This window comes from Nocardia carnea (assembly GCF_029868855.1).
GTDB classification, from domain to species: Bacteria; Actinomycetota; Actinomycetes; order Mycobacteriales; family Mycobacteriaceae; genus Nocardia; species Nocardia carnea_A.
Genome location: NZ_JARWOV010000174.1, coordinates 1 through 46,647 on the forward strand (window position 1 = coordinate 1; position 46,647 = coordinate 46,647).

Here is a 46,647-nt window from a genome sequence, read left to right on the forward strand (position 1 = left end):
CGCCGAACGCTGGGGCATGGCGCCGGGAGTCGGGCGGGGCGGCATGGAGGCCGGGCTCGGCCGGGGACCGCCGGGACGGGGACCGCCCTGAGCAGCCGCGGGCCGCTGGCCACCGGGGCCGCCCGGCCGGGGAGCGTTCTGACCGGGACGGGGACCGCCCTGGCCCGGACGCGGACCACCCTGAGCGGGACCCGGACGCGGACCACCCTGGCCCGGAGCCGGGCGGGGGCCGGGCTGCGGACGCGGCGACGGACGCTCACGTTCGGGCGCCGAGGAATAGGGGTTGTTGCCGACCCGCGGCGGTTTCGGACCGGGTTTCGGCCCCGGCCGGGCCGGGCTCTGACCGGATGCGGCCGGACGCTGCTGGCCGGCCGGGCGGGCGGCGGGGGTGGCCGGCTTTGCCGCCGGCGCCTGAGCCGCTTCCTGGCTGGGCGCGGGCGCGGGACCCGGCTTCACCGCCGGGCCGGGCCGCGGAGCCGCTGCCGGTTTCGGTCCGCCGTCGACGGCCGGGGCCGGTTTCGTCTCGGCGACCGGTGCGGATTCGGCGGGACCAGGTTTCCCCGAGGGGGCCGGGGTGCGTGGACCGGGCCGCGGCCCGGGAGCCCCGGGTTTGGCACCGGCCGCCGGCCCGGGGCGGGCCGACGACGGTTTGGATCCGTTCGGCCTATCCGATTTCGCCGGCGCGGATTTCGCCGCGAACGATTCGCGCAGCCGACGCGCGACGGGTGCTTCCACCGTCGACGATGCCGACTTCACGAACTCGCCTTGCTCCTTGAGCTTCGCGAGTAGTTCTTTACTCGTGACACCGAGTTCTTTTGCCAACTCGTGCACGCGGGCCTTGCCTGCCACTGCTCTCCTCACTGAGAGGTCGAGCAGCGCCGCCCGCCTGCTGGCGGGGCCCCGCACGACCTCGGGTTAACTCCGATGGACGTTCATCGTTGGTACTTCACGGTGTGCTCATGAGTGCTCGTGCCTGTTCTCGAGGTGTTGCTCCAGGGCTGAGATATCCAGATTTCCGGACACTCGTAGTGCTCTGCCGATCGCTCGGCGCCGGACCGCAGTGCGCAGACAAGACGAAAAGGGGTGCAGCCAGGCACCCCGTCCGGGAAGTCTGCGCTGCGGGTCGGGAACGATCACGACGACATCCGCACCGTTGCCGGTGCCGAGCCCACGTGCCACGATCCGCAGCAGTTCGGCAGCCGGTTCGCGTTTCCGGCACCCGACACACGTACGTACCGGATATCCCGGGCGCCGGAGCGCCGCGGTGTCACCACGTTCGTGGGCGGGAACCGAAGACTCGGACCGAACCTGACACCACTCTACCGCTGACCGGTCGGCACTCTCCAACCCCGCCCCCGGCGACGGCGCCGCGGGCGGGTCGGCACAGCTGATCCGCCGGCCCAATGAACCGGTGGGTGCGGGACGCGCCGGGCGCGGGGTGGCGATCAACGGCGCTGGGCCTCCGTCCGCACCGAACCACCGGAATCCGGTGCGGCATCACTGCGGATATCGATACGCCACCCGGTGAGCCGGGCGGCGAGCCGCGCGTTCTGACCCTCCTTGCCGATGGCCAGCGACAGCTGGAAATCGGGGACGATCACCCGCGCCGCGCGGGCATCGGGATCGACAACTGTGACCGAAACCACTTTCGACGGCGACAGCGCGTTGCCCACGAAGGTTGCCGGATCGTCGGCGTAGTCGATGATGTCGATCTTCTCCCCGGCCAGTTCGCTCATCACATTGCGTACCCGCTGACCCATCGGGCCGATACAGGCCCCCTTGGCGTTGACGCCGGCCACCGTGGACCGCACCGCGATCTTGGACCGGTGCCCGGCCTCGCGGGCGACCGCCACGATCTCCACCGACCCGTCCGCGATCTCGGGTACCTCGAGGGCGAACAGGCGCCGGACCAGATTGGGGTGGGTCCGCGAGAGGGTGATCTGCGGACCGCGCGGGCCGCGGGACACGCCGACCACATAGCACTTGATCCGGTCGCCGTGTTCGTAGCTCTCCCCCGGGACCTGCTCGGCCGACGGGATCAGCCCCTCGGTGCCGTGCAGTTCGCTGCCGATCCGCACCACCACGGTGCCGCGGGCGTTGGCACGCGCATCGCGCTGCACCACACCACCGACGATATCGCCCTCATGAGTCGAGAATTCGCCGAAGGATTTCTCGTTCTCCGCATCGCGCAACCGCTGCAGCACCACCTGCCGGGCTGTGGTGGCGGCAATGCGGCCGAAACCCTCGGGGGTGTCGTCCCATTCGGAGATCACCTGACCCTCGGCGTCGAGTTCGGTGGCCAGCACCCGGACCAGACCGGTGCGCTGATCGATCTCGACCCGGGCGTTGGGCTGATGGCCCTCGGTGTGCTTGTAGGCGGTCAGCAACGCGGACTCGATCGCGGAGATCACGGTTTCGATCGAGATCCCTTTATCCGCGACGATGGCGCGCAGGGCTTCGATTTCGATATTCATTCCATGGTCCCTTCGGTCGAATCGGACGCGTCGACGGTGGTGGCGGTGTGCTCCGCGGCGTCCGCTCCCGCGGGTGGGCGACCGGAGGCGACACCTCCGGTGAGTTCCAGTTCACGTGCGCTCGGTGGGGCGAACTCGACCTCCACCACAGCGCGTTCGATATCCCCCAGTGCGACGGTGACCAGGCGCGGCGCGCGCTTACCCCCCAGCACCAGCGCGATGCGGTCACCGTCGAGGGCACCTGCTCTGGCCTCGAACGACGTCGGCAAACCGGGTTCCGGGGGCGGCACCCCCGGCCGCAGCCGGATCCGCACCTTGCGCCCCCGCGCCCGGCGCCAGTGCCGGTCGGCGGTGAGCGGGCGGTCCACGCCCGGAGTCGTCACCTCCAGCAGGTATCGGACCGCACCGAATTCGTCGTCCGCTTCGTCGAGCCGCGCCGAGACTTCGGAGCTGAGTTCGGCGATACTGTCGAGGTCCGCGGTTTCGTCGCTGTCCACGATCACCCGCACCCGGGTCTGTCCCGCCGCGGTGGAAACCTCGACTCCCTCGAGATCGAATCCTCGACCGGCGACGAGTCCGGCGACGAGCCGGCTCACCCCTTCCTCGGTCGGCATCGGCATATGGGCAGCTCCTGGTTCAGTTGTTACGCGGACGGAATGTTCTGTGCCGGTGACCTAGCGTAACGCGCCGCGAGAAGGTAAAGGACCAGCGGTCGGCGGTAAGTCCGCCGCCCGGTATCCATCCCCGCTGTCCACACCGCGGCGGCAGGCCGTCCCCACCCAGCGGGCCGGCGGCTGCCGGCCACACGGCCGAGGATGCGGGCGCAGACGAGTCCATTCGGAGGCCGGGCCCGAATCTGGCACGATGGTCCGGTGACCGAGCGTGTTACCGACCGGACCGCGGCCGGATTTCCTCGCGGACCTGCGAATACCAGGGACCTGAGCGCCTCCCGCCGCATCAATCGCCGGGCCGTGCTGCGGGTTGCCGGTGGTGGCACGGTCGGCGTTCTGGTCGTGCCCGCGCTCGTTTCGTGTGCCGAGGAACCGATCACCGAGCCGGATGTGCTGGTCGCCCAGGAGTTCTCGGCCCGGGCCGACGCGGCCGCCGCGACCGCCGCCATCGCGATCGATCCCGCGCGCTCGGCCGCGCTGACCACCATCGCCGCGGAACGCACCGCCCACGCCGATGCCCTGCGCACCGAGATCGACCGGGCCATCGGCGTGTACGGCGACGGAACGACACCGGCCGTACAGACCCCGGCCCCGACGACCACGCCGGCGCCCACCACACCGCCGAGTATCGATGCGTTGCGCGACCAGCTCGGCGCCGCCCAGCGCGCGGCCGCCGACCTGGCGGTCACCCAGTCCGGGTACCGCGCGGGATTGCTGGCCTCGATCAGCGCCGCGTGCGCTGTTCAGGCAGGAGTTCTGCTGGGATGAGCGGTACCGAACAGCAGGCGCTGGCCGATGCGCTCGGCGCCGAGTACGCCGCGGTCTACGCCTACGGGATCATCGCCTCCCACGCGGGCGCCGACCGGAGCCGCACGGTCGCGCAGTACACCGCCGCACACCGGGCCCGCAGGGACGCGACCGCCGATGTCCTGGCGGACCGGCGGGGCACTGTACCGGCGCCCGAGGCGGCCTACACGATGCCACTCGCGGTCACCGATCCGGATACCGCGGCGCAGCTGGCGATCGTTGTCGAAACCGATACCGCGGTGGCCTGGCGGGCGGTAGTCGAGCAGGCCGACGCCGAAACCACCCGCCGGATCGCGATCGAGGCCCTCACCGAGAGCGCCGGTCGGCGTGCGGTCTGGCAATCCCTGCGCGGCACAGACCCGGCCACCACCGCCTTCCCCGGCCGTCCCTGAGTGACCGAAGCACCGGGCCACAGCGCCCGGTCGCCGAGTGGTCGGGTAGAGCCGAGTAGTCGGGTGGATCGGAGCCGCCCGGCCTGTATCGGTCGACCGCCCACTCGGTCAATCCATGCGGCCGGACGGCCGCTCGGCCGGCCGGGCCCGCGGGAAGACGGTTCCGCCACCACGCCCCCGGGACCACGGGGGATTGCCACGTGGTGGCCTTTCCTGGGGTGTCAGCGAACCCGGGAGACCGCCGGGGAGGCTCGGCATATACGGCATCGAGGAGTTGGCCCCGGTGTTCCACGGTGTGGCCCCTGGCACCTGGTTGCGGCCCGGCTCGAGGCCGCTGCCGGGGGGGTCGGGCGTCCACGGCGTCTGGCCCGGTGCGGGCGGGGGCGGTCCCGCGTCCGCGGCAGCCGCCCGGCCACCGGTCTGTGCCGGGTCCGCGGCCGGAGCCTCGGCTGCTGGAAGACCCACCTTTTCCGGAGCTGCCGGCCCGCCGCTCGACCCGGCCTGCGTTGTTGGCTCTGTTCGCTCCGAACCCGGCACACCGGCCGCAGCCGACGCGGGCGTCTCCGCTTCCCGCTCGAGGGCACTGTCGTCCCCCGTCGGCGCCTTTCCGCCGTCCGGGACTCCGGTCTTTTCCGTACCGGGCGCAGCGGCCTGCCCGGCATCATCGTCGGATTCCGGCGCCGCGGGCCCATCGGGTCCGATCGGAGGCCGGTCCGACGGATTCCGCTGTGGCTCCGGGGAGCCGTCCGGCACAGTGCCGATACCGGCGCTGCCGGCGATATGCCCGGGCACGCCCGGAAGCTGCGCCGAGAGTCGGTCGGCGCCGTCGGAATCGGCCTGAACCAACAGCACGACCGACTCCGCACCACCGGCTGCGGTACGGACATCACGGCGCATCACCTCGCCGGCGGATTCCCCCACCGCGCCGAGCCGGCTGGCCAGCAGCCCGGTGACCGAATCGACGGTCACGCCGTCGGCACCGTGACCGCCGTCCTCGGTCATCGGTTTCCCTCCAGAGTCCGTCCTGGCGGGCCTCCGCAAGCCGATACCAGTGTGTCGCCGATCGCGACCCGGCCGGTGGCGCCGTCCGGCCCGCCGCAGGTGCCCGGACGCCAAACACCACCGTGGCACGCCACCGGTGGCGCGGACCGTACTGGTATTGCCGCAGCTGGGAACATCATGGGTAAGACGCCACCCCGACCGGCCCGGTACCGAGGCAGAGCACCAGGTCCGGGTTCCGGCTCTGTACGAGCAGCGCCGACCCTTGTCCGACGATGCGCGCGTACACGGTATGCATTCCCGCCCGCACCGGGACTTCGACCTTCTTCCCGGATTCGAAACCAACCGCGATCGTTGCGTCCCGGTCGGCGAAGTAGTTGAGCTGTGCGGTCCATTCGTGGGCGATCATAGGGCCGTCCAGCGGCACCCGGACGGGCATACGGCCGTCGACGCGGTGACCGCAACCAGGCACGGGACCAGGGATTACAGCACGATTCCACCAGACCCGCGCGTCGGCGAACTCGCCGGTGTCGGTGAGCATGCGCAGGCGTTCGGTGGCGTCGGCGAAGGCACCGGGCGGGGCGATCGGCGAGAGTACCCGGCTCGCCTCGTTCTGCGGATGGGCGGTCGGGTTGAGCACATTCCAAGGGACCTCCTGCTCCAGCAGCGGTATCCCGTCCCAGTGGGCGAATTCCGATTTCACGTTCGTCACATAGGTTTTCGTCGGCCCCTCCGACCAGCTGCGAGTGAACGTGTAGGTCGACCACAGGCTGCTCACGGCGAACAGGACGACCAGCGCCGTCGCGGGAATCGGCCCACGCCACCGGGCGCTGCGCCGGTCGGTCTGCGCCGCGACGGTTCGTTGCGGGGGGCGGGCGAAGGCCCGCAGCAGCAGGGCGCCCGCGATCGTGAGCACCAGCGCGGCGTCGGCCAGGTAGCGCAGCGACATCATGAGTTCGTCGACGGTGTTGGGTCCGGCGCGCATGAGTACGACCGGTATCTGCACCGCGGGGAGGTACACCACTGCCGCCACCCAGACCGGCCGGACCACCGGCCGGGCCCGGCTCGTCGCGATCACCGCTACCGCCAGTAGCCCCCACGCCGCCCAGACCGCCCAACCGGGCGCCACCGCCCAGGGCGCGGACGGTATCCAGCGTTCCCAGCCCCACGGACCGCCGAGCAGGGCTGTCACCACCCCGGCCCATGCCGCCCGGGGCAGCATCTGCGCCATCTCGGCGGACCCGGCGTCACCGGCCGATATCCCGACCGCCGCGAAGTAGACCAGCCCCCAGATCAGCAGCACCGTCGCGGAACAGGCCCACAGGACCCCTCCCCGGCGCAGCACCGCACGGAAGGCGAAACCCCGGCCGTCGACATACCGGCGCAGGACCACCACGGCGAAGGCGACGAACGGAACCACAACCGCCTTCTCGAAGAACAGCAGCGCCACGGCCGCCACCACCACACCGGAGATCGCGTACCGGCGGCGGCCGGTGCGGTCCAACAGGACCGCGTCGGCGGCGACCCAGGCGAGCGCGAACTGCAGCGGCAGGGCGTTGAGCGCGGCGGACCACCAGGTGAACGCGGGCAGGGTGAGCGGGCCGAAGAGGTAGAAGGCCAGGGGTATCAGCAGCACGGGGCGGCGGCCGAGCAATACCAGCAGCAGCCGCAGCACGGCGCCCGCGGCGGCCACCTGCAACAGCAGCGACACCGCGGCCGCGGCCGTCCAGTTCAACGGTGCCAGCGCGGTCACCAGCCACGAAACGCCGAATGCCAGCGGCATGAAATGGCCGTCGTGGTCGTGCAGCAGGAGTTCGGCCGACCACAGCGGATAGGTGCCGGCCCGGCCGGTGAGGATGAGGTCGTCCCAGTAGAAATAGCTGTTCGCGAGGACCCAGGTACGGACGACGAGTTGCAGCGCGATCAGGCAGAAAGCCGCCCCGAGCACCACACGCCCGGGCGATGCTGTCCACCGGCGCAGCCCGGCCCGCATCCGGTCGAATCGCACGGACGGCGGGTCCGCACCCGGGGCGGGGGGTCGCTGCGGTACGACGGCCGGAGCGCTTCCCATGGCCCCCCACCCTACAAGCGACCGGGCCCGTGGGCGGGCCGGTCCGCGGGCTACCGTTCGGTGCCCGTGTCCTCGGCGGTTTCCACCCCGAGCTCTTCCACGTCGATATCGTATTCACTCAGGTCGACGGCATCGGTGCGTTCGTCCCCGATATCGAGCAACTGTGCGACGGCGTCGGAATCACCGTGCGCGGCGCGCTCCCGCAGTTCGGACAGGTTCGGCTCACGCGGGCCGGACCGGTCGGGCTCATACATTCAGCGCAACCTTCCTGGTGTCGGCGACGAGCCACCGGCTCGCCCGCTCAGGTTTCCGAGCTTAGGCGCGTCGACGGAGCGCCGCCGAATCCGCCGGCCGGGCGCAGCACGTCAGGCGGGCGCCGTGAGTCCGGGTCCGGTGTACATCGGCAGGTCAGCGGTGGTCCGGATACCCGGTTCGGCCGCCACGACGGCAGGTATGGCATTGACCACCCGGCCGACGCCGGCCAGGATCGCGGCATAGTTGTGATCACCCCGGCGGCTCGACGGACTGATGTCCACGGCGTACGACGGCTCCCCGGTGATCTCCACCCGGTACGACCCCCCGGTCTGCGCCGGCCGGGCCCAGTCGGGGCACAGGTCGTCGCGCAGGCGGGTGATGTGTTCCACGACGATCGCCGGGCGCCCGGAGACCCAGCCGGTGATCTCGAACCGCAGCGCTGCCTGACTCCCTTCCGGCACCTCCCCCACTGCGATCCGGAAGTTCTCGGGTGCGGGTTCGCGTTCATAGGTTTCGGTGATCTCGTCGATCCGGACGCCGAGTCCGGCGGCCAGGGCACGCATCGCCGCGCCCCAGGCGATACCGAGCACACCGGGCTGCAGCAGCATGGGGGTCTCGTCGAGTGGTTTGCCGAAGCCCATCACATCGAACATGACGGTGGACCCGTCGTAGGTGGCGTAGTCCGCGATCTCCAGGCAGCGCACCTGTTCCACCCGCTGACAGGTGGAGGCCAGCGCGAAGGGAACGAGATCGTTGACGAAACCCGGGTCCACGCCGTTGACGAAGACACTGGCGCCGCCTGCGGCCGCCGCCGACTCGACCGCCGCGAAGAGCTTGTCCGGCAGCGTTCCCCACGGATACATGAGCAGGCCGGGCGCCGTCCCGACCACGTTCACACCGGCCGACAGGATCCGGGCGATATCCCCCATCGCCTCGACCAGCCGGGTATCGCCCATCGCGCAGTACACCGCGCAGTCCGGGCGGGTGGCCAGCAGTTCGCCGATATCGCCGACGGCCGCGATACCGGTGACGATGTCCAGGCCGGCCAGTTCGCCGGCATCCCTGCCGATTTTCCCCGGAGTCGACACCCCCACACCGACGAGATCGAATCGCGGATCGGTGATGAGTTGCGTCAGGGCGATCCGGCCGGCGTTACCGGTGCCGACGAGGACGACGCGAAGGGCCATGGATTCTCCTACCTACGAGCGGCGCAGCGGCGAAAACGTGGTTCCACCGCGGGCTTCCAGCCCTGGGCACCCTACCGGAACAGTGTCTAGAACAGGTTCCAGTTTCATGATACCGTCACCGCCATGGGACGTGTAGACGGCAAAGTCGCCCTGATCAGCGGGGGCGCGCGGGGCATGGGCGCGGCCCATGCGAAACTGCTGGTGGCCGAGGGCGCGCAGGTGATCATCGGTGATGTTCTGCACGAGGAGGGCAAAGCCCTCGCCGACGAACTCGGCACCGCCGCCCGCTACGTCCCACTCGACGTCACCGAACCCGATCAGTGGGATACCGCCGTCGGCACCGCCATCGCCGAGTTCGGCAAACTCGACGTGCTGGTGAACAACGCGGGCATCGTCAACGGAGCGCCGCTGCAGAAGCTGTCGCTGGAGAAGTTCCGCGCCGTCCTCGACGTGAACCTGGTCGGCACCTTCCTCGGGATGCGCGCCGCTGTCGAACCGATGATCGCCGCCGGCGGCGGCTCGATCATCAACGTTTCCTCCATCGAGGGTCTACGCGGTGCACCCTTCGCGCATGGTTACGTGGCCTCGAAATGGGGCGTGCGCGGCCTCGCCAAATCGGCGGCACTCGAACTGGCCCCGCACAATATCCGGGTCAACTCGGTCCATCCCGGCCTGATCCGTACTCCGATGACCGAGGGCATCCCCGACGACCTGGTGACGATCCCGCTGGGCCGTCCGGCGGAGTCCGCCGAGGTCGCCACTTTCATCCTGTTCCTGGCCAGTGACGAATCCTCCTACGCCACCGGTAGTGAATTCGTGGTGGACGGCGGACTCGTCACCGGGGTGCCGCACAAGTAGCCCCGGCCAGTGGCCGGGTATGCATCCGCACGATGTCTCGGCCTACCGGCATTCCGACCGCCGGAGTTCAGCGACCGAAAGCCGCCAGGAACGTCGTCGCCGCCGCCACCGCGACGGCGTCCGCTTCGGTTTCGGGGAGCGGTTCGACGCCGAACTGATAGCGCACCGGTAGCGCACCGGTGAGCAGCGCGGTCCATTGGGAAGCCGCTACGTCAGGGTCGTCCAGTCCCAGCACGCCGGCCAGCGCCAGCCGGGCGAATCGGTCGGCCAGCGCGCGGAGAACCTGACCGGACACCTCGTCGACGATTTCGATCAACTCCGGGAACTGCCCGGCCTCGGCGCACACCAGACGCCGCAGCGCCCGCGATTCAGGGCTGCAGTAGCACCGGACCAGTTCAGTGCCCACGGCTCGGAGTGTGGCCGGGACGTCCGTGCCCGGCTCGGCCAACCGCTCGACGACCGCCAGATTCGCTTGCCGGGCAGCCTCCGACAGCGCCCGCACCGCATGCCGGAACACCTGTTCCTTGTCACCGAAGTGGCTGTACACGGTTGCTTTGGCCACCCCCGCCTCGGCGGCGATCTGATCCATCCGGGTTTGCGTGTACCCGGTGCGCGCGAAAACCGTGAACGCCGCGGCGAGGATCGCCTGCTGTTTGTCGACGCGGCCACGTGGGCGCGCGGGAATCCCGGTCGAAGTCACCTACCAATAGTAGACCGGTGTGATTACCTTTCCAGACCCACCGGTACAACTTGTCCCCGCTTCGTTCTAGACTCATGAGTCCAGAAAACCAGTCGTGCCGGTAGTTCAGGCATCAAACGAGGGAGCGCTCATGAAAACCGTGGTAATCACCGGCGGAACGGACGGAATCGGCAGAGCCCTGGCCTTCACCCACCTCGAACGCGGTGAACAAGTGGTGATCATCGGCCGGAGCACGGACAAGGCGCGCGCGATCATGGAGGCAGCAGCCCGGCTCGGCGCCGCAGACCGCATCGAATTCCTCCAGGCCGACCTCGGCCTGGTCACCGAGAACCACCGCGTACTCGACCGATTGCACACCGCCTACCCGGTCGTGGACATCCTCGTTCTCGGCGCCCGCTTTTACCGCTCGACCCGGAGTGCGACGCCGGAAGGCTTCGAGGCATCCTTCGCGTTGTTCTATCTGAGCCGCCATCTGCTGACCTATGGACTGGCAGGCAGTCTGGAACGGGCGGAAACGCCGATGATCGTCGACCTGTCCGGCCCGGGCGGCGAGCTCTCCCGAATCCGCTGGGACGATCTTCAATTCGCGAAGTCCTACGATCCCGACGCGGTAATGCACCAGTGCGGCAAACTGAGCGACCTACTCGCCGTCGCGTTCACCGAAGACCATCCGCGGAGCCGCATCCGCTACCTGCTCCTGCATCCCGGCCTCACCGCGACCGGCTTCACCGGCGAATACTCCGCAACCGACCGGGCCCTCGTCGAGGATATGCACAGGCGGGGCCAACCGGTCGAAGCCGCGGTAGCCCGGATCATGCGCCATCTGGACAATCCGCCGACGGCGCCCCTGTCGGCGTATATGCAGGAAAACGCGGTCGATATCGAGGGTGCGGCATTCGACCCCGGGGCCGCCCGGCGATTGCGAGATCACACCCGGGAACTACTCACCACGGCCGGATCGGCGAACGGCTGAGTGAACGCGGGCGCCATCGGCCCACCCGGCGCCGATCCCGGCCGGCCGGCATCGGGCGCCGGCGACACGGCGCGCCGCGCGACATCATCGGTGTTGCGCGGCACGCCGTGCCGGATGCCGTTGGCGAGATGAATGCCGAGGGCGAAATCCCGCATCGCGCGAGTCACCGTCCGTGCTGCTCGTCTCATACCTACCTCCACTACACAGATCTGTGAAGTTGCTGCTGTGGATAGACTAGGTTCACAGACCTGTGAATGCAAGGGATCCGGATATGTCCACACCCGCGCACAACGCGAATACGACACTGACACCGGCGGCTCAGCGGATACTCGATACAGCGGCCGAACTCTTCTACACCCGCGGTATCCATGCGGTCGGCGTCGATACCATCGCCGCCGAATCGGGCGTGACCAAACGCACCCTCTACGACCGCTTCGGCTCGAAGGACGGGCTTCTGGTCACCTACCTCGAACAACGCGACCGCCGCTGGCGCACCCTGATCGAGAACCGGCTCGCCGACCGCACCGACCCCGTCGAGCGCGTCCTGACACCGTTCGACGTCCTGCCCGAATGGCTCCCGGACAGCAGCAGAGGTTGCAGTTTCATCAATGCCTTCGCCGAACTCCCCGAACCCGACCATCCGGGCCGGCAGGTGATCGTCGCCGAGAAGACATGGTTGTACGAGTTGTTCGATCAACTGCTCACCGAGGCCGGGGCGGCCGACCACGAAACCGTCGCGGTGCAGCTACTGAGCCTCCACGAGGGGGCGATCATCAGCTACTCGATCACCGAGCGATACAACGCGGCCACCGCCGTGCGCGATGCCGCCGAACAGCTGACGCACACTGCAATCCACCCCTGAGTCCGGCAATTCGGCGGCACGGATGCGCTACGAACACCGGACAGACAGCCGTATCCGAAACCCCTGGACGCGAAGCAGCCGGCCGGGCACCGGCGACCTACCGGATGCGGCGGCGCGACGACCGATCGAGCTTCCCGACTGTTTTCGGCACCCGAACTGCCCTGTGCGACCAGGTGCGCTCCCACTCGGGAACGCACCATGCCGGCACCGGATCAGCTACGGATACGCTCCAGTACCGCCGCCACCGCGGAATCCGCCGGGATATCGAGAGTTTCACCGGTGAACCGATCACGCAGTTCCACCTTGCCCTCGGCCCAGCCGCGACCGATGACCAGCACGTAGGGCATACCGAGCAGTTCGGCGTCCTTGAACTTCACACCGGGTGAAGCGGTGCGATCGTCGAAAAGCACGTCCACCCCCTGGGTATTCAGTTCGGCGACGACCTGTTCGGCGCCCGCACGGGCGGCCTCGTCCTTGTTCGCGATCACCACGTGCACGTCGTAGGGCGCGACCTCGCTCGGCCAGCGCAGGCCCTTGTCGTCGTGCTGCTGTTCGGCAATGACCGCCACCAGCCGCGAGACCCCGACACCGTAGGAGCCCATGACGAGCCGGACCGGTTTGCCGTTCTCGCCGAGGACATCCACCTCGAAGGCGTCGGTGTATTTGTAGCCGAGCTGGAAGATATGACCGATCTCGATACCGCGGGCCGAGACCAGGGTGCCGCGGCCGTCGGGCGAGGGGTCGCCGTCGCGTACCTGCGCCGCCTCGATGGTGCCGTCAGGGGTGAAATCGCGACCGGCGACCAAGCCCACCACGTGCTTACCGGGGGTATCCGCGCCGGTGATCCACGACGTTCCGGTGACCACCCGGGGATCCACCAGGTAGCGGACTCCGTTGGCCTGCAGCCCTTTCGGGCCGATATAGCCTTTGACCAAGAAAGGGTTGGCGGCGAAATCGGCGTCGGTGAGCAGTTCGACCTCGGCGGGTTCCACCGAAGCGCCGAGGCGCTTGTCGTCGACCTCGCGGTCCCCCGGGATCCCGATACCGACGATCTCGGTTTTGCCGTCCGGATGCCGCAGTTTCACCATGACGTTCTTGAGGGTGTCGGCGGCCGTGACCGGCCGGCCGAGGCGTTCGCCGATACCGGCCGCGTTGGCCCAGTCGACGAGGGTGGCGATGGTGGGGGTGTCCGGGGTGTCGTGCACGACTGCCTCCGGTTGACCCTCGACCGGCAGCGGTTCGGGCGCGGGAGTGACCACGGCCTCGACATTCGCCGCATAACCCGATTCCCGGCAGACGACGTAGGTGTCCTCGCCGACGGGGCTGTCGGCCAGGAATTCCTCGGAGGCGCTACCACCCATCGCGCCGGAGGTCGCGGCGACAATTACGTACTGCACCCCGAGCCGTTCGAAGATGCGCTGGTAGGCCTCGCGATGAGCGTTGTAGCTCGCCTTCAGTCCGGCCTCGTCGAGGTCGAAGGAGTAGGAGTCCTTCATGATGAATTCGCGACCACGCAGGATGCCGGCGCGCGGACGTTCCTCGTCGCGGTACTTCGCCTGGATCTGGTAGAGGGTTACGGGCAGATCCTTGTACGAGTTGTACTCGCCCTTCACGGTGAGCGTGAACAGTTCCTCGTGGGTGGGGCCGAGCAGGTAGTCGGCACCCTTGCGGTCCTGCAACCGGAACAGGCTGTCGCCGTATTCGGTCCAGCGGTTGGTGGCCTCGTAGGGATCACGCGGTAGCAGCGCGGGCAGGGAGATCTCCTGCGCACCGATGGCGTTCATCTCCTCGCGCACCACCTCCTCCACCTTGTGCAGTACCCGCAGGCCCAGCGGCAGCCACGAGTACACACCCGGCGCGACCCGGCGCACATAGCCGGCGCGCACCAGCAGCTTGTGGCTGGGCACCTCGGCGTCGGCGGGGTCGTCGCGCAACGTACGGAGGAAGAGGCGGGAGAGGCGGGTGATCACGGTTGCTCAGCGTAGACCCTGCCCGATCCCGGCCGACACCCTATTCCCCACTGCCCGGCCACGGGCCCGAGCGGTCGGGTCCGTGCCGGTCGGAGCCGGTTTCCGAGTACCGCCGACCCTCGCCGTAAATAACAATTGAAACACTTTTGAATAACTTTGTGATATACATATTTTGAACTTTTCTTTGCGGGTTCATTGCGGCGCCGAGAGTCGGAACCGGACGCCGCTAGGGTTCGATCCACCGGGATTTCGGTGAACCGTCCCGAACAAACTGAAAATGGTCGCTGACCTGTGTGCACCCAGCGCCGCACAACGACACCGGAGAGCCTGCGTCAGCGCCCCGTGGAAAGGTCGGCCGTGATGGGAACCAGGAAAACAAGGGCGCGCGCAATCGCACTCGTCGCGGGGGCGGTGCTGACCGCGGCAACACTGTCGGGGTGCACCAAGACCGATACGACGGCCAGTGGCGACCTGCTGCAGTCCTTGAAGGACAAGGGCACCGTCACCGTCGGATTCGCCGGCGAGGCACCGTATTCCTTCGAGCAGAACGGTCAGCTCTCCGGGGCGACGGTCGCCCTGCACCGCGAGATCTTCCGAAATCTCGGAATCGAGACGGTCGAGGGCGTGCAAACCGATTTCGGCGCCCTGATCCCGGGATTGCAGGCGCAGCGGTTCGACGCGGTGAGCGCGGGAATGTCGATCCTGCCGGAGCGGTGTGAACAGGCCGCTTTCAGTGAGCCCGAGTTCATGTACACCACGGCGCTGATGGTGAAGAAGGGCAATCCGCTCGGGCTCACCGATATGCAGTCGATCAAGGACAAGGGCGCGAAGATGGCGGTGATGACGGGCGCCATCGAATCCGATTACGCCACTTCGCTGGGTATCGACGCCACCCAGGTCGGGAGTCCGCAGGACGGGATGGACGCCGTGACCTCGGGCCGGTCGGACGTTTTCGCGCTCACCGCGATCTCGCTGAACTGGCTGGCCGATCACAATCCGGACGCGCAGGTGGAGGTCACCGAATCGTTCGTGGCCGAAATCGACGGTAAACCGCAGATCGGTGCGGGCGGTACGGTTTTCCGGACCGATGACAAGGATTTGCTCGACGCCTACAACGCGGAGTTGCGCAAGATCACGTCGGACAAGGACAAGTACCTGTCGATCGTCGGCGAATTCGGTTTCACCGAGGCCGAACTGCCGGATCCCGAACTGACCACCGCCAAGCTGTGCGCGGGCGATATCTGATCGTGCCGGTCGACAACTCCACAGCGGCGCGTCTCCCCTCCGGCCCGCCGGGCCCGGAAGGGAGATGTGACCGGTGAACAATCTCGACGCGCTCACCGATGCGCTGCCCCGCATCGGTGACGGAATTCTGATCACCCTCGAACTGACGGCGGGTGGGGCGGCGCTCGCCTTCGTCCTCGCGGTCACCCTGGGCACGACGGCCCGGGTGCGAAATCTCGCGATCCGCGGGCCCGCCCGGGTGCTGATCGAATTCTTCCGGGGCACCTCCCTGCTGGTGCAGATCTTCTGGTTGTTCTATGTGCTGCCGCTGCTGGGCTATCAGCTCGACCCCGTGTTCTGCGGAATCCTCGCACTCGGCCTGAACTACGGCGCGTACGGCGCGGAAGTGGTTCGCGGCGCGTTGAACTCGGTTCCGAAAGCCCAGACGGAAGCGGCGGTCGCGCTCGGATTCAGTCCGTGGCAGCGGCTGCGCCGGGTGCTGTTCCCGCAGGCCTGGGCATTGATGATCCCACCGCTGGCCAACCTGCTGGTGCATCTGTTGAAGGGCACCGCCGTGGCCTCCTATATCACCCTGCAGGATTTGACCTTCCAGGTCGAGAAACTGCGCGACAGCACCGGCGATACGTTGTTCGCCTTCGGAATCGGACTGCTGATCTACTTCGTGATCGCCTACCTGCTCAGCCTCGGGATGAATCTGCTGGAAGCACGCGCCAAACACAAGCTGGGTCGCGGACCCTCGATGCGTGAGGTGTTGCGCCTGGCCCCCGATACCTCGGTGGACGCGGTCGCCGGGTCCGCACGGCAGAAGGTGGCGCCATGAGTGTGGAATGGAGTTGGGAACGCGCCGCCGAGGCACTGCCCGTGCTGTGGGACGGGTTCGAGATCACGCTGCTGGCGACGGTGCTCGGATTTGTGATCGCCGCGGCGCTCGGACTGATGATCGCGATCATCCGGCGTTCGCTGCCCCGCTGGATCGCGTGGCCGGTGCACGCGGTGAGCGAGTTCATCCGGTTCACCCCGCTGGTGGTGCAGCTGCTGTTCGCCTACACCCTGTTACCGCAGTTCTCGGCCCTGCAGATCGGGATCGTGGTGCTCGGCATCCACTACGCCGGGTATCTGGCGGAGGTGTACCGGGCCGGAATCGAATCGGTTCCGCCCGGGCAGTGGGAAGCGGCGCGGGCGCTGTCGCTGCCACCGACCCGCACCTGGCGGGCCGTGATCCTGCCGCAGGCCATCCGGGCCAGTGTGCCCGCCCTCGGCACCAATGCGGTGTCGATGTTCAAGGACACCCCGTTCCTGTTCGCCATCACCGTCGTCGAACTGGTGACCGCCGCACAGCAATTCGGGGCCCGTCACTACGCATACCTCGAGGCGATGACCCTGGCCGGCGTGTTCTTCCTGGTGGCCAGTTATCCGACCTCGGTGCTGATCAGACGACTGGAGAAGCGACTTGCCTACTACTGAACCGGTCTCCGGCACACCGGCCGGCGGCGCGGCCGACGCGCAGCCGATGATCGAATTCGACGGCGTGGTCAAACGCTTCGGTGACCTGGTGGTGCTCGACCAGCTCGATTTCACCGTCCGGCGCGGGGAGAAAGTGACGCTGATCGGACCTTCGGGTTCCGGCAAGACCACCATCCTGCGGCTGCTCATGACGCTGGAGGCGGTGAGCAGCGGAACCATCCGGGTCGACGGCGAGCTGCTGTCCCACGAACAGCGCGGCGGCAAACTGGTGCCCGCCCGGGAGAAACATCTCCGGGAGGTGCGCAAGAAGGTCGGGATGGTGTTCCAGCAGTTCAACCTGTTCCCCAATATGAACGTCCTGGAGAACATCACCGAGGCACCGATCCATGTGCTGGGCAAGTCCCGGGACGAGGCACGCAAACGTGCCCTCGACCTGCTCGAGCTGGTCGGGCTCTCGGACAAGGCGACCGCGCACCCGTCCCAGCTGTCCGGCGGACAGCAGCAGCGGGTGGCGATCGCCCGCTGCTGCGCCATGGACCCGAAGGTCATGCTGCTGGACGAGGTGACCTCCGCGCTCGACCCCGAACTGGTCGGCGGGGTCCTCGATGTACTGCGCGAACTCGCGGCGAGCACCGATATCACCATGCTCATCGTCACCCACGAAATGGGTTTCGCCCGCGACGTCTCCGACCGGGTCCTGATGTTCGACCACGGGCGGATCATCGAGGAAGGCACACCCGAGCAGATCTTCAACGCACCCGAGAACGAACGCACCCGGGAATTCCTCAAAGCCGTGCGGTGAGCCACGGGGCCCGGGCGAGGAGGTACCGTAACCGCTCGTGCTGGTGCTGTTACCTCCTTCCGAGACGAAATCCGACGGCGGTACCGGCGGACCGCTCGATCTGAGCGCGCTGGCCTTCGACACGCTGACCGAGGTCCGCGACGGATTGGTCGACGACCTCACGAAACTGGCCGGTGATCCGGCGGCCGCCCGGGTAGCGCTGGGGCTGGGCAAGAACGCCGAGGCCGAGCTCGCCCGCAACGCCGCGCTGCGCAGCTCACCCAGCCGGCCAGCTCTGGAGCGCTACACCGGCGTCCTGTACGACGCTTTGGACGCCGCCACGTTCACCCGGGCACAGCGCGCCAAGGCGTACGCACGGCTCGCGATCGGTTCGGCACTGTTCGGCGCGGTCCGCGCGGGCGATCCTATCCCGGCCTACCGGCTGTCGGGCGGCTCCAAACTGCCCGGGCGGCCCACCCTGTCGGCGGTCTGGCGCGACCATCTCGGGCCGGCACTGCGCGACACGGCGGCCGGCGAGCTGGTGGTCGACCTGCGATCGGGCACCTACCAGCAACTCGGCCGGGTCCCGGAAGCCGTCACGGCCACGGTGCTCACCGAACACGAGGACGGTTCACGCACGGTGGTCAGCCATTTCAACAAACATCACAAGGGTCTGCTGGCCCGCGCGCTGGTCCTGACCCGGGCCGAACCGGCCGATGTCCGGGGACTCGCCCGGGTCGCCCGGCAGGCCGGCCTGCGCATCGAGGTCGCTTCGGAAACCGAGTTGGTCGTCCTCACCTGACACAGACCACCCGGCAGCGAATGGGTCCGCCGGGTGGCTGCGGCGGGCCCGGTCCCCGGAAGTAGGCTCGCACCTTGTGCCGAATACGTCAGCCGATACCGACCACCTTGCCTCCGGGGATTCGAACTACCTGGTGGGGCTCGATCTGAGCGGACGGCGGGTTGTCGTCGTCGGCGGCGGTTCCGTGGCACAACGCCGGCTGGGACTGCTCATCGCCTCGGGTGCCGTGGTGGAAGTGATCACCCGGGAAGCCACGCCCGCGGTGGAGGGTATGGCGACCGGCGGCCAGATCACGCTGACCTTGCGCGATTACGCCGACGGTGACCTCGACGGCGCCTGGTACGCCATCGCCTGCACCGACGAACCGCAGACCAATGCCGCGGTCGTCGCGGAGGCGACGCGGCGGCGGATCTTCTGTGTGCGCGCCGATCACGCCCAATCCGGTACCGCCGTCACTCCCGCCACCGCCCGCTACGACGGGATGACCCTGGGTGTTCTCGCCGGTGGCCGGCACCGGCGTTCGGCGGCGGTGCGTACCGCGCTGCTGGAGGCTCTGCAATCGGGTGTGGTGACCGACGATGCGACCCCGATGACGCCGGGAGTCGCGCTGGTCGGCGGTGGGCCCGGTGATCCGGACCTGATCACCGTCCGGGGCCGGCGCCTGCTGGCCCGCGCCGATCTCGTGGTCGCCGACCGGCTCGCGCCGCCCGAACTGCTTGCCGAACTCGGGCCGGACGTGGAGGTCGTGGACGCCGCCAAGATCCCCTACGGGCGGGCGATGGCGCAGGACGCGATCAACGCGGCACTCGTGGAGGGCGCACGGGCGGGCAAATTCGTGGTCCGGCTCAAGGGCGGCGACCCGTACGTGTTCGGACGCGGCTACGAAGAACTCGAGGCCTGCGTCGACGCCGGTGTGCCGGTGACCGTGGTCCCCGGTGTCACCAGCCCGATCTCGGTCCCGGCGGCGGCCGGCATCCCGGTCACCCACCGGGGCGTGACGCACGAGTTCGTGGTGGTGAGCGGCCATATCCCCCCGGACCACCCGGATTCCCTGGTGGACTGGCCCGCCTTGGCCCGGCTGCGCGGCACGCTCGTCCTGATGATGGCGGTGGAGCGCATCGAGCAGTTCGCCGCGGTCCTGCGCGACGGCGGCCGCCCGGCCGACACTCCCGCCACAGTGATCCAGGAGGGCACGCTGCGCGGCCAGCGGGTACTGCGCGCGACGCTCGCGGATGTTGCCGAAAAGGTCCGATCCGAGGGGATCCGGCCGCCGGCGATCGTTGTGATCGGGCCCACTGCCGGGTTCACCGGCGCCCCGATCGCCGGCACTACCGGTCGGTTACAGTGACCCACTGTGCTCGATAACCCCCCAGCCGCAAAGTACCCGGTGACGAAGCGAGCCTTCGGTCTCGCCATCCTCGTCCTGAGCGGTTTGCAGCTGATGGTGGTGCTGGACGGCACCGTGGTGATCCTGGCCCTGCCGCGATTACAGGAGGAAATGGGCCTGTCCAGTTCGGGCAGCGCCTGGACGATCACCGCCTACGGCCTCCCGTTCGCGGGCCTGATGCTGCTCGGTGGCCGGATCGGCGACTCGTTCGGGCGCCGGCGCATGTTCATCCTCGGGGTCGGATTGTTCACGCTGGCCTCGCTGCTGTGCGGGTTGGCGCAGGGTGAACAGATGCTCGTCGCTGCACGGGCCTTCCAGGGCACCGGCGCCGCGCTGGCCGCCCCCACGGCTTTCGCGCTCGTGGCCAGTACCTTCGCCCCCGGCAAGGTCCGTAATCAGGCCTTTGCCATCTTCGGGTCGATGGTGGCGCTGGGGTCGGTCGGCGGGCTGGTGATCGGCGGTGCGCTCACCGAGGCCAGCTGGCGGTGGATCTTCCTGATCAATGTGCCGATCGGCGCGCTCATCGTGGTCGGCGCGCTGTTCGCGCTCCGCGACACCGGTCATCAGCGGCTCACTCTCGACGTGCGGGGCGCGTTCCTCGGAACCCTGGCGTGTGCCCTGATCGTCTGGGGCGCCACCGAGGGACCGGAACTCGGCTGGGACAGCCCCCTGGTCTACGGCACGTTGATCGCGGGCGCGGTCCTGCTGCCGATTTTCGTTTTCTCCGAACGTCATGTCGACAACCCGCTGCTGCCGTGGTCGCTGTTCGACAGCCGCGACCGCGTGGCCACCTTCGTGGTGATCCTGCTCGCCAGTGGTGTCCTGGGCGCCACCACCTATTTCGCGGGCCTGTTCGTGCAGAATGTGGTGGGCTACAGTCCGCTGGTCGCCGGGATATCGTTCATCCCCTTCACCGTCGGCGTCGGCGTCGGCAGCGCGATAGCCACCCGGCTGGCCCTGCATATCGCGCCACGCTGGCTGCTGGTCGGCGCCGCAGTGGTGCTGGTGGCCGGTCTGGGCTATGGTTCGACGCTCGACCGCGACGTCGGCTACTGGACCACCCTGCTGCCGCTGTTCCTGGTAATCGGCTTCGGTATCGGTATCGCCATGGTGCTGATCCCGCTGTGTGTCCTGGTGGGTGTACCGCCGGACGAGATCGGCCCGCTGTCGGCGATCGGCCAGATGTTCCTGAACCTCGGCACTCCCATCGCCATCGGTGTCCTCACCCCGCTCGCCGCCTCCCGGACCCTGTCCGAGGGCGGAACCACCGGCAAACCTGCCCAGATGACCGACGCCGAGATCATCGCGCTCGGCGACGGGTACACCCTGGCCATGTTCGTGGCCGCATGCGGTGCGCTGCTCGTCGGCCTGATCGCGCTGACCCTGCGCTACACCGCCGCGGAAGTGGCCCGCGCCCAGCACGCCCAGGACGAAGCCCAGGCCGCCTGATACAGCGTTCGCAGCCATGCCCGGCGGGCACCGCTACCGGCGGACCGCCGGGGTTCTGTCCGGCTGGACGGATCGGGACGGCACAGACCGCCCTACAAGCGTCCGGTGATCTTGCTGGGCGTGATGCGGACAACCACGCGGGGACCGTCGTTCACGGCGTCGGGGTTGAAATCGGCATAGTCCTTGCCGGTGTATTTCCGGGAGATCCGGTTTCCGACGACCAGGTCGGGGTCGGGCGTCAGGGAGGCGGTGCCTTTGACCTCGGCGTACAGATACGGGTTGTCCGGCGCGGTGATCAACACCGAGATCCGCGGATCGCGGGCGAGGTTCTTGCCCTGCACGCGGTCGGTGGTGGTGGAGTAGAGCAGGTCGTCGCCGTCGCGGATCAGCCAGGTGACGGTGAGATGCGGATGCCCGTCCCGGCCGACGGTGGCCACGGTGACGAACAACCGGTTCTCGTCGATATGCTTTTTCAGGGTCTCCGGCAGCGAAAGTGTGCTCATAGCCACGAGTAACCGCTTTCGCCTCATGATCATTCCGGGTCAGCCGGGTGGTGCGGCCCCGAGCTGGCTCAGCAGCAGGGCGATCAGCCCGGACTCCTGGGTCTGACCACTGATCATTTCCCGGGCGGCCTGTTTCACCACGCCGTCGGCGAGCATCGCGTCGGCGACCCGGGCCATCGCGATACCGCCGTCGTGGTGGGCTTGCATGAGCTGAAGGAACAACACTGAGGCGGCGCGGCCGCGCGCCGCGGACAGGGCATCGAGCTGCTCTCGAGTGGCCATACCGGGCATGGGCGTTGCGTGCCCGCTGTGGCCGTCGTGCGACTCTTCGGGCATCCAGCCCATCGGGTCGGAGTTGGCCGCGGGTGCACCGGCCATGCGCAACCAGCCCAGCAACATGCCGATTTCGGCTCGCTGGGTGTCGTCGATCTGCTGAGCCACGCCCCGGACAGCGGCGTCGACGCCGGGGTCGAGCCGCTGCACCATGATCAACGCTTGATGGTGATGCGCGGCCATATCCTGCACGAAACCCAGTTCGGCGGCCGAAAGTACTGCCGGCGGCGCGGGGTCGCCGGTGAACAGTGGCCGTATCGCCGCACCGAGCACCAGAAGTAGCACGGCCGCAACGGAATAGGCGATGGCCTCGCGCAGCCGGGTCACAGGAGCCACCCACTCGGCCCGCCGGCCCCCGAAGGCGTCGAGCCCTGCACTGCCGGATATCCGCGACGGGTCGGCTCGGGCATTCACCACCTCCTGCACGAACCCGGCGGGCGGGGTCTCCGCGCCGTTCCCGTGATTATCGGCGGTGTGTGCCACGCACGGGAGCGATACCGGCGATCCGCCGCCTCGGCGATCGGCACGAATCCCCTCCGCGCCGGACTGAAACGCGTTACAGTCTGCGGCACGCGGGCGGCCGGGATTCCCGATGCCACCAGCGCTCGAGTGCCGATCCGAGCCGGCCCGCGCACCGTGGCCGATGGCGTCAGGAGGACGATGATGCCCGATGAGATAGACCCCACCGAGCATCTGCAGCTCACCACCAGTGAACGCGATCTGGACACCCTCGCCGCCCAGCTCGCCGGCTGGTTACAGACACAGGTGGCCGCCGACGAACCGCCGGTGATCGAATCGCTGCACCGCCCGCTGTCCGGTGGGCTGTCCAGCGCGTCGGTGTTGTTCGACGCCCGCTGGAAATCCGCGGGTGAACCGCGGGCGGGGTCCTATGTCGCGCGAATGGTGCCGGAAGCGGGGGCGTTCCCGGTGTTCCGGGACTACGACCTGCCGCTGCAGTACCGGATCATCGGCGAGATCGCGGCCCACACCGATATACCGGTACCGCCGTTGCGCTGGCTGGAAACCGACGACACCGTCTGCGGCGCCCCGTTCTTCGTCATGGACCGCGTCGACGGCCGCATCCCCGGCGACAACCCGCCGTATGTGTTCGCGGGCTGGCTGTACGACGCCACGCCCGCCGAACGGGCCGAACTGACCCGCAACACCCTCGATGTCCTCGCCCGGATCCACGGGATCACCGAACCGGCCCGGCGTTTTCCGGAGCTGGACGGGCCGGGCCCGGCGCTGCGCCGCCACCTCGCCGCCCAGCGGGACTGGTACCGGTGGGCGCTGGTGGACGACGGTTACGAGATCCCGTTGATCGAGCGGGCTTTCGACTGGCTGGAACGCAATTTCCCGGACGATCCGGGTCCGGAAGTGCTGAGCTGGGGCGACGCCCGGCCCGGAAACATCATCTACGACGGATGTACACCGATCGCGGTGCTGGACTGGGAGATGGCCGCGCTGGGCCCGCGCGAAATGGACCTGGCCTGGATGATCTTCCTGCACAGGTTCTTCCAGGATATCGCCACCGGCTTCGATATGCCCGGGCTGCCCGATTTCCTGCGCCGTGACGATGTGGTCGCGCATTACGAGAAGCTGACCGGACACACCGTCCGCGACCTGGACTTCCACCTCACCTACGCCGCGCTACGGCACGCGATCGTGATGGCCCGCATCAAACGCCGGATGATCCATATGGGGGAAGACACCGCCCCCGCCGACCGGGACGACTACATCATGCATCGGGCCACCCTGGAGGCCATGCTCGACGGCACCTACGGATGGGATTGACATGAGCGACACCTCCGCCCACACCCCCGCTTCGACCCCGGGCCCACTGGACGAATACCCGATCCACCAGACTCCGCTGCCGATCGCGCGCGCCGCCACCAGCGACCGAAATTTCTACGACCGCAGCTATTTCAACGCACACAACCGGGACGGCGCCCTCATGCTGGTCACCGGCTTCGGCGTCTATCCCAACCTGGGCGTCGTCGACGCTTACGCGGCACTGCGCCGCGGTGACGAGATCACCTCGGTGCGCTTCTCCGACGCCCGGACCGACCGGAGCCTGGACCTGGCGGTGGGCGGATACCGGATCGAAGTGGTCGAACCGCTGCGCAAGATCCGGGTGCTCTGCGAGCACGACGAACTCGGCCTGGACCTCACCTGGACGGGATCGTTCCCCGCCGTCCAGGAACAACCCCATGTGATGCTCGCCGGGAACCGCCCGACACTGGACGCCTCCCGGTTCGCGCAGGTCGGCTCATGGGCCGGCACGATTTCGCTCGGCGGCGAGGATATCGCGGTCGACCCGGACGTGTGGATGGGCACCCGCGACCGGTCGTGGGGTATCCGGCCGGTCGGCGAGGCCGAACCCCCGGGCCGCGCCGCCACCGAAGGCACCGGCGGATTCTGGTGGCTCTACGTACCGCTGCGGTTCGACGATTTCGCGGTGGTGGTGATCTTGCAGGAGAACCCGGACGGCTACCGCACCCTCAACGACGCGGTCCGGGTGTTCCCGGACGGTTCGGTCGAACAACTGGGCTGGCCGCACATCACCATCGACTACCGGTCCGGTACCCGCCACCCGGAGTCCGCGACCCTGGAACTGCGGACGCCCGACGGGAAACCGCTGACGATCGATATCCGCACGGTCACCGGGATCCCCCTGCACATCGGCTGCGGTTACGGTGGCGATCCCGACTGGCAGCACGGTCAGTGGAAGGGCCGCGACTGGTCGTGGGCCAACCGCTACAACCTCACCGACCCGGCGATCGCCGGCCGGATCCCGTGGGGCGTCACCGATCACATCGCCCATGCCCGCTGCGGCGACGCCGAGGGCTGGGGCCTGTTCGAACACGCCAGCGTCGGCCGCCACGACCCCACCGGTTTCGCGGACCTGCTGTCGGTCGCCCCCTGAAGCAGGCGATCGAGCGAGGCACTGCGGATCAACCCGCGACACCGGTCGCCGGCCCCGCGCCGCGCGTGGCGGCAGCCGCTATCACCACACCCGACACCACGCGTCGCGGCACGAGCAGCGGGCCGCCACCCGCCAGCAGTGCTGCGGCTTCGGCGACCCCGGGAATGCCGAGAACGTCCACCACCCTGTCGGACGGGTTCGGGACCGGGATGTTCGCGAGCTGAGCGGCGGTGAAACCGTGTAGCGGCACCCCCAGCATCTCGGCGGCCACACGCATACCCGGTTCGCCGGCGCGCCGGTCGATCGTCGCGAGGCAGGCGATCCGCGCGCCGGGCAAGGCGATATCCAGCGCCGCGAGAATGTGCTCGGCGGACCGTCCGGGGCGCAACCCCAGACCGACAGCGAGGCGGGGTGCCGGCGCGGCGGTGTCCGAAGCTGTCACCGGGTGGTCGCGGCAGCACTTGCACGCTGGTGAGCGCGCGCGGCGGAAACGAAACGGTACACGGCGGCCGGGTTCCCTGCCGGGTGTGTGTGCAGGTAGGAGGCATGCACCTGGTGAACGAGGGCCCCTTCCCTGATCTGCTCCCGGCCTGCGCGCCAAGCCCAAGCGGAGGTCGGGGTGCCGGCGGTGACCAGGCGAGTCCGGTGGAATTCGTGACCGAGCACTCGTTCGCCCGCCCGCCACAGTGGGGAATCGGCCAGAGCGACGGCCTCTCGGTAACCGAGGGTCAGGCGCGGACCGAATTCGGCGACGGCATCGACGACACCCGCCATCGGGTGACCGTCCAATGATGCAGCGAGATAGAGCAGACCGGCGCATTCGGCATGGACCGGCAGCCCACGCCGCGCCTGTTCGGCCACCGCGGATCGAAGCACAGTATTGGCGGCGAGCGCTTCCGCATGTTCCTCGGGGAAGCCGCCCGGGAGCACCAGAGCCGCGGCCTCGGCGGGGAGCGGGTCGTGCAGCGGATCGAACACCGCGACCTCCGCCCCGGCGGCGGTGAGCAGCTCCCGATGCTCGGCGTAACCGAAGGTGAAAGCCGGACCGCCCGCCATGGCGATCACCGGTTTCCGGCCTCCCGCAATGTAATTCGTTCCGGCCGCATACCCGCTCGTACCCGGCACTTCCGGTACTGCGGGCGGCTCGTCCGCGCCCACCACCAGATCGGAGCCGGCTCCCCGCCGGCCGGCCGATCCGGATACCGGAGCCCTTCCGGCTATCGCGCCGGCCCCGGCGCCCCGCTCGGCGGCCGACCCGGACGCAGCTCCGGCAGCGACTCCGGCCGTACTGGTCACCTCTCCTGCCGGAACCGATCGCGACGATTCACCGATGGCAGCTGCCTCAGCAGGGTTCACTATCGTGCCCGCCTGCAGCGGATCCCATACTGTGCCCGGGTCAGGAGCAACAGCGAGGGCGGCGACAGCGGCCGAGTCGATATGGCGGGCGACCAGATCCGTCATCGCACCGACCGCGCGCAGTGCCGCGCTACCGTGTTCCACCGCGGGGATCAGCCCCAGATGGCGAGAGGGAACCTCGAGTTCGGCCAACCTCGGCAGGGCGCCGAGAACCGGCAACCCGACCCGGTCGCAGGCGGCACGCAGCACCTGCTCGTGCCGTTCGCTGCCGACTCGATTCAGGATCACCCCGCCCAGCCGTACCGCGGAGTCGAAGGTCGCGAACCCGTGCAGCAGCGCGGCCAGGCTCTGGCTGTGCCCGCGCGCGTCCACGACGAGGATCACCGGCAGGCCGAGCAGGCTCGCGACCTGTGCCGTGGATCCTTCGGCGACCGGATCCGCGGACCGATCGTCGATCCGGCCGTCGAACAGCCCCATCACTCCCTCGACCACCGCGAGATCGCAGCCGCGGGAGCCGTAGCGGTACAGCGGCGCGATCCGGTCCCGGCCGACCAGCACCGGATCGAGGTTGCGGCCGGGCCGGCCGGCGGCCAGGCCGTGGTACCCGGGGTCGATATAGTCCGGCCCCACCTTGAACGGCGCGACCCGATGGCCGGCTCGGCGTAATGCGCCGATGAGACCGGTGGCGACGGTGGTCTTACCGCTACCGGAAGCCGGTGCGGCGAGAACGATTCCGGCGGCGCCGGTGGTCATCGCGGTAGATCCGCGCGCAACCGCACCGACCGGCCACCGGTGCGGCTCACCATTCGATCCCTCGCTGTCCCTTGCGCCCCGCGTCCATCGGATGGCGCACCTTCGTCATCTCGGTGACCAGATCCGCGGCATCGATCAACGCCGCGGGGGCGTCCCGCCCGGTCACCACCACATGCTGATTTCCGGGCCGCTGCCGCAGCGTATCGACGACCTCGTCCACGTCGACCCACCCCCATTTCAGCGGGTAGGTGAATTCGTCCAGCACGTAGAAGCGGTGTTCCTCGTCCTGCAACCGGCGCGCGATCTCGCGCCAGCCGGCCAGTGCGGCAGCGGCGTGATCGGTCTCGGTCCCGGCCTTGCGGCTCCACGACCAGCCCTCGCCCATCTTGTGCCACTGCACCGGCGCGCCGGTGCCGGTCTGCTCGTGCAACCGGCCCAGCTCACGGAAGACCGCTTCCTCCCCGACCTTCCATTTGGCGCTCTTCACGAACTGGAAGACCGCCAGATCGAAGCCCTGGTTCCAGGCCCGCAGCGCCATACCGAACGCCGCGGTGGATTTACCCTTGCCCGGCCCCGTGTGGACGGCGAGTACCGGCTGATTACGCCGCTGGCGTGTGGTCAGCCCGTCCTCGGGCACATTCTCCGGCACCCCTTTGGGCATGTACTCTCCTCGGTCTCTTCGGATTTCGCGGCAGGCGGGGCGGTATCGGTCACGCTGCCCGGGCACCGGCCCCGGGCGCACTCGCCCGGACGGTATCGGCGACCGCCGAACCGGTCAGCTCGGCCAGCCGGACGACGGTGCCGCGCAACACCGCCGCGAGTTCGGCCGCCAGGCCGAGCCGCACCATGCCGCGTTCACAATCGATGACGATCGAAGCGATACCGTCGCGGGCCAGCCGGGCCGCACTCGCCCGGGCCCGGGGCACCGGGTCGGTTCCGCCGGTGGCGCGGCCGTCGGTGAGCAGCACCAGCATCGGCCGTCGGCGCGGGTCACGCACCCGTTCCCGCCGCACCACCTCGTGGGCCTTCCGCAGTCCCGCGGCAAGGGGGGTTTTCCCGCCGGTGCGCAGGCCGGCGAGGCGACGCACCGCGATATCGGTAGACGAGGTCGGGGGCAGGACGAGTTCGGCTTCGTTACCCCGTACCGCGATCACCGCGACCTTGTCACGCCGCTGGTAGGCGTCGCGCAGCAGGGTGACGACCGCACCGGTCACCGCCGACAGCCGGTCCCGGGCGGCCATGGAACCGGAGGTGTCCACCACGAACACCACCAGATTGCCTTCCCGCCCTTCTCGATAGGCGCCGCGCAGGTCGGGTGCGGCCAGCCGCAAGGGTCCGGTCCGCCGCCCGCGGGCCCACTGCTGCGGCGCCGCGGCCTGCAACGTGCCGAGCAGGTGTAGGCCGCCGGTGAGTTCGGGGGTCGTGTTGACGACGCGCCCCTGCCTGGTGCGGGCACGCGAGCGCCGTCCAGGGGCTCCCTCGCCCAGCCCGGGCACTTCCCAACGCGGTGGCCGCACCGGCGCCGCGACGGGTGCCGAGGCCTGTCCGGTGCCCGCCCGGCCCTCCGATTTCCCCGAATCGGCACCGGGTTCGGGCGCCGGCTGTCCGCCGCCGGGGCCATCGGGATCGTCCTCCGGCTGCCCGGTACCACCACCGGGTCCGTCCGGATCGTCGTCGGGTCGATCGCCGGGGCCGTCCGGCGATCCTGCGTCCGCTTCGCCGCGTTGCTCATCTGTGGATTCGGGCCGATCGGCCTGGTCCGCGGCCGCACGCATCGCCTCGTCCAGCTGCTCGGGCGTGATCCCCGGTTCGTCGAACGGATCGCGGCGACGCCGATGCGGTAACGCCAATTCGGCTGCGATCCGCACATCGTCCGCGGTCACGGCATCGCGACCGCACCAGGCGGCATGGGCGGTGGCGGTGCGGGCGACCACCAGATCCGCCCGCATCCCGTCCACGTCGAAGGAGGCGCATACCGCCGCGATGCGGCGCAGTTCCACATCGTCGAGCGCGGTACCGGGCAGCCGGTCACGCGCGGTGAGGATCCGGTCGGCGATCTCGGCGTCCGCGGGGGCGTAGGCGGCCGCGAAACCCGCCGGGTCGGCCTCGTAGTCCAGGCGCCGGCGCACCACGGCCATCCGGACGTCCACGTCGCGGGAGGCGGTCACGTCCACGGTGAGACCGAAGCGATCCAGCAACTGCGGACGTAGTTCGCCTTCCTCCGGGTTCATGGTGCCGACCAGCACGAAGCGGGCCGGATGGGAATGGGAGACCCCGTCGCGTTCGATATGCACCCGGCCCATCGCCGCCGCGTCGAGCAGTACGTCGACGAGGTGATCGTGCAGCAGGTTGACCTCGTCCACGTACAGCACGCCGTGATGGGCCGCGGCCAGCAGACCGGGGCGAAACGCCTGTTCGCCGTCACGCAGCACCCGCTCCAGATCGAGCGATCCGACCACCCGGTCCTCGGTGGCGCCCACCGGCAGTTCCACCAGCCGCGCCGGCCGCGCGCCCGATTCGTCCACCGCCGGCGGGAGCAGCCGCGCCAGCGCGCGTACCACCGTCGATTTCGCGGTCCCCTTCTCGCCGCGCACCAGCACCCCGCCGATACCCGGGTGCACCGCGCACAGAATCAGCGCGAGCTGCAACTGTTCCTGACCGATCACCGCCGAGAACGGGAATCCGGCCTCACTCTCCCCACCGGCAGCGGCAGAGGAGTGGGGTGCGGGCCGGGCGATTTCGGTAGAGGACACGGCCCCACTCTAAATCGTGCCGGATAACGCCACCGGCCTCCCCCTTTCGCACTCTGCGGGCACCGCGCACCGAGGGGCTGCGCCGGCGGCTTCGAGCACGAACTCACCCATCCCGGGATGTTGTTCCGGACCCGCCTCTCACGGTTCCCCAGCATGCAAGTGCTCTCACCCGGCCGATCCGGCTCCACCGGCGGCTGTTGCCCCACCTCCGCCCGGCGGACGCCTCGTCGAAGGTCTCGATGTGGCACACCGTCCCGATCCGGACGTCCATGGACCATGGCGCGGTGCCGATACCTCAGCGACCACCCGCAGAACCGGGCACCGCGTGTGAGAGTCGCCGAGCACAGTCGGGCATCCCGGTGGATCCGAATGTCATGCCGGACCGGGCCCACGGCTGTTCCGGCCCACTGCCGCCCCGGAAGGCGACTTACCGGATGCTCCCGGTGTGGCACGCGCCCACCGACCGTGCGTCGAACCACCGCGGCGGGCACGGCGCCGGACGAGACTATCCGCGGCGCATCGGAACGTGCGCTACCCCGTCTTCGATGAACTCCGCACCATCGACCTCGAAGCCGTGCTTCGTATACAGGTCGATCAGGTAGGTCTGCGCGTTCAGCCGGACCGTATGCGAACCGGTCTCGGCGAGCGCGGCCTGCAGCAGCCGGGTGGTGTACCCGTGGCCGCGGGCCTCGACGGCCGTGCACAGACGTCCGATCCGGAAGGATTTGACCCCGTCGTCGTGCTCTTCGAGCAACCGCAGGGTCGCTATGACCTCGCCCTCGTCGTCCAGCCACAGGTGCCGGGTCTCCGGCAGCAGATCCTGGCCGTCCAGTTCGGGGTACGCGCATTTCTGCTCGACGACGAACACTTCGACACGCAGCTTCAGCAGCTCGTACAGGGTGGCGGTATCGAGATCCTGCGCCCATGACCGTCGGAGTGCAACCGTAGACATCATCGCGCCTTGCTATCACACCTCGCCGCAAGATGCACGCGAATGCTCCCCGGCCGGACGAATCCGGTGTACCGACCGACCGCGAACGGCCCATCGGATCGAGTCCGACGGGCCGTGACGAACGCGCGTGCGGAACCCGGTCAGGCCCCTGCGGGCAGTACCGCGTGCGCTCCGCTTCCGTTGAGCTGCAGGGCTTTCCCGGTCCAATCCCAGACCTCGCCGAACAGCGCCTGATTTTCCGAGAGCTTGACGCCGAGCGAGGGAACCATTTCCTTCAACTTGGGCGTCCAGGACGCGTACTCCGCAGGGAAACACCGCTCGAGCACATCGAGCATCGCGGTCACACAGGTCGAGGCGCCCGGCGAGGCGCCCAGCAGACCCGCGATGGACCCGTCCTGCGCGGCGATCACGGCGGTCCCGAGTTCGAGCACACCGCCGGCGCCCTTACGCCGGATCATCTGCACCCGCTGGCCGGCGGTGATGAGTTCCCAATCGCGGCCCTCGGCGCGCGGAATGAACTCCTCCATCGTGTACACCCGGCCGGCCTGCGATTTCATCAGCTCGGTGACCAGATACTTCACCAGGCCCAATTCGGTGACACCGACACCCAGCATCGGGGTCAGGTTGCCCGGTTTGATCGATTTGAACAGGTCGGCATTGCTGCCGTCCTTGAGGAACTTCGGAGTCCAGCCCGCGTAGGGGCCGAACAGCAGGCCCGGCTTGCCGTTGATGACGCGGGTGTCCAGGTGCGGAACCGACATCGGCGGCGCGCCGACAGCGGCCTTGCCGTACACCTTGGCCTCGTGTTTGGCGACCAACTCGGGGTTGGTACAGCGCAGGAACTGGCCCGACACCGGGAAACCGGCGAAGCCGCTGATCTCCTTGATCCCCGACTTCTGCAGCAGGGGCAGCGCCCCGCCCCCGGCACCGACGAAGACGAACTTGCTGATCACGGTGCGGCGCCGGCCGGTGCGGGTATTGCGCACCGTCACCTTCCAGCTGCCGTCGCGCTGTTTGCTGAGGTTCCGGACCTCGTTACCGAACGCGATCTCGCCCCCGGTGGCGCCGATATGGGCCAGCAGCTCCTTGGTCAGCGAACCGAAGTCGATATCGGTGCCGCCGTCGGTCCAGTTGAGGGCGATCGGATCGGAGAAATCGCGGCCCCGGGCCATCAGCGGCAGCCGGCGAGCGAACTCGTCGGGGCTATCGATGTACTCCATCCCGGCGAACAACGGGTGCCGGGCCAGGGCCTCGTAGCGTTTACGCAGGTATTCGACATCGGCGGCGCCGTGGACGAAACTCACGTGCGGGATGGGGTTGATGAACCGGGACGGATCGCCGAGGATCCCGTTCTCGACCGCGTAGGCCCAGAACTGCCGCGATACCTGGAATCGCTCGTTGATATCGACGGCCTTGCCGATATCGACCGAGCCGTCCGGTTTCTGCGGGCTGTAGTTGAGTTCGCACAACGCGGAGTGTCCGGTGCCGGCGTTGTTCCACGGGTCGCTGCTCTCGGCCGCGGCGGCGTCCAGCCGTTCGAACACCGTGATCGACCAGTCCGGCTGCAGCTGACGCAGCAGCGCACCGAGAGTGGCGCTCATGATGCCGGCACCGATGAGGACTACATCGGTCTTTTCAGTCTGGGCAGCGTTCGGCACGGGTGTTCGACTTCCTTGTCCTGGTGCGCGGGGCACACATTCCCGACCGGGATGTGGTCCGCTGGGGCACGGGCGCATATGCAGTTGTTCACGGACGGCGATGAGCCCCTTCGGGCGCGGCCGAATGTAGGTTACCCGCCGTTCACTACTGCTAATTGTGCACCTCGACACGCGCGGAATCCGCAGCCGAGGCGGTGATTGTGACCTAGATTCCTCCCTCTCGAGGCTGCGAGCGGCACCGTCACGAACAGCCGGTGGCGCAGATAACACGGCCGGGCGCAGTGATCCGCAGGCCGCGCACGGCCGTACCGGGTCCAGACCGCGCCGATTCGGACGGTCAACCGTCTATCGACTCACACTGTCCGATGTCGCGGCGGGGATGCGCCTAGATTGGACCCGTGACGAACGAACCCGCGGCCGGCAGCAGCACGCTGGGAGCGGCCGATAGCTGGCAGCCGGATGTACTCGGTGACGGGTACGAATACCGCACACTCGACCTGGGGACCGACCCGGACGGCGAGGGCGAGATCGTCGCCACCCTCGTACGTCATCTGCCCGATACCGGTGCCTCCGGCAGTGCCGATCCCGGCTCCCGCGGCACGGTCGTTTCCAGTGCCTCCGGCACGGCCGCTGCCGTCCTGTACCTGCACGGATTCACCGACTATTTCTTCCAGCGGCATGTGGCCGAGCATCTGACCGCGCGTGGGCATCGGTTCTACGCGCTGGATCTCCGCAAATGCGGCCGTTCGCTGCGTGCGAACCAGACCCCGCATTTCATCGGCGATCTGGCGCTCTACGACCGGGAACTGAACGAATCGCTACGGCTGATCGCCGCGGAGACACAGGGCAACGTCCTGGTCATGGGACATTCGACCGGCGGCCTGGTGGCCTCGCTGTGGCTGGATCGGCTGCAGCGCGCAGGCGGCACGGCGGCGGCCGGGATCAGCGGGCTGGTGCTGAACAGTCCGTGGTTCGATCTGCAAGGCCCGGCCTATGTGCGGACCGTCGGCACGCAATTGATCAATACCGTGGGCCGGTTCCGGGCGAAGTCGGCGCTGCCGCTGAGCAAATCCAGTGCCTACGGCGACAGCCTGCATCACAGCGTGGCCGGTGAATGGGATTACGACCTGGACTGGAAGCCCCGGCAGGGTTTCCCGGTGCGGGCCGGCTGGCTGCGCGCGATCCGGCTGGGGCAGGCGCGGTTGCACCGGGGCCTGGATATCGGTGTGCCTGCACTGCTGCTGCGCTCGAAGCTCACCCAGTTCGCCCGCGAGTACGGACCCGCCGTCGATGTGGCCGATGCGGTCCTGGATGTGGCCCAGATCCAGCGCTGGGCCGGTTGCCTGGGCGATCGCACCACCATCGTCCCGATCGACGGGGCACGCCACGATGTCTTCCTGTCCGCCGAGGGACCGCGTACGGAGGCGTTCCGGGAATTGGACAGCTGGCTGGACTGGCTTGCGACCTATTACCCGGGTGAGCATGCCCAGCGGCCGTCCACCCGGCGGCGAGCCGTACCCGGCTCACCACATGCTGGTGCGTAGGACGATCTCGGTGGCGAATTCCTGATCCGCTTCGGCGGCCACATTGTCGACATCCAGATCCACCACGCGGAACTCGCCGTACACATGACGTCCGGAGCTGTCGGCGACAGACCGCGGTAGCCCTTTGGTCACCAGGACGGTGGTCGGCAGTTCCACGGCCGGGCACTCGGCATCGAGTACCGTGCCGGACCCGTCCGGCACGGCCGGATGCCCGCGATCGGCGACGATCAGGCTCACGAACCGCCCGAACCCTTTCGCACAGACCTGCCACGCCACACTGGCGCCCGCGCCGCGTCCGGCGACATTCGCCCAGGGCACCCCGAGATCGTCCAGGACCGCGTATACGCCGGTCAGGTCCAGACCGGTGGCGGTTTCGAACACGATGGTCCGCAGATCGGAACTGTGCAGCCGGGCGCATACCCGGTCATAGACCTCCGGCGGATCGCCGGAATCGGGGAACAGCAGCACGCTGTGCTGGGTCACCGGGCCGTCCACCCGCACCGTCCAGTCCCGGTCACCGACCGCGATGCGCCGAGATTCCATGACGCTTGACGCTACACCGCCGCTCGGCGGCGTTGGAGTACTCCCCGCAAAGAGCGCGGGGATCGTGACGCGTGATCTCGCGGCGATCTCGAGTCGTGCACCGGCCGGAATCAGCCGATTCGCGAAAGTGCGCCCACGGTGGAGGCGACGATCGGCAAACCGGCCGGTATCCCCTCGGCCAAGAGCTGTTCCAACCGGGAGACCTCGAGGTTCTCGGCGACGAGGTCGGCGAGAAGGTCGAGCTGGGCGGCTCGCACCGCGGCCACCCGCGTCCCGGGTGCGACGGCGAAACCGGTCCGTCCGGCCGCCCGGGCGACCTGGGTCAGCCAGACCCGCCGGAATACGTCGGATTCGAGGAGTCCGTGCAGATGCGTGCCCCACACCGCACCGCGCACGGCGCCTTCGGCGGCCGGCTCGGCGGGTTCACCGACCGCGCCGCCGGCGGTGCCACCGGGTGCGGACCGGCCGGTGACGTGCAGCCACGGGGCCTCGGCGGTACGCCGGATACGGCCGTGGTGGATCTCGTAACCGGTGGCGACGACTCCCGCCGTACCCGCCGGTTCCGGCGCGGAAGCACCCACGGCGGCGGTACGGCACAGCACCTTCTCGGGGGCGAACTCGACGTCCATATCCAGCAGACCCAGTCCGGCGACCGCTCCGGACCGGGATTCCACCGGATCGACGATGCGGCGGCCGAGCATCTGATAGCCGCCGCAGATTCCGAGTATCGGACGGCCCGCGGCCGCGCGCCGCCGCAGTTCCTCGGCGATTCCGGTGCGGCGCAACCACTCCAGATCGTCGACGGTGGCTTTGCTCCCGGGTACGACCACCAGATCGGCGGCCACGAGCTGGGACACCTCGGTCGCCCAGCGGACCGCGACCCCCGGTTCGCAGGCCAGCGCTTCCACATCGGTCGAGTTGGAGATCCGGGGCAGCCGGACCGCGGCCACGCTGAGCCATTCACTGCCCACCGCCGGACCGGGCCGGCCGATCCGGTCACCGGATACGGTGCCCAGTGAATCCTCGGCATCGAGCCAGAGATCATCCCGGTACGGCAGCACACCGAGGGTGGGCCGGCCGGTCAGCGCCGCCAATTGGTCCAGACCGGGCCGCAGCAATTCCACATCGCCGCGGAACTTGTTGATCACGAAACCGGCGATCAGCCGCTGATCCTCGGGTTCGAGAACCGCCAGGGTGCCGAACAGATGCGCCAGCACTCCGCCGCGGTCGATATCGCCGATCACCAGCACGGGTAGATCGGCGGCCCGGGCCAGACCCATGTTCGCCAGATCGGTGGCACGCAGATTGATCTCGGCCGGCGATCCCGCTCCTTCGCAGATCACCACGTCGAATTCCGCCCGCAGCGCCGCGAGTTCGGCGGCCACCACCGCACGCAGCCGGGTGCGATGGGTGATGTAGTCGGCGGCGCTCACGGTATCGGTGACCCGGCCGCGCACCACCAGCTGCGACCGCCGGTCGCTTCCGGGTTTCAGCAGGATCGGGTTGAACCGCACACTCGGCTCGAGCCCGCAGGCCTGCGCCTGTAGCGCCTGCGCCCGGCCGATCTCCCCGCCGTCCAGGGTGACGACGGAATTGTTCGACATGTTCTGGGCCTTGAACGGCGCCACTCGCACCCCGCGGCGCCGCAGCATCCGGCAGATCCCGGCGACCAGCACACTCTTACCGGCGTCGGAAGTGGTCCCGGCGACCAGCAACGCCCCGCCGGGAGCGCTCACGGCAGGGTCAGGATTTCGGCTCCGGTGTCGGTGACCACCAGTGTGTGCTCGAACTGCGCCGTCCACTTACGGTCCTTGGTGACAACCGTCCAGCCGTCGTCCCAGATCTCGTAGTCGATACCGCCCAGGTTGATCATCGGTTCGATGGTGAAGGTCATCCCGGGCTCGATCACGGAGTCGACGGCGGGCTGGTCGTAGTGCAGGATCACCAGGCCGCTGTGGAAGGTGGGCCCGACCCCGTGCCCGGTGAAATCCCGGACCACGCCGTAGCCGAAGCGATTGGCGTAGGACTCGATCACCCGGCCGATCACATTGAGCGCCCGTCCCGGACGCACCGCCTTGATCGCCCGCATGGTGGCCTCTTCGGTGCGCTCCACCAGCAGTTTCACCTCCTCGTCCACATCACCGGCGAGGAAGGTCGCATTCGTATCGCCGTGCACGCCATGGATATAGGCGGTGACGTCGATATTGACGATATCGCCGTCCTCGATCACGGTGCTGTCGGGGATTCCGTGGCAGATCACCTCGTTGAGCGAAGTGCAGCACGATTTGGGGAACCCCTTGTAACCGAGAGTGGAGGGGTAGGCGCCGTGATCGCACATGTATTCGTGCGCAATCCGGTCCAGCTCATCGGTGGTCACTCCCGGCGCGACCGCCTTACCGGCTTCGGCCAGGGCCTGGGCCGCGATCTTGCCGGCGATACGCATCTTCTCGATGGTCTCCGGGGTCTGCACCCACGGTTCGGAACCTTCGCGGGCCGTTTCCTTCCACACGTACTCCGGGCGTTCTATGACGCGGGGAACCTCGCGTATCGGAGTGGGGGTTCCGGGGAGCAACGGCTGACGGGTGCGCACGGACATGGTTCAAGAGTAGTAGGCACCGGCCGACGGGTCGCCGGGAACGTTCCCGCGTCACCGCCCGCCGCGATCGCCGGAGCGACCGCTCAGCGACCCCGGCCGCCCGTGCGGACCTCGAACGCGACCCGGTCACCGCGGTAGAGCGCCGCCACTCGTTCGATCGGCCGGCCCTGGGTGTCGATACCGCGCCGGACCACCCGGAACAACGGCACCGCGGGCCGGCAGCGAAGCAAACCGGCCTCCCGGGGCGCGGCGAGGACGGTTTCGATCCGCTCGGTGGCGCCCGCGTATTCGACACCGGAATCGCCGATGGTCGTCGCGAGCGAACTCAGCGGGTCGAACGCCGCGCGCAGCCAGCCGAACCGGTCCAGCGACAGATCGATACGTTCCAGCGCAATCGGGTCGCCGTCGGCGAAGAGCAAGCGCTCGAGGGTCATGATGGGCGTCCGCGGAGGCAGGTCGAGATCACGCGCGACTTCCGCGTCGGCGACGCCGTCCTCCCAGGACAGCAACCGGCGCACCACCCCGGCCGCCTCTTCGCCGGCGGATTCGGGAGCCAGTGGCCGGACGACCTTCGGCCGGGCGAGGACCGTGCCGCGGCCCTGCCGGCGGATACGGCCTTCGACGGCGAGGTCACGCAGGGCGTGCCGGACGGTTTCGCGCGCGACGCCGAACCGTCCCGCGAGTTCGCGTTCGGCGGGCACCCGGTCGCCGGGGCGTAGCCCGTCGAGCATCGTGTCGATTTCGGCGCGTACCCGATAGACCTTCGACAGGGCCATGCCGCCCGGCGCCCGCACCTCGGTACGGACGTCTTCTCGCGCCGGTACGGTTGCGACGCCATCCGTGTGAATCATGGCAGAAACTACCTCCAGTTGACCTACACCACCCGGTTAACCGAGTGTTCGCCACCGACTCACCGTTGGGTCTAGGCCATTCGACATTTCGCGGCGGTTTCCCGGACCCACCGCGAGGGGTTTCGCGTTCATCGGGCTGGACAGCCGGGCAGTCCGCGGTTCCCTGTTACTGCACCGGCAGCCGGCGGCGGCCGCCGGCCACCTCGGCGATCAAATCCGTGTACCCGTCGACGAGTTCGGCCAGGTGATACCAGTGCCGATGAGTACGGTCACTACGCACACCGTCGGCTTCGATGGCCTGGTTCGCCGCGACCCAACTGTGCGCCATGCGATCGATCACCGCACCCAGGCTTTCGGTGTGCAGCGATGCACCGTTGCGATGCTGCGGCATCTTCCGGACGATCCAGTCGTTGATGTCGTTCACGAGTTCGCCACGGCGGCCGTCTATTTCGGCGATCTCGGCCAGATCCCGGACATGCGCCCGGCGCTTGTGCAGTTCGACGAGCGCGTGCGCGAACCGTAGCAACACCCGGTCCTCGGCCCGCCGCCCTTGAAAGGCGCACAGTAACTGTGGCGCTGTCGGCAGGGTCCCCAGTGTGGGCGCGCTCATCTGCACCCCTCGGACTCACCCGGCACCATCACACTCTGTACCAACATGATCGGCTCTCGATTCGGTAATCCCGGACATCGGATCGTTGTTCACAACAAGGCTAGCTGGATCATGCTCTTACAGATGCAAGAACACAATACTTCGGTACGCAATGTTGCGAACAGCGTCGTGCGCAAGCCTAACGATCCTTCCCACGGAAGCTCGCCGCGGTCCCACCGAAAAGGCTTACCCGCCACGCTCGTTCCCGCCGACGGCCCGAATCACCGCCGCGCCGAACGTTACCCGCACCCTCGCAACATGAGGCGAGACAACGCGTTACGCGACCACATCGCAACCGGGCCGAGACCTACCCGCGCCACACCCCGGCACCATACGCATTCCTATGGTGGGTCCACGCAGCCACCCGGCCATCGCGACCACCGGCCGGGATCTCACAAACCCCGCGTAGTCCCACACCGTTTCGGACAGCCACACCCCGGCCGCGCCGAGTCGCGCGGAGATACAGCCACACCCACCAGCGAAAGATTGCCATAGATTTGCCATATTCGCCGGAAGTTGTCCGTATCCGAAGGATCCCCGCACCACGGATCATGCGGCGAAATCTCTGCGGGCACGGCCGAATCGGCGAGCCGATCCGGCTCCGGTGGATGAGCCGCATGCCGGAGCCGGCAGCAATGATCCGGACCCGGCGAGCGAGCCGGCCGTCCGGCGGAACCCGCAGAACGCGATAACGCACGCGGCCCCGGACGTCTCAGGACATCGTTCACCCACCCGCCGTACGACACTGCCGATCACCTCGGTCCCGGCCGCTCGTTATGGTGACACCACAGGGCGTGCGGCCGCCGCGAACCGGGGGACACCGCCCATCGCATATGGCGCTGGTCGAAAGGGATGACATGGCAGGCAAACGCACCGTCCTCACGGCGGGGTTGCGCCGGCTCTCGGTGCTGTTGCTGGAGATGCGCGAGGATGCCGAGCTGAGCAAAGAGGAGGTCAGCGCCCGCACCGGGATCAACGTGACCACCCTGTACCGGATCGAAACCGCCCAGGCCCGACCGCAGCGCCGCACGCTGATGACGATGCTGGAGCTCTACGGTATCGACGCGGCGCGCCGCCAGGAAGCTCTGGAGCTGCTCTCCGATGCGCAGAAACCGGGGATGTCGCGGCCCTACGAGGCCAGTCTGTCCGAGGTCTACGCCGCGTACATCAATTTCGAATCGGTGGCGCTGTCGGCCCGGCACTATCAGACGTCCTTCATTCCCGGCCTGCTGCAGACCGAGCAGTACGCCACGGCCGTGATCGATACCTGTATGCCGAAACTGGAGGCCTCCGACCTCGAACGCCGGGCGCGGGCCCGGATGGACCGGGCGGCGGTGCTGGCCAAGGACGAACCCCTCGAACTGTGGGTCGTGCTGGACGAGGCCGCCATCCGCCGCGTCGTCGGCGGCCCGGAGGTCATGAGCGGCCAACTGCGGCGGCTGGGCGAGGCCACCAAACGCAAGAACGTGATCCTGCAGATCCTGCCTTTCGACGCGGGCGCACACCCCGGTATGGCCGGATCCTTCACCATTCTCGATTTCCCGGACCCCACCGACCCCGAATTGGTCTATGTCGAGGGAATTTCCGGTGACGCGCTGATCGAAGGCCATTCCGAGATCCGCCGTTTCGGTGTCATGTTCGACCAACTGCGCGCGATGGCGCTGAGCCCCCGGGATTCCGCGGTGATGATCGCCGATGCCGCCGAAGCCATGAGCTGACCGAACATTTCGCGCGAATCGGCGCGGTACGGGCATCGCGGGCCCGGTGAACGGGTATACAAAGCCCACCTGTCCGATCACCGGTGCATACCGGTCACTGCGGGAGCGAGGGGACCCTTGGCAGATATCACCGCCCGAACCGATCCGGAGCAGCAGCCCGAACTCAAGCGCGTCATCGGCCCGTGGCTGCTGTTGCTGTTCATCGTCGGCGATATTCTCGGCACCGGTATCTACGCGCTGACCGGCCGCGTAGCCGGCGAGGTCGGCGGGGCGGTATGGGTACCGTTCCTGGTCGCCTTCGGGGTCGCCATGATCACCGGATTCAGCTATCTGGAACTGGTCACCAAGTATCCGCAGGCCGCGGGCGCCGCGCTCTATACGCACAAGGCGTTCGGCATCCACTTCCTGACCTTCATGGTGACCTTCGCCGTGATGAGTTCCGGTATCACCTCCGCCGCCACCGCCGCCAAGGCGTTCGCGGCAAATTTCGCCGAGGCCTTCGATTTCGACGGCGCGAACGGTCTGGTCCTCACGCTCATCGCACTCGCCTTCATGGCCCTGGTCGCGGCGATCAATCTGCGTGGGGTCGGCGAGAGCGTGAAGGCGAATGTCCTGCTCACCTGTGTGGAGCTCTCGGGGCTGCTCATCGTGATCTGTATCGGACTGTGGGCGCTGGGTTTCGGCAACGGCGACTTCGGCCGGATCGTCGAATTCGACACCGGCGATCGTTCCGCGTTCGGTGGGGTGATCGCCGCGACGACCCTGGCCTTCTACGCCATGGTCGGATTCGAGGATTCGGTGAACATGGCCGAGGAGACCAAGGAACCCAGCCGGATCTTCCCGAAAATCCTGCTCACCGGCCTGTTGATCACCGGTGCCATCTACGTACTGGTCTCGATCACCGCGGTGGCGCTGGTACCGCCCGACAAACTGTCCGAGGGTGATACACCGTTGCTGCAGGTGGTGGAGATCGGCGCCCCCGGATTCCCCACCCAGATCTTCGCCTTCATCACCATGTTCGCGGTCGCCAACTCGGCGCTGATCAACATGCTGATGGCGAGCCGCCTGCTCTACGGCATGGCCAAACACAAGGTCGTTCCCCGCTCCCTGGGCCGGGTGCACCCGAATCGCCGCACTCCGTATATCGCGATCATCTTCACCACACTGTTGGCACTCGGGCTGCTCCTGTTCGTCGGCGAAGTACCCGAGCTCGGCGGCACCACGGCGCTGCTGCTGCTCGTGGTCTTCACCATCGTCAACATCGCGGTCCTGGTGCTGCGCCGCGACCGGGTCGGCCACCGGCACTTCCGCACCCCGACACCGCTGCCGGTACTCGGCGCGGTGTGCTGCGCCTACCTGGCCACACCGTTCACCGATCGCAACCCCCAGCAGTATGTGATCGCCGGAATCCTGCTCGCAGTGGGTGTGGTGCTGTGGGCGCTGACGGCAGCGTGGAACAAACCGCACAACGTGAAACCCCTGGGGCCCGGGGTGGATATCCGGTAGCCTCGCCCGACAGGCGATGCCGCGGCTCCCGAAATCGCTGAAGTGACGAGCGCGCGTGCGATCGGTAACGTATTCGCCGATGACAAGCATGGACGCCAGATTCGGCGATGCGGCTGGGTCGGTGCCCCTACCCAGCCCGTGGGATCTCAACACCTACCTCGCCGAAGTGGCCGCGTACCGCAAGCGGCCGATCTCATTGCAGCCGGCACATCGCTCGGCGCTGGCCGAACTCGGGTGCAACGGCAACGGACTGTGGATCGCACGTAAACACGACGACATCATCGTCTACGACGCCTCGGCGTCCGGCCGGAACGCCGACCATATCGTGCTGCACGCCATCGGGCATATGCTGCTCGGCCACGGCGGCCCGGGCTCCGAGGACGCCGATATCACCCGGATCTCGATCGGCGCCCTCAACCCGGCACTGCTGGACGCACTGGCGACCATCGCCCCGGGGTCGATCACCCAGATCCTGGGTCGCGACGATTTCGGCGACGACCGGGAACGGGAGGCGGGAGTCTTCGCCGAGATGACCATGGTCTACGCCGCGCTGCCGAGACGCCGCACCCGTTCGTTCTGGCCGTTCGGCCGCCGCAAGAACAAGTAACGCCCGCCCGGAACGGGCCTGCCCGGCCCCGGACGGCACGCGGAGTCGATCGGATGTATCCGATCGACCGGTAAGGGTCTATTCTTGTGCGCCGTGGCCGAACCGCAGACACCCGCCGCCCCGCATCCCGCTATCGCGCCGCTGGCCGGCCTCCTCGGGACCTGGCGCGGCGCCGGGCAGGGTGACTATCCCACCATCGAGCCGTTCGGCTATCTGGAGGAGATCACCTTCGGTCATCTCGGCCGCCCCTTCCTGACCTACCGGCAGCGCACCCGGCACGCAGACGACAACCGGCCCCTGCATGTGGAAACCGGCTACCTGCGCTGCCCCGGCCCCGACCGGGTCGAGCTGATCCTGTCCCACCCCACCGGTATCACCGAGATCTGCGAGGGCAAACTCACCCTTGCCGACGCCGAGATCCGCCTGGAGCTCGAGTCCACCGCGATCGGCCTGAGCAGTACCGCCAAATCGGTGACCGCGCTCAGCCGGACCATTCATATGCATGGCGACGTCATCGACTACACCTTGCAGATGGGCGCCGTGGGCCTGCCTTTACAGGATCATCTCGCCGCAAGTTTGCAGAAGATCTGAACTGGGCATAACGAAAACGTCACGGATTTCCGGGCTCGGGTCACGATTTGCCCATTGCCGATTTTCCGCAGCTTTCCATCTTGTCTCGATGCGGGATTCCGGCTTAGGTTGACCTGAGCAGCAAATCTTCAGAAAACTCTTACGCAGGGCTCGGCCGCACAGGTGCCAACCGAGCCCGCCAGCTGTCGAACCTCTGAATCGGAGGGAGCCGGATATGAAGCGTTCCACCGTTGCTCTCATCACCGCCGGACTGATTCTCGGCGGCACCGGGGTGGTCGAAATCCTCGGCACCGACACCGCCGCGTCGGCCCCGGTCTCCGACCGGGCCGTTTCGGTTGTCGCACCCGCGCGGGTCAGTGATCCGGTGGATACCGAAACCGGTCACCGTTATCCGATCGGCACCGGCACTGCCGCCACCGGGCCGTGATCGAATCACTGCCGGGTGATCAGTAGCCGTCCGGGAGAGCGGCCAGCATATCGCGGGTCACCGCTACGGCGTTATCCGAGCTACCGCCCTTGACCAGCAACGTTGCGAACGCCAGGTCACCGCGGTAGCCGACGAACCAGGAATGTGAACCGCCGGCCACCTCCGCCTCCCCGGTTTTACCGAACACCTCACCCTGATCGGCGATCCGGTTGGCGGTTCCGGTGAGTACCACGTCGCGCATCATCGCCCGCAATCCGTCCACGACCGCCGGATCCGGTGTCGGCCGCGGCCCGTCGGCGACGGTATCGCGGCCGGCGATCAGATACGGGGTCGGCGCGCTGCCGTGGGCGATCGTCGCGGCCAGCAACGCCATACCGAAGGGGCTGACCACCACCCGCCCCTGCCCTATTCCGTCCTCGGTCCGCTGGGTGCGATCTTCGGAAACGGGTACGGAACCGGAATAGGTCGGTAGACCGGGAATCGCGTAATCCGGGCCGATCCCGAATGCTGCCGCCGTCTCCGAAAGTGCGGTGGCCGGCAATCGGCTGGCCAATTCGGCGAACGATGTGTTGCAGGAACGCGCATAGGCGGTCGACAGTTCGACATTCCCGACCGTGAAACCGTTGTAGTTCGGAATCAGGCGTTCACCGATGGTTATTGCGCTCGGACACGCCACCACGGTGTCCGGAGTGGCCAGACCACCGGAGATCGCGGCGGCAGCGGTCACCGTTTTGAACACCGATCCCGGCGGATACTGACCGATGGTGGCCACCGGGCCGTCGCGGTCGGCAGCGGCGTTCTGCGCGACCGCGAGGATGCCGCCGGTGGACGGTTCGAGCACCACCATCATGGTCTGTTCCCGGCGGCCGTCGACCGCCCGTTGGGCGGCGTTCTGCACCCACCGGTCCACACTCAACGTGAACGACGGTGCCGGCTGTGCGGCCACCTCGTGCAGCACACCGGTCTCCGCGCCGCCCTCGTTGCGGGCGACCACGCGCCAGCCGGCCCGGCCGTGCACATCGTCGATCACGGCCTGCCGAACCTGCGCCATCAGGTCGGGAGCGAACTTCCGATCGGCAGGGGTCAGATCCCATTCCTGGGTGACCCGCACCCCCGGTAGACCGATGAGCCGCGGACCGGCCCGGCCGAACTCGGTTTCGTTCAGCACGATCACCGTGTACACGCCGTCGGCGGCACGGGCGGAATCCAGGATCCGCTCCGGGGTCAGCCGGTCGTCGATATCGATCAACGCCCGCGAGACCGCCGCCGCCACCTGCCGCGGTTCCGCGCTTCCCGCGGCGTCGAATGTAACCCGCGAAACTGTGCCCGGTATCAGCACATCACTACCGGACTGTTCGTTCACCCGGGCACCGGGCGCCTGGCGAACCGACAATGCCATGGCCTGGGTGTCGCCGAGCCGGGGATGCATGGCCGATCCGCTCCACCGGACGGTCCAGCCGCCACCGCTGCGCACGAGCGGCAGCTGCCCGGTGTAGGACCAGCTACGTCCACCGCCCAGCCGCCATTCGTAGGTGTAGTCGACGGTTGCGGTATCACCGGTGATCCGGGCCGCACCGGAGTGGGCGCGCAATTCCTCGGCACCCAGTTCCTCCCATACGGATACGAGTGCGGGCCGGGCTTTCTCGGGACGGGTCGTGTGTGCGGCGGCTTCGTCGAGGTCGCGGGCTGCAAAGGCCTCGAGGAAGCCGTCGGCCGCGGTGATCGGTCCCGCGGACCCGCCGAGACAGGCGGTCGTGGCGAAAGCGAGCACCGCGACCGCGACTACGAGTACCGGACGGACCGTCATCGGGCCCGATCGTAGCGGCCGGGAGCCGGTGTTCACTTGCGGCGCACCGGGTTCTGCCCGGACTGGGGTGCGGCGGCACTGCTCCCGCCGTACCGGCACCCGGATCGGCCGTGGCCGTGCCGATTGCCGCCACCACCGTGCCCGATTTCGGCCGGCGCGCCGACAGTCCGGTCGGTCGGCCGGCCCCGGCCCGGCTCAGTCCAGCAGTACCGTTGCGAAGGTCGCGATCTGCCGGAAACCGACCGCGCGGTATGCCTTCCGGGCGATCTCGTTGTAGTCGTTGACGTACAGGCTGGCCGTGCGCCCGGTGGCGACCACCGCGTTCGCCACAGCGGCCGTTCCTGCGGTACCCAGGCCTCGCCCGCGGTGCTCCGGATGGACCCATACGCCCTGGATCTGGCCGGTACGCCGGGACATCGCCCCCACTTCGGCCTTGTAGGCGACTTCGCCGTCGACGAACCGGGCCCAGGCCCGGCCGGCCTCGATCAAGCCGGCGACCCGGCGACGGTAGCCGCGGCCGCCGTCACCGGCGCGCGGATCCACCCCCACCTCTTCGATGAACATGGCGATGGCGGCCGCCAGGTAACGGTCCAGTTCGCCGGGACGCACCTGGCGGACCTCCGGGTCGGCCGCGGCGACGGCGGTCCCGGTGAGCGCCAGCAACGGTTGGTCTGCGCGCAGCTCCCGCTCCGGGCCCCAGTGATCGGCGAGCATCTCCCACAGGGGTAGCGCGAGTTCCCGGCGGCCGACGACCGAGGAACACATCCGTGGCCAGCGCAGGGCGCGGTCGGCGAAGGCACGGATGGCCTCGCGGTCACCGCGCAACGGGATCAGATTGACGCCGGAGAAACACAGCGATTCGGCCGGTCCGCCGTGGCTCCACAGTTCGCCTTGACCGTACCGGTTGTCCAGACCGTATTCCTGTAGCCGGGCGGCGACCATACAGGCCGCCACCGGGTCCTCGTCGAGCACCCTGAGCACCTGTCCCAGGTCCCGCTTGGCGAGCTGGCGCGCGGGAACGTATTTCGCGCGCCGGGTCGGCTCCAGCAGACTCCGCACCTAGTACAGCCTGCCATGAAGTGCGGCCACGCGATACGGATATCCCGAAAGCGCGTGCCGCGGCGGTCCCACCGGGGCAGCGGTGATCCCGAGAAGCGCCCACACCGCCGAGGTCCACGATGTTGTTCTGGAAACCCGCCGAACGGCCCAGGAGTTCGATGTAGTCGG

General features: G+C 68.4%; 45 protein-coding genes and 1 pseudogene. 20 read left to right on the forward strand and 26 right to left on the reverse strand.

Going from position 1 to position 46,647, the window contains the following annotated elements:
* From QH195_RS15585 to rimP, 4 genes and pseudogenes are all read right to left on the reverse strand, one after another.
* A partial coding sequence (locus QH195_RS15585) for a translation initiation factor IF-2 N-terminal domain-containing protein (RefSeq protein WP_280435899.1) occupies positions 1–849 on the reverse strand: 849 nt, incomplete at its 3' end.
* A gap of 108 nt (positions 850–957) precedes the next feature.
* Positions 958–1,245 (reverse strand): annotated as a pseudogene (locus QH195_RS15590) (YlxR family protein); the annotation flags it as partial.
* A gap of 200 nt (positions 1,246–1,445) precedes the next feature.
* Entirely contained in the window at positions 1,446–2,474 is a 1,029-nt protein-coding gene (nusA, locus tag QH195_RS15595) for a transcription termination factor NusA (protein ID WP_280424130.1), read from the reverse strand.
* Positions 2,471–3,094 (reverse strand): ribosome maturation factor RimP, encoded by a 624-nt coding sequence (gene rimP, locus QH195_RS15600; RefSeq protein WP_280424129.1) that lies wholly within the window; start codon positions 3,092–3,094, stop codon positions 2,471–2,473. The genes nusA and rimP overlap by 4 nt, the downstream gene beginning before the upstream one ends.
* A 252-nt stretch (positions 3,095–3,346) precedes the next feature.
* Between rimP and QH195_RS15605 the strand changes: the two genes are divergently transcribed.
* Together QH195_RS15605 and QH195_RS15610 are read left to right on the forward strand one after the other, a co-directional pair.
* Positions 3,347–3,913: a hypothetical protein gene (locus QH195_RS15605; protein WP_280435900.1), complete on the forward strand. Its 567-nt coding sequence runs from the start codon at positions 3,347–3,349 to the stop codon at positions 3,911–3,913.
* The gene (locus QH195_RS15610; RefSeq protein ID WP_280424127.1) at positions 3,910–4,344 is read left to right on the forward strand and encodes a ferritin-like domain-containing protein; all 435 of its coding nucleotides are present in this window, start codon (positions 3,910–3,912) and stop codon (positions 4,342–4,344) included. Before QH195_RS15605 ends, QH195_RS15610 begins: the two co-directional genes overlap by 4 nt.
* A gap of 108 nt (positions 4,345–4,452) precedes the next feature.
* On the opposite strand, the gene QH195_RS15615 is transcribed toward QH195_RS15610, so the two are convergent.
* From QH195_RS15615 to QH195_RS15630, 4 genes are all read right to left on the reverse strand, one after another.
* Positions 4,453–5,346, reverse strand: a complete 894-nt coding sequence (locus QH195_RS15615; protein WP_280435901.1) for a hypothetical protein — start codon at positions 5,344–5,346, stop codon at positions 4,453–4,455.
* 175 nt (positions 5,347–5,521) lie between these two features.
* Positions 5,522–7,414, reverse strand: a complete 1,893-nt coding sequence (locus QH195_RS15620) for a hypothetical protein (protein ID WP_280435902.1) — start codon at positions 7,412–7,414, stop codon at positions 5,522–5,524.
* A 50-nt stretch (positions 7,415–7,464) separates the two neighbouring features.
* On the reverse strand, positions 7,465–7,668 hold the full coding sequence (locus QH195_RS15625) for a hypothetical protein (RefSeq protein ID WP_280424124.1): 204 nt from the start codon (positions 7,666–7,668) through the stop codon (positions 7,465–7,467).
* A 111-nt stretch (positions 7,669–7,779) separates the two neighbouring features.
* Positions 7,780–8,856 carry an NAD(P)H-dependent amine dehydrogenase family protein gene (locus tag QH195_RS15630; protein WP_280435903.1) on the reverse strand — a complete coding sequence of 359 codons (1,077 nt, stop codon included), beginning with the start codon at positions 8,854–8,856 and terminating at the stop codon, positions 7,780–7,782.
* 123 nt (positions 8,857–8,979) lie between these two features.
* Here QH195_RS15630 and QH195_RS15635 point away from each other — a divergent pair, with 123 nt between their 5' ends.
* Positions 8,980–9,714 (forward strand): glucose 1-dehydrogenase, encoded by a 735-nt coding sequence (locus QH195_RS15635; protein ID WP_280435904.1) that lies wholly within the window; start codon positions 8,980–8,982, stop codon positions 9,712–9,714.
* Between the two features lie 67 nt (positions 9,715–9,781).
* Here QH195_RS15635 and QH195_RS15640 read toward each other — a convergent pair whose 3' ends face one another.
* Positions 9,782–10,414, reverse strand: coding sequence for a TetR/AcrR family transcriptional regulator (locus QH195_RS15640; protein ID WP_280435905.1), 633 nt, complete (start codon positions 10,412–10,414; stop codon positions 9,782–9,784).
* A gap of 130 nt (positions 10,415–10,544) precedes the next feature.
* Here QH195_RS15640 and QH195_RS15645 point away from each other — a divergent pair, with 130 nt between their 5' ends.
* Positions 10,545–11,387, forward strand: coding sequence for an SDR family NAD(P)-dependent oxidoreductase (locus QH195_RS15645; RefSeq protein ID WP_280435906.1), 843 nt, complete (start codon positions 10,545–10,547; stop codon positions 11,385–11,387).
* Here QH195_RS15645 and QH195_RS15650 read toward each other — a convergent pair.
* Positions 11,342–11,575, reverse strand: coding sequence for a hypothetical protein (locus tag QH195_RS15650; protein WP_280435907.1), 234 nt, complete (start codon positions 11,573–11,575; stop codon positions 11,342–11,344). The two genes, QH195_RS15645 and QH195_RS15650, sit on opposite strands and share 46 nt — an antisense overlap.
* An 83-nt stretch (positions 11,576–11,658) precedes the next feature.
* On the opposite strand from QH195_RS15650, the gene QH195_RS15655 reads away from it, so the two are divergent.
* On the forward strand, positions 11,659–12,249 hold the full coding sequence (locus QH195_RS15655) for a TetR/AcrR family transcriptional regulator (protein ID WP_280435908.1): 591 nt from the start codon (positions 11,659–11,661) through the stop codon (positions 12,247–12,249).
* Between the two features lie 212 nt (positions 12,250–12,461).
* Here the strand turns inward: QH195_RS15655 and QH195_RS15660 are convergent, their stop codons facing one another.
* A complete protein-coding gene (locus QH195_RS15660) occupies positions 12,462–14,219 on the reverse strand; it encodes a proline--tRNA ligase (RefSeq protein ID WP_280435909.1) in 1,758 nt (585 codons plus the stop codon).
* 360 nt (positions 14,220–14,579) lie between these two features.
* Between QH195_RS15660 and ehuB the strand changes: the two genes are divergently transcribed.
* The 7 genes from ehuB to QH195_RS15695 all read left to right on the forward strand — a co-directional run bounded on the left by ehuB (position 14,580) and on the right by QH195_RS15695 (position 21,347).
* The gene (ehuB, locus tag QH195_RS15665; protein ID WP_280424116.1) at positions 14,580–15,464 is read left to right on the forward strand and encodes an ectoine/hydroxyectoine ABC transporter substrate-binding protein EhuB; all 885 of its coding nucleotides are present in this window, start codon (positions 14,580–14,582) and stop codon (positions 15,462–15,464) included.
* A 73-nt stretch (positions 15,465–15,537) separates the two neighbouring features.
* The gene (ehuC, locus tag QH195_RS15670; protein ID WP_280424115.1) at positions 15,538–16,284 is read left to right on the forward strand and encodes an ectoine/hydroxyectoine ABC transporter permease subunit EhuC; all 747 of its coding nucleotides are present in this window, start codon (positions 15,538–15,540) and stop codon (positions 16,282–16,284) included.
* Entirely contained in the window at positions 16,281–16,928 is a 648-nt protein-coding gene (gene ehuD / locus QH195_RS15675; protein WP_280435910.1) for an ectoine/hydroxyectoine ABC transporter permease subunit EhuD, read from the forward strand. Before ehuC ends, ehuD begins: the two co-directional genes overlap by 4 nt.
* A 46-nt stretch (positions 16,929–16,974) precedes the next feature.
* Entirely contained in the window at positions 16,975–17,730 is a 756-nt protein-coding gene (gene ehuA / locus QH195_RS15680; protein WP_280435924.1) for an ectoine/hydroxyectoine ABC transporter ATP-binding protein EhuA, read from the forward strand.
* Positions 17,731–17,767: 37 nt separating this feature from the next.
* The gene (yaaA, locus tag QH195_RS15685; RefSeq protein WP_280435911.1) at positions 17,768–18,511 is read left to right on the forward strand and encodes a peroxide stress protein YaaA; all 744 of its coding nucleotides are present in this window, start codon (positions 17,768–17,770) and stop codon (positions 18,509–18,511) included.
* Positions 18,512–18,587: 76 nt separating this feature from the next.
* A complete protein-coding gene (gene cobA, locus QH195_RS15690) occupies positions 18,588–19,859 on the forward strand; it encodes a uroporphyrinogen-III C-methyltransferase (protein ID WP_280435912.1) in 1,272 nt (423 codons plus the stop codon).
* A gap of 6 nt (positions 19,860–19,865) precedes the next feature.
* Positions 19,866–21,347 (forward strand): MFS transporter, encoded by a 1,482-nt coding sequence (locus tag QH195_RS15695; RefSeq protein ID WP_432278411.1) that lies wholly within the window; start codon positions 19,866–19,868, stop codon positions 21,345–21,347.
* Positions 21,348–21,439: 92 nt separating this feature from the next.
* Here the strand turns inward: QH195_RS15695 and QH195_RS15700 are convergent, their stop codons facing one another.
* Positions 21,440–21,850 (reverse strand): PPOX class F420-dependent oxidoreductase, encoded by a 411-nt coding sequence (locus tag QH195_RS15700; RefSeq protein WP_280424110.1) that lies wholly within the window; start codon positions 21,848–21,850, stop codon positions 21,440–21,442.
* A gap of 39 nt (positions 21,851–21,889) precedes the next feature.
* Entirely contained in the window at positions 21,890–22,666 is a 777-nt protein-coding gene (locus tag QH195_RS15705; RefSeq protein WP_432278412.1) for a DUF305 domain-containing protein, read from the reverse strand.
* Between the two features lie 180 nt (positions 22,667–22,846).
* Between QH195_RS15705 and QH195_RS15710 the strand changes: the two genes are divergently transcribed.
* Positions 22,847–23,977: a phosphotransferase family protein gene (locus tag QH195_RS15710; RefSeq protein ID WP_280435914.1), complete on the forward strand. Its 1,131-nt coding sequence runs from the start codon at positions 22,847–22,849 to the stop codon at positions 23,975–23,977.
* 1 nt (position 23,978) lies between these two features.
* A complete protein-coding gene (locus QH195_RS15715) occupies positions 23,979–25,109 on the forward strand; it encodes a hypothetical protein (RefSeq protein WP_280424108.1) in 1,131 nt (376 codons plus the stop codon).
* A gap of 28 nt (positions 25,110–25,137) precedes the next feature.
* On the opposite strand, the gene QH195_RS15720 is transcribed toward QH195_RS15715, so the two are convergent.
* The 6 genes from QH195_RS15720 to mqo form a co-directional block, all read right to left on the reverse strand.
* On the reverse strand, positions 25,138–25,551 hold the full coding sequence (locus tag QH195_RS15720; RefSeq protein ID WP_280435915.1) for a cobalamin biosynthesis protein: 414 nt from the start codon (positions 25,549–25,551) through the stop codon (positions 25,138–25,140).
* On the reverse strand, positions 25,548–27,218 hold the full coding sequence (locus QH195_RS15725; RefSeq protein ID WP_280435916.1) for a cobyrinate a,c-diamide synthase: 1,671 nt from the start codon (positions 27,216–27,218) through the stop codon (positions 25,548–25,550). Before QH195_RS15725 ends, QH195_RS15720 begins: the two co-directional genes overlap by 4 nt.
* 46 nt (positions 27,219–27,264) lie before the next feature.
* Positions 27,265–27,879, reverse strand: a complete 615-nt coding sequence (gene cobO, locus QH195_RS15730) for a cob(I)yrinic acid a,c-diamide adenosyltransferase (protein ID WP_280435917.1) — start codon at positions 27,877–27,879, stop codon at positions 27,265–27,267.
* 49 nt (positions 27,880–27,928) lie between these two features.
* Positions 27,929–29,956, reverse strand: coding sequence for a VWA domain-containing protein (locus tag QH195_RS15735; protein WP_280435926.1), 2,028 nt, complete (start codon positions 29,954–29,956; stop codon positions 27,929–27,931).
* Positions 29,957–30,476: 520 nt separating this feature from the next.
* Positions 30,477–30,926 (reverse strand): GNAT family N-acetyltransferase, encoded by a 450-nt coding sequence (locus QH195_RS15740; RefSeq protein ID WP_280424104.1) that lies wholly within the window; start codon positions 30,924–30,926, stop codon positions 30,477–30,479.
* Between the two features lie 137 nt (positions 30,927–31,063).
* A complete protein-coding gene (gene mqo / locus QH195_RS15745) occupies positions 31,064–32,524 on the reverse strand; it encodes a malate dehydrogenase (quinone) (RefSeq protein WP_432278839.1) in 1,461 nt (486 codons plus the stop codon).
* Between the two features lie 455 nt (positions 32,525–32,979).
* Here mqo and QH195_RS15750 point away from each other — a divergent pair, with 455 nt between their 5' ends.
* Positions 32,980–34,125 (forward strand): alpha/beta hydrolase, encoded by a 1,146-nt coding sequence (locus tag QH195_RS15750; protein ID WP_280435919.1) that lies wholly within the window; start codon positions 32,980–32,982, stop codon positions 34,123–34,125.
* On the opposite strand, the gene QH195_RS15755 is transcribed toward QH195_RS15750, so the two are convergent.
* The 5 genes from QH195_RS15755 to QH195_RS15775 form a co-directional block, all read right to left on the reverse strand.
* Positions 34,105–34,668 carry an alpha/beta hydrolase gene (locus QH195_RS15755; RefSeq protein ID WP_280424101.1) on the reverse strand — a complete coding sequence of 188 codons (564 nt, stop codon included), beginning with the start codon at positions 34,666–34,668 and terminating at the stop codon, positions 34,105–34,107. The two genes, QH195_RS15750 and QH195_RS15755, sit on opposite strands and share 21 nt — an antisense overlap.
* A 110-nt stretch (positions 34,669–34,778) precedes the next feature.
* A complete protein-coding gene (locus tag QH195_RS15760; protein WP_280435920.1) occupies positions 34,779–36,404 on the reverse strand; it encodes a cobyric acid synthase in 1,626 nt (541 codons plus the stop codon).
* Positions 36,401–37,264, reverse strand: a complete 864-nt coding sequence (map, locus tag QH195_RS15765) for a type I methionyl aminopeptidase (protein WP_280424099.1) — start codon at positions 37,262–37,264, stop codon at positions 36,401–36,403. Before map ends, QH195_RS15760 begins: the two co-directional genes overlap by 4 nt.
* A gap of 83 nt (positions 37,265–37,347) precedes the next feature.
* The gene (locus QH195_RS15770; protein ID WP_348536847.1) at positions 37,348–38,115 is read right to left on the reverse strand and encodes a GntR family transcriptional regulator; all 768 of its coding nucleotides are present in this window, start codon (positions 38,113–38,115) and stop codon (positions 37,348–37,350) included.
* Between the two features lie 166 nt (positions 38,116–38,281).
* Positions 38,282–38,641, reverse strand: a complete 360-nt coding sequence (locus QH195_RS15775) for a DUF4254 domain-containing protein (protein ID WP_280424132.1) — start codon at positions 38,639–38,641, stop codon at positions 38,282–38,284.
* A gap of 980 nt (positions 38,642–39,621) precedes the next feature.
* Here QH195_RS15775 and QH195_RS15780 point away from each other — a divergent pair.
* The 5 genes from QH195_RS15780 (at position 39,622) to QH195_RS15800 (ending at position 43,613) form a co-directional block, all read left to right on the forward strand.
* A complete protein-coding gene (locus QH195_RS15780; protein WP_280424098.1) occupies positions 39,622–40,482 on the forward strand; it encodes a helix-turn-helix domain-containing protein in 861 nt (286 codons plus the stop codon).
* Positions 40,483–40,599: 117 nt separating this feature from the next.
* Positions 40,600–41,988, forward strand: coding sequence for an APC family permease (locus QH195_RS15785; RefSeq protein WP_280424097.1), 1,389 nt, complete (start codon positions 40,600–40,602; stop codon positions 41,986–41,988).
* A 79-nt stretch (positions 41,989–42,067) separates the two neighbouring features.
* A complete protein-coding gene (locus tag QH195_RS15790; protein WP_280424096.1) occupies positions 42,068–42,595 on the forward strand; it encodes a hypothetical protein in 528 nt (175 codons plus the stop codon).
* Between the two features lie 93 nt (positions 42,596–42,688).
* On the forward strand, positions 42,689–43,186 hold the full coding sequence (locus QH195_RS15795; RefSeq protein WP_280435921.1) for a peroxynitrite isomerase: 498 nt from the start codon (positions 42,689–42,691) through the stop codon (positions 43,184–43,186).
* Between the two features lie 214 nt (positions 43,187–43,400).
* Positions 43,401–43,613 carry a hypothetical protein gene (locus tag QH195_RS15800; RefSeq protein WP_280424094.1) on the forward strand — a complete coding sequence of 71 codons (213 nt, stop codon included), beginning with the start codon at positions 43,401–43,403 and terminating at the stop codon, positions 43,611–43,613.
* Positions 43,614–43,632: 19 nt separating this feature from the next.
* Here the strand turns inward: QH195_RS15800 and QH195_RS15805 are convergent, their stop codons facing one another.
* Complete coding sequence (locus QH195_RS15805; protein ID WP_280435922.1) at positions 43,633–45,420, reverse strand: penicillin-binding transpeptidase domain-containing protein; 1,788 nt, start codon at positions 45,418–45,420, stop codon at positions 43,633–43,635.
* A gap of 195 nt (positions 45,421–45,615) precedes the next feature.
* Entirely contained in the window at positions 45,616–46,479 is an 864-nt protein-coding gene (locus QH195_RS15810) for a GNAT family N-acetyltransferase (RefSeq protein ID WP_280435923.1), read from the reverse strand.
* Between the last annotated feature and the right edge of the window lie 168 nt (positions 46,480–46,647).

Excerpts from the sequence above, each read along its gene's own strand:
- QH195_RS15800 (WP_280424094.1), top strand. The coding sequence starts at position 43,401 with ATGAAGCGTTCCACCGTTGCTCTCATCACCGCCGGACTGATTCTCGGC.
- QH195_RS15610 (WP_280424127.1), top strand. The coding sequence starts at position 3,910 with ATGAGCGGTACCGAACAGCAGGCGCTGGCCGATGCGCTCGGCGCCGAG.
- nusA (WP_280424130.1), bottom strand. The coding sequence starts at position 2,474 with ATGAATATCGAAATCGAAGCCCTGCGCGCCATCGTCGCGGATAAAGGG.
- ehuA (WP_280435924.1), top strand. The coding sequence starts at position 16,975 with ATGATCGAATTCGACGGCGTGGTCAAACGCTTCGGTGACCTGGTGGTG.
- QH195_RS15635 (WP_280435904.1), top strand. The coding sequence starts at position 8,980 with ATGGGACGTGTAGACGGCAAAGTCGCCCTGATCAGCGGGGGCGCGCGG.
- QH195_RS15710 (WP_280435914.1), top strand. The coding sequence starts at position 22,847 with ATGCCCGATGAGATAGACCCCACCGAGCATCTGCAGCTCACCACCAGT.
- QH195_RS15805 (WP_280435922.1), bottom strand. The coding sequence starts at position 45,420 with ATGACGGTCCGTCCGGTACTCGTAGTCGCGGTCGCGGTGCTCGCTTTC.
- map (WP_280424099.1), bottom strand. The coding sequence starts at position 37,264 with ATGTCCGTGCGCACCCGTCAGCCGTTGCTCCCCGGAACCCCCACTCCG.
- QH195_RS15790 (WP_280424096.1), top strand. The coding sequence starts at position 42,068 with ATGACAAGCATGGACGCCAGATTCGGCGATGCGGCTGGGTCGGTGCCC.
- QH195_RS15740 (WP_280424104.1), bottom strand. The coding sequence starts at position 30,926 with ATGATGTCTACGGTTGCACTCCGACGGTCATGGGCGCAGGATCTCGAT.
- QH195_RS15650 (WP_280435907.1), bottom strand. The coding sequence starts at position 11,575 with ATGAGACGAGCAGCACGGACGGTGACTCGCGCGATGCGGGATTTCGCC.
- QH195_RS15625 (WP_280424124.1), bottom strand. The coding sequence starts at position 7,668 with ATGTATGAGCCCGACCGGTCCGGCCCGCGTGAGCCGAACCTGTCCGAA.
- QH195_RS15780 (WP_280424098.1), top strand. The coding sequence starts at position 39,622 with ATGGCAGGCAAACGCACCGTCCTCACGGCGGGGTTGCGCCGGCTCTCG.
- QH195_RS15645 (WP_280435906.1), top strand. The coding sequence starts at position 10,545 with ATGAAAACCGTGGTAATCACCGGCGGAACGGACGGAATCGGCAGAGCC.
- QH195_RS15630 (WP_280435903.1), bottom strand. The coding sequence starts at position 8,856 with ATGGCCCTTCGCGTCGTCCTCGTCGGCACCGGTAACGCCGGCCGGATC.
- ehuB (WP_280424116.1), top strand. The coding sequence starts at position 14,580 with ATGGGAACCAGGAAAACAAGGGCGCGCGCAATCGCACTCGTCGCGGGG.
- QH195_RS15755 (WP_280424101.1), bottom strand. The coding sequence starts at position 34,668 with ATGGAATCTCGGCGCATCGCGGTCGGTGACCGGGACTGGACGGTGCGG.
- rimP (WP_280424129.1), bottom strand. The coding sequence starts at position 3,094 with ATGCCGATGCCGACCGAGGAAGGGGTGAGCCGGCTCGTCGCCGGACTC.
- QH195_RS15715 (WP_280424108.1), top strand. The coding sequence starts at position 23,979 with ATGAGCGACACCTCCGCCCACACCCCCGCTTCGACCCCGGGCCCACTG.
- QH195_RS15615 (WP_280435901.1), bottom strand. The coding sequence starts at position 5,346 with ATGACCGAGGACGGCGGTCACGGTGCCGACGGCGTGACCGTCGATTCG.
- ehuD (WP_280435910.1), top strand. The coding sequence starts at position 16,281 with ATGAGTGTGGAATGGAGTTGGGAACGCGCCGCCGAGGCACTGCCCGTG.
- QH195_RS15725 (WP_280435916.1), bottom strand. The coding sequence starts at position 27,218 with ATGACCACCGGCGCCGCCGGAATCGTTCTCGCCGCACCGGCTTCCGGT.
- QH195_RS15770 (WP_348536847.1), bottom strand. The coding sequence starts at position 38,115 with ATGATTCACACGGATGGCGTCGCAACCGTACCGGCGCGAGAAGACGTC.
- QH195_RS15620 (WP_280435902.1), bottom strand. The coding sequence starts at position 7,414 with ATGGGAAGCGCTCCGGCCGTCGTACCGCAGCGACCCCCCGCCCCGGGT.
- cobO (WP_280435917.1), bottom strand. The coding sequence starts at position 27,879 with ATGCCCAAAGGGGTGCCGGAGAATGTGCCCGAGGACGGGCTGACCACA.
- QH195_RS15655 (WP_280435908.1), top strand. The coding sequence starts at position 11,659 with ATGTCCACACCCGCGCACAACGCGAATACGACACTGACACCGGCGGCT.
- mqo (WP_432278839.1), bottom strand. The coding sequence starts at position 32,524 with ATGAGCGCCACTCTCGGTGCGCTGCTGCGTCAGCTGCAGCCGGACTGG.
- QH195_RS15700 (WP_280424110.1), bottom strand. The coding sequence starts at position 21,850 with ATGAGCACACTTTCGCTGCCGGAGACCCTGAAAAAGCATATCGACGAG.